This is a genomic window from Phormidium sp. FACHB-1136, from assembly GCF_014697375.1.
GTDB lineage: Bacteria > Cyanobacteriota > Cyanobacteriia > Phormidesmidales > Phormidesmidaceae > Nodosilinea.
In genome coordinates, this window is record NZ_JACJRS010000004.1 from 57,393 (window position 1) to 109,273 (window position 51,881).

The window sequence follows — 51,881 nt, forward strand, 5'->3', positions numbered from 1 at the left end:
GACCCGTAGATTAATACACTACCAATTGCCTTATTTATTGCGAATTCGAGGAGCCTGAAACCCCTGAGATATCCTAGTCATGCTCAATAAGGGTTGCATTTTTCGAGGTGCTCTAACTTCACAGAGGGTAGTACGCAAAATCCCTGCATCTAGCCCAAAACATTGAATCGCCCCTAGCCGAGAATCGCCCCCTTGGATTACTATGCCATCGAGTCCCATCAGCACCGCCCCAGGAGGACACCCCATTGGCCAAGGCCAAATCCCCAAAACGCACGATTATTCTGGTGGTTTTGAATGGCAAGGGAGGCGTGGGCAAAACCACCACCGCCGTTAACCTAGCGGCCATCTATGCCGAAACTCAGTCGGTGCTGTTGGTGGATGCCGATCCCCAAGGGTCTGCCCTGTGGTGGACGAACCGCAGCCCCAACGCTCTAGGGTTTGAGGTCACCCAGGCGAAGGATCCAAGCGACCTCAGCGAGTTGCCCAGCCTGCGCCAGCACGACCTGGTGATTGTGGATACGCCCCCCGCCTTGAATTCAGCGGCCTTGGCAGCGGTGATTCCGGTGGCCGACTATATTTTGCTGCCCACGCCCCCCGCCCCCATGGATTTGGCTGCCCTAATTACTACAGTCAATGAAGCAGTCACCCCTAGGGGGGTAGCCCATCGAGTATTGTTGACAAAAGTAGATTCCCGCAGCTTGGCCGAGGCCCTGGAGGCCCAAAACACACTGCTGGAACTGAATATCCCGGCCTGCAATGCCTTTATCCGCACCTACAAGGCCCACGAACGCGCCGCCCTAGACGGGGTGCCCGTGTTGCAGTGGCGGGGCAAAAACGCCCAAGAAGCCCGGTCAGACTACCACCGAGTGGCGGAAGAAATACAGCGAGACTGGAAGTAACCCTCTGGAAAAGACCATGACCAAGAAAAGCCTCTCCGACCTGTTAAAAGAAGAAGTCAGCAAGGCCGACACGCCGGAAGAGGCTCCTGCGCCATCGGATGCGTCTAGCGAAATCACGGCGACCCCTGAGGCCGAAACCGCCCGTCAGCCCATTCAGAGCCGCCGTAAGACCGCTAGCAGCCGCGCCAAAACTCCCAAAAGTACGCCTGCTAAAAGTGCTGGACGATCTACATCTCAATCTAAGGCTACTGTCCAACCTAGCGATCAACCCATTATTGCGGCCACCCCAGCGGCCACCCTAGCGGCAGGCAGCGCCGATGCGCCCCCTATCGCTATCACGCCTAACGAGACTGCTTCAGCAGAATTAGAGGCCACCCTAGCCGCCGTTCAGCAGGAAAAGGCCGACCTCGAAAAAATTGTGCAGGGGCTTCAGCAAGATCTTGCCGCCCAGCAAACCCGACTGTTTGAACTCACCGACAGCCTCGACCAAGCCCAGGCGGATCTCAAAGCCAAGACAGACGCCCTTCAGCAAACGGAGAAAGCGCTTGCAGAAGCTAAGGCCACCATCTTAAAGCTCTCTGCCCCCACCCCTGCCCCCGTTGCCCCAGCCGCCAGCCGCCCCGCCCCACTCCGTCGCTCTGGGGGAGACATTGTGCCCCGCCAGCCCATCACTAGGCCAGCCCAACCGGGTTACGTCCGTGGTGTTCCCACCTACACGTCCCAGTCTGAGCAACCCAACCCCATGCTTTCCGATGCGGATATTGGCTGGGTCGATTGAGGCCCAGAGAACCCATGGATCCACAACCTTAGCTAGCGTAGATTGAGCCTAAAAAACCCGCCTGTTTCGGTGAATCTCGACCGACGGGCGGGTTATTCATGGGCGGGCTTGAGGGGCCGTATCCATAGACTAGCTGGCGTAAGACTAGCTGGCGTAGTCGAAGAGGGAATCGAGGTAGATTCGATTCACCTCACGACCGCAGTGGCCATTCTGCATCAAAAACAGAGACAGGGCAGCGCAGAAGACCCGATGTTGGCTCCAGTTGGCATGGCTAGCGAGGTAGGTTTGAAGGGCGTCATGGAGTTCTTCAGGAATTTCGGCCAGTAGGCTAACGCGGGTTTCGGTGGTGGAGTTAGGCATCACAGTGGGGTTACCTCCTCAAGGCAAGGTTGATGGGCTGTGGCGAACGGGAAATAGGAAACAGGGTCTAGACTCTCAGGCCACACACGATTACACCTGTGCTGCGGCCCTAGAGTGTCTCTAGGTCAGGGTTTTTAGGCACCGCAAAGCAGCGCCACGCCAACATTGGAGCTTTGTTTTCGAGCCTAACCGACGAAGCGCATCGTCTGCGTATGGCTACCATGTTGGGGCGCATGGTGTTTCCAGTCGCATCATTCTGCCCAACTCCTTCGGGCCTGTCAATCTTGCACAGAAGCCAAACTTGCGCTAAGCCCTAACCCTGATGACGAGAGAATCAGGGTTTTACCCTCCCCCTGCCGTCTGAACCTGTCCCATCGGGTCAAATAGTTTCTCCGCAGCCCCTAACCTGAGGTTTTCCACAGGTTCTCCCCAAAGCCTGAGACGTCGTTTGTTTCTGTGGAAAACTCCAGTTTTTCTGTGGAAAATCTGGGGAAAGCCCTGGGGAAAGTCCTGGGGAATAAAAACTTTTGTAACAAAATCTAGCTCGACGACTTGACAGGTTGGGCGTAAGCTGAATCCATTGTTCTCTCGTGCGACCCTCATGCCTGGGTGAGGATCGCGTTAACCTTTCTTAGACTTCTTCGCGAGGCTGAGATCCACAATGCCATCCATGGGCAAGGCAGGATCGGGGGGCCAGCGCCAAAAGCCAAACCCCCAGGCGGTGAGGCTAAGCAACAGAGCAAGGCCGAAGGTGGTCAGATGGTCTAGTCCGGTTTGGGATTGGCTCCAGGCTAGGTCGCTATGGCCCTGTCCAGCCATAAAGCGGGTCAGTTGTTGGGTCACCCCGGCGGCGGGGAGGGGGGTGCGCAGTTCTGGCAAGGTCACCTGTCGATCCGTCCCCATCAGGGTGAGGCGGTGGCAAAATCGGACGCCCCCTCGCGGATCGTTGTCGCACAGGCTAGAGGTGAGGGAAAAGTCAATCCAGGTGAAGTTTGCTGTTTGCTTGGGAAGCCAGCCTAGCCTACGGCTCCGTTGCACCTGGCAGTGGGGGGCGAGATCCCCCGTTTGGGGAGCCTGACAAGACACGCGAATCCCAGGGCTGGGGCTGGCCCCATAGAGGACAAACACCAAGGCGCATAGCACCGCCACCACAGGAATTCGTCGCGCTGTCCAGGGTGGGAAGGGCATCGTTTAGGGGCTCCAGACCGTGGGGCTAGGGATCAGACCGATCTAGTAATCGAGTTCTTCTTCGTACTCGGTAACTTTTTTCTTCTGGGGAATATTGATGGGAGTGGGGGTGTAGGGTTCTGCGTCGGTTTCCTCAGACCAAGGTTCTTCGTTGACGACTTGGTAGTCGGCATCCTGCACGCCATAGGCGGGGGGGCTGACAGGTTCTTCCCCCCAATTGCTGTCTGGGGTCAGGCTGGCGGCTTGGTAAGTCTCGGCGGCTTGGGAGCGGGCTACGGCCTCCTCCACCATCTCTGGTTCGCCCCAATCGTCATCGCTCCAGCGCTCCTCGGCGGCGGGGGTACGGGCCTTGGAAAAGTCGGCGGGAGCTTGCACCCCGGAGGGCAGTTGGTTGGCCGTGGAAACGGGCATGATGTATTCGCTGTCGCTGGTGCGCTCCCAAGGGGCACTGCCAATGCCCAGGCGTTCCAGGAGACCAACGCTGAGTTGCACCATTTTTTCCTCAGCGCCCTCAAACACAATCAGTCGATCTGGGCCGCTGCTCACTACTTCATCGATGGAAAGCTCGTAGGTGCTGATCACCTGATCGGGAATTTGGGGCAAGCCAAAGGACGCCACCACGATGGTTTCCAGACGACCATTGGTGACATCAAACTTAAACCCCCGTACTCGCCCTAGGGGTTCCCCGGTTTCGGTAATCACTTCGCAGTTCACCAGCGTGCTATAGGGGGCAATGTTCACCTCATCATCGAGGGCGGTGTCGTCATCCACCAAGATGACATCGCCAATTTGGCGAATGCTGCTGAGGGGCATAATTTGCAGCGGAGCTGACACCAAGCTGGACATGATGTTTTCCCGCAGACCCACCGCCACCACTTCACGTTGATCTACATCGACCCAAACCTGACTAACAATGCCCAGCCGTTGGCCAGAACTGCGCGTGATCACTTGGGTACCCAGAAAGTCGGAGCGGAGACGATATTTGTCTAAGGTCATGTCGGGTTTATCTCGTGTGCCGAGAGGCTAGATCACTACGGGAACATTGGGCGCTTATCCAGCCAGCGACCGGTGAAATCCATGCCGTGATGGCGCATTCATTGCACAGATTAGCTTGACTGACCAGCTTGAATCACCAGCTTGACTTACCAGCTTGAATGACTATCTTAAACAGAATCGCCCCATTTTACAGGACGGAAGACCGAACCGCTAGCCAGTTGTTGGGTTGTCTTCCCGGTGGGAGTTGGTTAATGTGTCAGAATGATGGAGACCTCACTGTCCTCTTCCTGAGCCGAGGTTTAGGGTATCGTGCGCACCTACAAGAGCCAGAAGATTGACCACCAGGCTGACTATCCCTGCCCCTGCCGTCGCAGTGGTCGCCTCAACCCCATCACCCTGACCGAAGCCTTTGGCTGTGATCGCTGCCAGCAAATTTTTGTCGTCCAGGAGGATGGCTACGTGATGGAGCAACTCTCCACCCACTATCCCTACAAGCGGGCTTGGCGCTGGACAGGGCAGCAATGGCGGCTAGACCAATCATCCCTGAACTTCAGCTATCCCTCACTGATTGTGATGACGGCCTTTGTCCTCATGGCCTTTTTCCTGCTGTTGGCCGCTATCCAGTCTCCCCAGGGTGTCCAGGCCATTGCCCAGATCCTGATCACCGTGGGGGTGTTCGTCTTTCTGGGGCTGGTGTTTTGGCTAGCCGCTCGACGTTAGTGCCATGGTAACTTTAGGATCCCAGGAAGAACTCAGTGCGGTTGTCGGAGACGTGGCCCAGGCGGGCTATGGGTTGCGTTTGGCGGGTGTGGAAACCCAGAGCCGTCTGCTAGAGGCCATGGCGGATCAGCTTGAAGCCGCCCAAAACGAAATTTTAGAGGCGAATACCCTAGACCTAGAGGCCAGCCTGGAGATGGCTGTACCCGATCTGGTGCTGGACTGGCTGAAGCTCACCCCTGAGCGCCTCCACATCGCCAGTAAAATTCTCAGGCGGTTGGCGTTCCTGGGGGATCCCCGCTGGCTCAATGCCCTGCCCATCAATCGCTGGGCGAAGGCCGCGACGGGCTACAGCCAGGTGGTTCCCCTGGGGGTGGTGGCCTTGGTCTATGAGGCGTTCCCCGAACTGGCGGCCATCATGGCAGGGTTCTGTGTGCGGACGGGCAATGGGCTCATCCTCAAGGGGGGCAACGAAGCCAGCCAAACCAATCAGGCGATTATGGAGGCTCTGCACCGTGCCCTCACCCGCCAGGATCTTCCCGAAGCGACGGTGGTTTCCCTTGCGGACGATTCGGGGGATGCGGCTCGATCTTGGCTACTGCAAGATCCCGGTGTTAACTTGGTGATTCCCTACGGACGGCCCAGCCTCGTGAAGCAGGTGATGCGTCAGGCGGCGGTGCCCGTGCTGCCCACCGCCATGGGCAACTGTTATCTCTACTGGGCGGCCTCTGGCACCTCGTCCACCGTCACTCAAATTGTGCTCGATAGCCACCGGGGCGAACCCGACGCCGTGAATGCGCTGGAGAAGGTGTTGATCCATGCTGGCTGTAGTACCGCCGCTGTCGTCCAACTCTGCCGCGCCCTGTGGGATCATGGTTTCACCGTGCTGGGTGATGAGGCCATGCAAGTAGACATCCCTGATCTATCGCTGGCCACCCCCAAGGATTGGCAGCAGCCCTTTTTGGCCAAGCGGGTTGCCCTGAGTCGGGTAGAGGGTTTAGCCGCCGCCGCCACCTGGATCAACCGCCACAGCAGCGGCCATGCCAACGTCCTCGTCAGTGATACCTACTCCGAAACGGTGCAGTTTCCTCGCCTGGTGAACAGCGCCGTAGTTTACATCAACACCTCTCCCCGGTTTGTGCGCAATCCCTCCCAGGCCGCCGCCATGGCCCTGGGCATGACCACCCAGCAGGGACGGTGTCAGGGGTTTGTGGGGCTCAATGCCTTGCTCACCACCCAGCACGTCCTCCAGGGGCTCGACTAAGGGAAAGCAGATCACCACACTGGTTTGTGGGCGAAGGCCTTCGCCCCATCGGCTAGGGCTCCAGCGCTACCTACAGGCGTCGGTTAAGAGAAAGGAGGGATGCTGGGCCAGTGGATCTGTTCAGAGCGTCGAATCGGTAGGTAAACTCAAACAGGGCTCGTTTTCCCGAACGCTCGGTCTATCTCGATCCACCGCATCTTGTCTTCCCCTCATTATTGAGAAACTTAGGTTATGGCAGTTTCCTCAGGCCCCATTTCAGCGACCCCGAAGCCCATCAAGTTTGGCACCGATGGCTGGCGCGGCATCATCGCCGCCGATTTTACCTTCGAGCGGGTGGCCCAGGTGGCCGCTGTGTCGGCCCACGTTCTCCAGCAGCGCTTTGGGGAAACCACGGGTAGCCGTACCCTTGCCGTAGGCTACGACCGTCGATTCCTGTCTGCCGAATTTGCCCGCACCGCCGCCGAAGCGATTGCCAGCCAGGGGTTTGATGTCATCCTTTCCCAGGACTATGCCCCTACCCCAGCCTTCAGCTTTGCGGCCAAGCACCGCAACCTGCTAGGAGCCATCGTCATCACCGCCAGCCACAACCCGTCCGCCTACTCCGGGCTCAAAATTAAAGGAGCCTTTGGTGGATCGGTTTCCCCAGAGGTGACCCAACAGGTGGAATCTCTGCTGCCCCATCCTCCAGCCCCCCTTGGCCCCAAGGGGCAAATCAGCAGCTTTGATCCCTGGCCCGACTACTGCACAACCCTTCAGGCAGAAGTCGATATTGCCGCTATCCAGGGAGCGATCTCCAGCGGTAAGCTCACGGTCTTTGCGGACGTTATGTACGGATCCGCCTCTGGGGGATTACCCCGGCTGCTCGGATCCGAAAGCGTCCACGAACTCCATCGCCACGCCGACCCGCTGTTTGGGGGCAATCCCCCCGAACCCCTGCCTAAGTACCTAGGCGAACTCCTCAACACGGTGAAAGAGGCGCAAGTCCCCCAGGGTAGCCTGAAGGTGGGGCTGGTGTTTGATGGCGACAGTGACCGTATCGCCGCCGTGGATGGCAACGGCCAGTTTCTCAGTTCTCAAATCCTCATCCCTATCCTTATCGACCACCTCAAATCCCGCCGCAACTACAGTGGCGAAATTGTCAAAACCATCAGCGGGTCGAACCTAATCCCCGCCGTGGCCAAACTCCATGGGTTAGCCCTCCACCAAACCCCCGTAGGCTACAAGTACATCGCCGACCGCATGCAGGAGGCCCAAGTCCTCCTAGGCGGCGAAGAGTCCGGCGGCATTGGCTACGGCTACCACATCCCCGAACGCGATGCCCTGATGTCGGCCCTTTACGTCCTAGAAGCCGTTGTGATGTCAGGACTAGATCTCAGCGACTACTATTGCCAGATCCAGGAAAAAACAGGTTATTTTTCCGAATACGACCGCATCGATCTGCCTCTGGCCAGCATGGAAGTCCAGGCTAAGCTGCTGCACCAACTCGCTACGGATCCCCCCAAGGAAGTCGCGGGCAAAGCCGTGAAAGATATCCTATCCATCGACGGCTATAAGCTCACCCTGGCGGATGATAGCTGGCTACTGATTCGCTTTAGCGGCACCGAGCCTGTCCTACGCCTCTACAGCGAAGCCCAGACCCTAGAGGAGGTGCACAGACATCTGCACTGGGCTAAGGACTGGGCCAACAGCATCTCAGCGTCCTAGGACGTGGCAGCAGATTCCCGACTTCCGGCGCAACCGCTGGTCTCTAGGCAAACAGCTAGGCATGGCCGAGGTGATTGCCGACAGATCTGGAAGATCGGGACGCTGGTCTTTTAATAGCCGATCCTGGCTCCGTTAGCGATTTCGTCAGGCTGCTGAGCTAGACACCAACCGGGCGGTCTTTGACGCCGTTTCGAGTTCCTCGGGGCGTTGGGGACTCTAGATCTGGAATCACGGTGTCTGTAAACCTGAGCGTTGCTAGACCACCCAGATCCAGAATTTGAGGAATCAAATCTTCCCGCCGCACCGCCATCAGGTGTACCCCTTGGCAAATCTGGCGAGCCGCCTGTACCTGCTCTGCGGCAATGTTAACGCCTTCTTGCAGGGGATCCTTCGCTTCGTGAAGCCGCTGAACAATGGTGTCTGGAATTTTTGCCCCTGGCACATTGCGGTTAATGAACTGGGCATTTTTGGCCGACTTCAATAGAAAAATACCCGCTAATACAGGGCGACCGGATCCTGCTGCAATTTCATCCATGAACTTGTGCAGTCGGTCAAAGTCGGTGATGAGCTGGCTTTGAAAGAACGCCGCCCCCGCGTTGACCTTGGCCTCAAATCGACGCTGCAAGCCCGACCAACTGGAGGATTGGGGATCTACCGCTGCCCCAGCAAACAGGTTAAGCGCCCCGTCGGTGAGGGGTTTGCCGTGGCTATCCTCGCCGCTATTCAGTTGGTGAATCAGCCGCAGCAGTCGCACCGATTCTAAATCAAACACAGGCCGAGCATCGGGATGATCCCCTGCTTTTACGGGATCTCCGGTCAGGGCCAGTACGTTACGCAAACCCAGCGCCTGAGCACCCAACAAATCTGCTTGGAGAGCAATGCGGTTGCGATCCCGGCAGGCCACCTGATAGACCGCTTCAACCCCTTCCCGCTGAAGCAGCACCGACGCGGCGAGGGAGGACATCCGCATCACAGCACGGCTGCCATCGGTCACATTCACCGCGTGAACCCGACCCTTCAGGAGTCGCGCCATCTCCAGCATGTGGCTGGGATCACCTCCCTTGGGTGGCATGACTTCAGCCGTCACTAAAAAATCCCCCGCCTGGGCAGCGGATTGAAGACGATAACCTAAGGGTGCAGCAGTCAACCCGATTTCCTCAGTAGCAGTGTCAACATACGTTTGGCTAGTATAGCCTGCGGGTTGTCCCCACAGGAAAGCCGCGATTCACACTGATCCCCGGCCTAGGGGGCAACGGAAAAGCCGAGCGCCTGTTTCACCTTGGACAGGGTGGGGTTTGCCACCGCAGCCGCTTTCTCTTCCCCAGCCTTGAGGATGGATTCTAGGTAGCCCCGATCCGCCATCAGTTCGTTGAATTTTTCCTGAATGGGAGCCAATGCCGCCACAGCGGTTTCGGCTAACAAAGGCTTAAACTGCCCCCAGCCCATCTCCCGACATTCAGCGGCAACTGCTTCTTTGGTTTGGCCTGACAGGATCATGTACAGGCTCAGCAAATTGTGGCATTCCGGGCGATTTGGATCATCAAACCAAAGACCCCGTTCGGGATCCGTTTTAGCCCGCTTGATTTTTTTGGTCATGACGTCTGGTGAATCGGTCAAATCAATCCGGCTCTGTTCAGACGGATCCGACTTCGACATTTTCTTCGTGCCATCGGTGAGGCTCATCACCCTAGCGCCCGCTTCTCGAATCAGCGGTTCTGGCACCTTCAGCACGGGATTTTCTTCGCTGCCGTACTGAAAATTCAGGCGATTGGCAATGTCGCGAGTTAGCTCGAGGTGTTGCTTTTGGTCTTCGCCCACGGGCACCAAATCCGGCTCGTACAGCAAAATATCCGCCGCTTGCAGAACGGGATAATCGAGCAAACCAATACTGACGTTTTCCCCTTGCTTGACAGCCTTTTCCTTGAACTGAATCATCCGCTCTAGCCAGTTTAGGGGCGTAATGCAGTTGAATAACCAGGCCAGTTCCGCGTGGGCCGACAGGTGAGACTGCACGAAAATGGTGGATTTTTCAGGATCAATACCGCAGGCGATGTAGGTTGCGGCCACTTTGTAGGTATTCTCAGCCAACTGCGCCGGATCGTGGGGCACCGTGATCGCGTGAAGATCGGCCATAAACAGAAACGCATCGTACTCATCCTGGAGGTCAACCCAGTTGCGAATCGCCCCGAGATAGTTGCCCAGATGCAAATTACCCGTGGGTTGAATGCCCGAAAGGATGCGCTGTTTGGCCATAGCAATAAAGACGGAGAGCAATGTAAAGACGACCGGGATAGAGCCTTTCTCAGCTAGGCCCTTTACGAATCTACACTACTCCTTGGCCCCCGCCTTGCTGAATCTCCGCAAATTATTTAGATTTATGACAGCAAGAGCATTCCCATCGCAGTCCTTGGGGCTAGGTTTCGCTCCTGTGTGCCCACCCTGCCCAGGTTTTGCCATGACTTCTGCGGATGACGCTTCAACGACTGACTTCGCTACTCGCCTCCAAGCGGCCTTAGATTTAGCCCAATCCGTCGAAACCCACGGCGAAGCCAGCCAAATCATCCAGACCATCATGGCGGATCTACAAGGCCAAAGTCCCGAAGCCATCGCCCTTTTTGCTCAACTGTGGCAAGCCTACATTTCTTCCCAGCGGTCTTCCCAGTTCTGGCAACAAATCTCCGAAGCCGAGAAGAACCTATCGGATCGCCTGAGTGCCAGCCATGTTCAGCTTAAGCAAAACTACCTCCGCCTCATGCAGGAGCAGTAACTTATTCCGCAGTGGATACCGCATCTCAGTTCATCACCATCACCATCACCATCCCAACCAGAACAGCAATTCTCAGTATGACTAGGTTGGCAAATAAAACACCGCTCAGGCTGAGCCTGTCGAAGCCTTTTCACCCTTCGACAGGCTCAGGGTGAACGGCCAATTTGCCAAAATGAGAATTGCTGCAACCAGAATGACCACCTTGACGGTTGCTTGGGGGACTAAAACATCCTGAACCCTGACTGACAAAAGATTCTGCATCGGGCGCGAAAACCGCGCCCCTACAGTGTTGGTTTCATGTAGGGGTCAGGTCTCCTACCCCTCATGTCGGCATCCTGGGGATATTGGTAGGTGTCGCAGTGTTGGTTCCATGTAGGGGTCAGGTCTCCTGACACTTTGACAGACTATGGGTTCCAGCGAGTTTTGTCAGTCAACCAGCCCTGAACCTAAGACATCTCAGCGGCTAAGGCCCTCAACCAATCAATAAAGGCGCTGACATCAGTTTTCATATTCACCCAAACCGCAGGATAGTTTGCCACTAAAGCGGCGACTCGATTGGGGTCAAGTTCAAAGCCGTACAGATTTCTGACAATGTGTCGAAAGCCCAGAAACTCCCTCAAACGAGTGGCGGTTTCTGGCGTTAGGACGGCTGGTCTACCTTCTCGCCGCTCGCTCATGCGATCTAGCAAGCGTTTGTGCCAGTCTGCGCCTGATGGCAGTCCTCCATTGAGCTCTACAGCCACCAACTGCAATATCTTTTCGCAGCCGGTATAGAAATTATGGAGCTTCAGAGCCAGGTTTTCGTAGAATAAATCGCGTCTACTCGGATCCTGATCAATTTCATGCTGCACACGCTGAATGGCCTGCTCTAGCTGGCCTAGACGAGCTAGCTCTCCTTCGATATCCGCCGCCAGCTCACGTATCGCCACGGCATTAATGGCTTTCATCGATATCCACCCCCGTCGCTAGCACTCTGTCGCGGAAATGGGGCGTTAACGCTTCCAGCGGCTTCAGATCAACCCAGCGAGCACTGAAATCATTGACCCTGGCCACGGCCTCAAAATATCGAGCGGGGGGAAGATGGTCTACCGCTAAATCAATATCAGAATCTGGGGTGAAACGACCGCGCACTAACGAGCCAAACACCAGAATGCGCTGCGCCCCAAAGGTTTGCCGCAAGCATTGCGCTATCTGTCGCACCTCCTGCCACGCCTGATCCATCGCCTGCTGTTGTTGTTCTAATTGACTAGCAGACCGTTGCCGCCAGTAGTCGATGTCGCGTTGATCGACCAAGGGTGGTTGAGCGGAATCTTGCCCAGATAACTTTGACCTGGATAAATCGGAGTTCGATAAATCCGTCATCGGATCCTCCTTTTCAGGCTTCAGCGTACAGGCTAATAGTATGCAAGGACGATGGACAGACCTTTTCGACACAGAACCCTTCGGCTAGGCTCCATCATCCATGGGCTACCGAAGGGTTTAAGGTTTGGGTGACAGAACGTTTCCGGCGAACCCAATGACCAAGCGTAACGTTCCAAGGAACGAAAGGCGTTGGTCTACAGCAGGCCCGTGTTGGTGCCTTGGCGACCCGTGGCCAATTCAACTTTAACGATTTTGCCGCCCATTTTTTGGATGCGCTGCTGCTCACGAAACCAGTTTTCGTAGGGCACTAGCTTGGTAAAAAAGGTGTTTTGCAGTTCGCGCTGGGTGCGAATGCGGCTTTGGCTGGGCACGCAGGCCGTAATCTTAAACATGCGCATGGTAAAACGCTCTCCTACTATCTCACTGGACTACAGAATGGACGGTTGGGCTAACCCTACTGAAAAGCCAGAGTCGAAAGCCAATGCTAGGGACACCAGGAAGACAGCACAGCCTAGCCCATTGTCCAAACACTCGCTCCTGACTCTGGCCTGTGACTACCCTATCACCGCATGGGAGAAAGGGATTTGCACCGGGATTGAGGCTTAGCTCAAGCCAGAGCTGATGTAGTCGAAGTACACGCCCATTTCCTTACCAGCGTCAGCGCCCACCAGGCTGGCGGTCACTTCTTTCATGGCTTGGATGGCGTTCACGGTAGCGCCGATGGGCACGCCCAGGGAGTTGTAGGTTTCTTTCAGGCCGTTCAGCACGCGCTCATCCAGGATGGAGGGATCCCCAGCCAGCATGGCGTAGGTGGCGTAACGGAGGTAGTAGTCAAGGTCGCGGATGCAAGCGGCATAGCGACGGGTGGTGTACATGTTGCCACCGGGACGGGTGATGTCGGAGTACAGCAGGGACTTGGCCACAGCTTCCTTCACGATTTCAGCGGCGTTGGCGCTGATGGTGGAGGCGGCACGAACCCGCAGTTCCCCGGTTTGGAAGTAAGCCTTCAGTTTATCCAGGGCGGAGCTGTCCAGGTACTTACCCTGAACGTCGGAGGAATTGATAACAGCGGTAATTGCGTCTTGCATGGGTGAAGCTTCCTTAGAACTGATGTTTTTTCAACAACGAATCGACAATGGGGTGCTAATGCAACTACTGCATTGCGCCGACAACATAGTCGAAGTAGGAGGCGGCTTCAGCAGCATCGTCGCTGGACAGCAGACCAGTTGCCACAGCCTTCATGGAGCGCACGGCTTCAGCCACAGCGGGGATGGGGGTGCCCAGGGAGTTGTACATTTCGCGCACGCCCACCAGACCGATTTCTTCGATGGGGGTCACATCACCAGCGACCACGCCGTAGGTGATTAGACGCAGGTAGTAGTCCATGTCGCGCAGGCAGGTGGCGGTCATTTCTTCGCCGTAGGCGTTGCCACCGGGGGAAACCACGTCAGGACGCTTTTGGAAGAGCTGGTTGCCAGCTTCTTTCACGATGCGCTCGCGGGACTCGGTCAGCACTTGAGCAATGCGCAGACGACGCTCACCAGAGGTCACAAAACCCTTGATGCGATCCAGTTCGCCGGGGCTGAGGTAACGGGCCTCAGCGTCAGCATTCACGATTGACTTCGTGACAATACTCATTGATGGATTCCTCCGAAAGATATAACCAGATGTCTATAAAACTGGCATTGACGGGCCAATGGACTGAGCAAGCGAGGGCACCACCGCAGCACTGTCAAGTTCAGCGAGAATCCTCAAAGGCTCAGTATCCTTCCCGAATCATTGTCAGGGATTGTGATCCCCTTCTTAAAGACAACGCAATATTTTGTAATAGTCTTCCTCAGGTTTCTAAATGCCTGTCCCACTAGGGTTTCAGGCAGGACGATGGAAAATATCACAGACATAACCGCCTAGATTAAGACAATCCGGCGGTCATGCTTAATATTCCGTTGTAAAGCAGGCAGGGATTGGATCCCGAAAGTCCGGTTGATACCCAAGCAAGTCTCAGTAGACTGCAAACTTGCGTTGTAGCCATGTTCTTTGCCCTCACCCCCAGCCCCTCTCCCAGGGGGGAGAGGGGAGCCGGAAGTTTCTCAAAGTCCCTCTCCCCCCTGGGAGAGGGATTTAGGGTGAGGGCCAACTCTAGGGCAAATTATCAGGTTGGGCCTTTAGGGCGCTCTAGCGACGGTAGGGCACGCCCTGTTCGCCAAAGTAGCGCTGGTATTCTGCCGAAGACAGCATCGCTTGGGCAACGGCCAACCGCCCTTGGGCATCAGCCATGGCTTGATACTGCTGGGTTTCCTCACCCTGGGCTAGGTTACGGCCCAGAATTTGCCGCGCCATGATTTCCACCAGTTTGCTTTGGGGGTAGGTATCCACAAAGCGCTGTTGGTAGGCCTCGGAGGTGAGCAGCTCAGCCACGAACCCGCGAACAGTCAGACTGCCCTGGCGTAGAGCCTGTTCAGCTTCAGACAGACGCCAAGCGGTCGGGATTTCGCCGTCGTAGGCCATCATCACCTGGCGATAGATCGCCGTGATCACGTCTTCTGCTTGAGCTACGTCCATATCTGCCGACCAGCGGTATAGGCGGGTCGCAGGCTGCACCGTGGGCAGTTCCAGGGTGGCCGACTGAGTGGCCCGTCCGACCGAAGCGGCGAGGGCCGCTTCTTGGCTGGCTTGGGCGGCCACGGCGTCGGCCATCAGGGGCATATCCGTCACCGGAATCGTAGATTTGGCAGGCTCAAAACTGGGCACCACCAGGTCACGGTTTTGCTTGGTGAGACGGTTGTACAGCCGCTCGGTGTTGGGGAAGTTGGCCGCAGGCAGGGTGGGATAGCGGCGATAGGGCACCGTATCTTCCCCGAAGTTCTCGGCATATTCCGGGGTGTTCAGCATGGCTTTGATAAAGCCACGGATCCCTTCGCTGGCCAGCACCTGGTTGTACTTGCGGATTTCCGCCTGATCTAGGGGAGCCCGACCCAGGAAGTGCTTGGTACCAAACTCAATCACCTGGGTGTTGGGGTAGGGCGCGTAGAACTCCTTGATGTAAAGGCTCGAACAGCCTAGCCCTTCGATAAATTCCTTCAGGGTGATTTCGCCGTTGCCCAGTTTGCTTTCTAGGGCGGTGAATTCGCTCTTGACGATGTAGGGGGCGATGTCCCGCTCGAAGATTTGGCGATAGGCGGCGGCGGTCACCAGCTTCAGATTGGGCTTGTCGGCCAGGGAGGTGAGCTTGAACGCCTTGTTTTGCTGGCGCTGACGGTTCACCCCTTGGCTAATGCGGCGCTGCACATCGGGGATGGAGCGCTCGTCGCCCACAGAACCCAGTTCCACAAAGCGGGGCACGGTGGTGTCGGGAATCGGCATCATGCCCTTCTCGGCCAGGGTGCCCACCCGCATGCTGCGCAGAGCCAAGCCCTTGGGCGTCAGGTAGCGCTCGTAGGGAACGGTGTCTTCACCGAAGGCTTCGGTGTATTCCTGGCTGTCGATGATGGCGTCAACCAAGGCGTAGAAGCCTTTCTTGGCGCAGATATCGAAGTAGGCGTTGGTTTCCTTTCGGCCATAGGTAGGACGACCCAACAGACGACGGTGGATGTATTCCACAGCCTTCATGATGTACAGGGACGACCAGTAGGTCTTACGGAAAGCTTCAGATTTGGCGATGATCCGGATGAATTCCTTCACGGTAATTTCGCCGTTCTCCAGCTTGATTTCCGCCACGTTGGAGCGCTGGCCAGAGTACACCTCGCGACCAAACACCTGACGGTAGGCGGCACTGATCACCGCTTGGGTGGAGCTTTCCGAGAACCGAACGCTGGCCTGGGTATTGCCCGTGCGGGGCACCTGATCCAGCTTGAACACCTTGGCACCCAGGGAACCAGGGTTAAGGCCGCGAGCGGCGGGGTTGCTCAACTGGTTGTTGATGCCAGCCCCACGGTGAATCAAAATCCGGCGAGTATCTTTGTTGAAGAAGGCCGGGGTGGCGCTGACGTTGCGGGTTTCCTTGGGGAAAATCGCCCCAAACTGAATTTCCAGCGGATCGTTGCCGGAACCGTAGGGGTGCTGGTCGGGGAGGGGCTGCTCGTAGGCGGCAAACAGGGTGATGAACTGAGGCTTCTTGCGGAAGGGCGCACTGAAGTTAAACAGTTCAAACTGCGGCCCCCAGTTGCGGCATTCCTGAGCCTCTTGACCCAGACCGCGCAGGTAGGGAACGGTTTCTTCCCCGAAGTAGTCGCCGTATTCCTTGGAGTCCACCAGGGCATCCACCAGGGCGGCTAGGCCACCGCTAGACACGATGGAGAAGTACTTCTGCACCTCTTCGCGAGAGCTGGGCGCACGACCGAGGATATGGCGGAAAGCCAGTTCGAGGGCGCGGCTGTTGATGTAAGGCTCGTAGAAGTTCTTGCGGTACAGAGGAGACTTGGCCAAGCGACGAATGAACTCCTTCATGGAGATTTCGCCGTTCTTCACCTTAGATTCGAGATCGGAGATCGACAGGGAGTAGGCGCGGGTAATGTCGCGCTCAAACACCTGACGATAGGCCGCTTTCACCACGTCATTCTTTTCGATGGCGGAGAGACCGGGCTTCATGGCGTACTTGGGCCGCCGTTCCGCCGCATTGAAGTAAATCTGGGGCAGTTGCAAGCCTTGCAGGTCGCCGGAGGGACGCTGGCGCAGCTTGTCCGAAGGGGTAGGAGCCTTGAACTCGGTCAGCAGCACCTCGAAGTACTGGGACACAATCTCCTTGGCTTCCGCATCGCCGCTGACGTAGCGAATCGAGGCCGCCTTCATGGTCTGAATCGCCACGATGGTCGCCGCCGTGGAGCAGGCATTCTCGATGATTTCCCGCAGACCGCGCACGTTGACGGAAATGATGTTGGGATCCCCCGCCACGATGGCGTAGGTGACATAGCGCAGGAACCAGCTCAGGTCACGCAGAGACTTCTGCATGTTGCTGGGGCCATAGCGAGACACGTTGATGGGCCGGAACCCAGGGGGAATGGGGCCAGAGGGCGTGGTGCTGAACAGGCCGCTGAAGAAACCGCCGCCACCGCTGCTTTCAATAAAGGTTGCGGTGCCGAGCTTGGCCGCTTCCTGGGCATCCAACACGGTACCCGCCCGCGTTTTTTCCAGGGGTTGATCGGCGTCGGGCCGTTCCAGGTAGGCCAACGGTGACCCCCCGGTAAAGATGCGATTGGCCGCCTGGGACACGATCAACTCGGAATAGCGAGTCAGCGTCTCAGCAATCAGCACTCGTTTCAGGCCGGAATTAAAAAAGCCGGACAAATCCTCCAGCTCACCCTTGGCCATGTAGCGGTCTTGTTGCTCAGCTTGGGCAATCGTTGCGACCGGAAGGGTTTGGTAGAGCTGGGGCCGCGCCACGGCACTTCCACCACTTGCTTTAACACTCATGCGTATTCAAAGGCTCCCTATGCGGACAATCACTGCATTTATAAGACTAAGGCGTCCCGGACGCAGGCTTGGAGGCTTGGCCCTAGGGGGGCAAAGAAACTTAACCTACTGGGGGCAAATCCGTTATCGACTGTTTCTAATCAATCTCAACTGATCGACATCAAGCCGAAACAGGTTCGTAACCTAACCTGGATTCAGGTTAAACCGTTTCAGAACCGCAACACAGCTTGTTAAGAACTGTGTAACATCCTGTTCGTGAAAGGTCTTCGGTCATCATAGAGGATGGCCATACCCCCCTGAGAAGACCTCTAAGTTTTGTAACGTTTCGTGATGAATAGCCCTTCCTCCAGCCCGGTTCAATCCGTCAGCGATGCCGTCGCCCGTCTTTACAATACCTACCCCTTCCCCCCTGAACCGATTCTGGATGAACCGCCTCCTGGGTATAACTGGCGCTGGTATTGGCCCACGGTTCACAGCTTTTGTACGGGATTTGCGCCTGCCCAGTCCAAGGTCAGAGTCCTAGACGCAGGCTGCGGTACCGGGGTCAGCACGGAATACCTGGGCCACCTCAACCCCCAGGCCGATGTGTTGGGGATTGACCTCAGCGAAGGCGCATTAGCCACTGCCCAAGAACGATGTCGGCGATCTGGGGCCACCAACGTCCAATTCCGGCACCTCAGTATTTACGACGCCGATCAATTAGAAGGCACCTTTGACTGGATCAACTGCGTCGGCGTGCTACACCACATGCCGGATCCCATTCGCGGCATCCAATCCCTCGCGGCCAAACTGGCCCCCGGTGGGTTTCTCCATGTCTTTGTCTATGCCGCCATTGGTCGCTGGGAGATTTCCCTCATGCAGCGGGCCATTGCGCTGGTGCAGGGGGAACAGCGGGGCGATTACCGAGATGGCGTCAGCGTTGGACGACAGCTTTTCGCCAGCCTACCCGAAGGAAACCGCCTCAAGCAGCGCGAAAAGGATCGCTGGTCGCTGGAAAATCAGCGGGACGAATGCTTTGCCGATATGTACGTCCATCCCCAGGAGGTGGACTACACCCTCGACACCCTGTTTGACCTAATCAGCGCCTCTGGCCTAGAGTTCGTCGGCTTTTCCAATCCCCACATCTGGCAGTTGGATCGACTACTAGGAAGCAACCCCGAACTGCTCCAGCGGGCAAAACAACTTTCCGAGCGAGATCAGTACCGCCTTGTAGAACTTCTGGATCCAGAAATCACCCACTTTGAATGGTTCCTCGCCAAACCGCTGCTGGCCAAGCAGGACTGGCACCAGGACGACGCCCTCCTTGCCGCCCAGGTTCTCCGCAACCCTTGCATGGAGGGCTGGCCCAGCCAAAGCATCTTTGACCACAACTACCAGTTCATCACCCTCTCCCCAGTCGAGTTCGAGGTGTTGTCCGCCTGTGATCGAGCCAGCGACCCGACCGCGACCGATTCGCCGGAGACCAATGCACCGTTGACCGTGGCGGATCTGCTCAGCCGCACCGCTGCCAGCCTAGACGACCTGCGGCAAATGCAGCAAAAACAGCTCATCCTGTTACAGCCGTCACAGCTTTCCCCCTAGCTTTGCCTAAGAATCATGGATTTCCTCGGCGGAGCGTCTATATAAGTATTATTGCCGTGATATGATCTCCCATGGCCTGAAACAACGGGCCAAACCCCTTGACGGCTAAGGATTAGTGCTTTCGTGGCCTCCACTTCCTCCGAGCAAACCAGTGATGCGGTTCCGGTGACAGACAGCTCAGCCGAGGAGTCGATGCTTCCCCCTCCGGTCGATGCCGCGATGGGAGAATATTACCGACTCCAGCAAAATCTGCTGATTTGTACTGTTGCCTTTAGTGCCGTCATCTTTTTCTGTGTCTGGCTCGCCTACTCCTTGCCCATTGCTCTGAATTATTTAATTGGAGCGTGCGGTGGTGTGGTTTACTTGAGGATGTTGGCAAAAAACGTTGCCAACCTTGGGCGTGGGCAGGCAAAAATCGGTAGCGGTCGCCTCGCGATTGTCATCGGGTTAATTCTCGTCGCGTCGCAGTGGCAACAGCTTCAGATTGTTCCGGTTTTTCTAGGTTTTTTGACCTATAAAGCCGCCCTCATTGCCTACACACTTTGGACAGCGGTTTTACCGAATCAGTCTTAAGCATGGGGCCGCCTAGGCTTTCAAAATTTTCCGAATTCTCGGAAAGTACGAATCAGTTTGGTAAAGATGGCGCTGGGTATGGTTATGTTTTATCCCTCAACTCTGGCAGAGTTAGAAGTTGGTCAGCATCTTTACTGGCAAATTGGTAATCTCAAACTCCATGGTCAGGTCTTCCTAACCTCATGGTTTGTGATTGGTTTGTTGGTACTGGTGTCAGTGTTAGCCACTCGCAATGTTCAGCGGGTACCTTCCGGGCTACAAAACCTGATGGAATACGCCCTAGAGTTCATCCGAGATTTGGCCAAAAACCAAATTGGAGAAAAGGAGTATCGCCCTTGGGTTCCTTTCGTTGGTACGCTGTTCCTGTTCATTTTTGTCTCGAACTGGTCAGGGGCGCTGGTGCCTTGGAAGCTCATCCATTTGCCCTCCGGTGAATTGGCCGCTCCCACCAACGACATCAACACCACCGTTGCCCTAGCCCTACTCACTTCTCTGGCCTATTTCTACGCCGGATTTAGCAATCGTGGTCTGGGATACTTTGCCAAATACATTGAGCCGACCCCGATCCTTTTGCCCATCAACATTTTAGAAGATTTCACCAAGCCCCTTTCCCTAAGCTTCCGTCTATTTGGGAACATCCTCGCTGACGAATTGGTGGTGGCTGTGCTGGTTCTCCTGGTACCTCTCTTCGTACCGTTGCCAGTGATGATCCTTGGGTTGTTTACTAGTGCCATTCAGGCGCTGATCTTTGCAACCCTAGCGGCAGCCTACATCGGTGAGGCCATTGAGGGGCACGGTGGCGAAGAGCATGAGTGACCTTGAAAGAGGCATTCAGAATCCGCTGGCTGATGGGTCAGGTGCCATCATCAGCAGAGTGGCTTAGAGGGCCGCAAGACAAAAGACGCTAAGTCAGCGTTCTTTATACCTGATTCGCTTGTTGTAGATTGTCAAAATCGAGGTAACGACATGGATCCTATTATCGCAGGCGCTTCCGTAATCGCTGCTGCTCTAGCGGTTGGTCTGGCAGCCATTGGCCCTGGTATCGGTCAAGGTAATGCTGCTGGTCAAGCTGTGGAAGGTATTGCCCGTCAGCCCGAAGCTGAAGGCAAAATTCGCGGTACCCTTCTGCTCAGCTTGGCTTTCATGGAAGCACTGACCATCTACGGTCTGGTGGTGGCGCTCGTGCTGCTCTTTGCTAACCCCTTCAGCTAAATCAAAGGGCCGGGGTGGGGATTGCTTCCCTTCCCCCCCCTTTGATTCGGAGGATCACTCTAGAGAATTAGTTAGTGTAGTCGGGTTGTCAGGCTCGACATAATGCAGGGGATGAAGAGGCATGATTCATTCAGTTTGGTTTTTGGCTGTGGAAGCCGCCGAAGAAGCAAGTGGGGGTCTGTTTGATCTAGATGCCACTCTGCCTCTTATGGCCGTGCAGTTTGTGCTGTTAGCGGTCATTCTCAATGCCTTGTTCTACAAGCCGTTAGGGAAAGCCATCGACGAGCGTGATGGCTACATTCGCAGCAACAAAGTGGATGCTGCTGAGCGCCTTGCTAAGGCCGAGCAGATTGCCAAGGCCTACCAGCAAGAACTCGCCGAAACCCGTCGCCAGTCTCAAGCGGTTATTGCGACGGCCCAAGAGGAAGCTCAGAAGTTAGCGGCTCAGAGCATGGCGGAAGCTCAGCAGGAAGCCCAGGCTCAGCGGGAGCAAGTTCAGCGGGAGTTGGACGAGCAAAAGCACCAAGCCTTAACCTCCTTAGAGCAGCAGGTAGACGGCCTTAGCCGTCAAATTTTGGATAAATTACTCAGTTCTGCATCCTAGGACGATCTGGGGCTGATCTGGGGCAATGGTAAGCACGATGCCAGCGTCGTTGACGGAAAGAGAAATATGACTATTGGTTGGTTTCTAGCCGCAGAAGAGGGAGGGTTGGGTCTTAATTTCGATATCCTTGAGACCAACCTGATAAATTTAGCCATCATTATTGGCGTTCTGTTTTATTTTGGCAGCAAGTTTCTGGGTAAAACCCTTTCCACCCGCCAAACTGCCATCGCCGAGGCTATCGCCGAGGCCGAGCAGCGTAAGCAGGAAGCCGCCATGGCCCTAGCCGAGCAGCAGCAAAAGCTGGCCCAGGCCAAGGAAGAGGCCCAGAAAATTCTCGCCGATGCCGAGCAGGCCGCCACCCGCACCAAGGAGGCTATTTTGGCCCAGGCCCAGGTGGATGTCGAGCGGATGCGGGCTAGTGCCGCTCAAGACTTGAGTTCCCAGGAAACCAAGGTGATGCGGGAGTTGCAGCAGCGCATTGCCGCCCTGGCCCTGGAAAAAGCGGAGAGCGAACTACCCCATCGCCTCAATGATGATATTCAACGACGTCTGGTAGATGCCAGCATTGCCATGCTAGGAGGAGGTCAGTCATGAAAGACGGTACAGCAACGTCCGAGATCGCGCTGCCCTACGCTAAGGCGCTGATGGATATTGCCAAGAATAATGGTGTTGTCGATCCCGTAGGGGCTGAGGTCGCCAGCTTGCTAGAGATGCTACGCAGTTCCGAGGAATTGGTTCAGTTTTTAGGCAGTCCCCTGATTGATCCAGAGGCCAAGAAGGGTACCCTGCGTCAGTTGGCAGAAGGCCAAGTCAATCCTGCGGTGCTGACGGTGCTACTCCTGCTGGTGGATCGCAACCGCATCATGTATCTGGAAAGCGTCCTGGAACAGTACCAGGTTCTGTTGCGTGAACTGAAGCAGACGGTGCTGGCGGATGTGGTGTCGGCGGTGCCCCTGTCCGAGGATCAAACGGCCACCATTCGAGATCGGGTGGCGGCCATGTCCGGCGCTCAAAATGTGGAGCTGTCGGTTCAGGTAGATCCTAGCCTCCTCGGTGGGCTGATCGTGAAGGTGGGGTCTCAGGTGATTGACGCTAGCCTGCGCGGACAGCTTCGTCGGATTGGAATGCAGTTGGCAACAGCGGCCTAGTAGTGGCCATCCCTTGTTTTTTCATGTTTGTGTAGGTTTAGCAGAGCAGATCCTATGGTTAGCATCAGACCTGACGAAATTAGCAGCATCATTAAGCAGCAGATCGAGCAGTACAACCAGGAGGTCAAGGTATCCAATGTGGGTACTGTGCTCCAGGTGGGTGACGGGATTGCTCGCATCTATGGCCTGGAAAACGTCATGGCCAGCGAGCTGCTGGAGTTTGAAGACGGCACCGTGGGCATCGCCCTTAATCTGGAGGAGGACAATGTCGGTGCGGTGCTGATGGGCGACGGCATCAATATCCGGGAGGGGAGCCCGGTATCCGCAACGGGCAAAATTGCTTCGGTGCCCGTGGGTGACGCCATGCTGGGTCGGGTGGTGGATGCCCTAGCCCGTCCCATCGACGGCAAGGGTGACATTCAAGCCAGCGAAACCCGCCTGATTGAGTCTCCGGCCCCTGGTATCATCGCTCGGAAGTCGGTGTATGAGCCGATGCAGACCGGGATTACCGCCATCGACGCCATGATTCCCATCGGTCGCGGCCAGCGTGAGCTGATCATCGGCGACCGTCAGACCGGGAAAACTGCTATCGCCATCGACACCATCCTGAACCAGAAGTCTGAGGACGTGGTGTGCGTCTACGTGGCTGTGGGTCAGAAAGCGGCCTCTGTGGCTCAGGTGGTTGATGTGCTGCGGGAACGCGGTGCTCTGGACTACACCATCGTGGTTGCGGCTAACGCCAACGACCCCGCGCCGCTGCAATACCTGGCTCCCTATACCGGGGCCGCCCTAGCCGAGTACTTCATGTACCAAGGCAAGGCCACCCTGGTGGTGTACGACGATTTGACTAAGCAGGCCCAAGCCTACCGTCAAATGTCTCTGCTGCTGCGTCGTCCCCCCGGTCGTGAAGCTTACCCCGGTGACGTGTTCTACCTGCACTCTCGTTTGCTGGAGCGCGCTGCTAAGCTCAGCCCCGAATTGGGCGAAGGCAGCATGACCGCTCTGCCCATCATCGAAACCCAGGCTGGCGACGTGTCCGCCTACATTCCCACCAACGTGATTTCCATCACCGACGGTCAGATTTTCCTGTCCTCCGACTTGTTCAACTCCGGTCTGCGTCCCGCCATCAACGCGGGTATTTCCGTGTCCCGGGTGGGTTCTGCGGCCCAAATCAAGGCCATGAAGCAGGTGGCGGGTAAGGTGAAGCTGGAACTGGCCCAGTTCGACGAACTGCAAGCCTTCTCCCAGTTTGCCTCTGACCTAGATGCTTCGACCCAGAAGCAACTGGCCCGGGGTCAGCGTCTGCGGGAACTGCTGAAGCAGCCCCAATACTCTCCTCTGCCCGTGGAAGAGCAGGTCGCCATCATCTACGCCGGGATTAACGGCTACATGGATGAAATTCCTGCCGATAAAGTGGTGGACTTTGCTAAGTCTATGCGGGACTACATCCGCAACAACAAGCCCAAGTTCGCTGAACTGGTTCGCAGCGAGAAGAAACTGGGCGACGAGAGCGAAGCCCTGCTGAAGGCGGGGATTAACGAGGCTAAGGAAGCCTTCATGGCCGCCGCCTAGGCTCGACTTAAACCCGTTCTCCCAACCGAGGGATCACACCTTAAGTTGGGAGAACGCTCCCGCAATAACGGCTGAGGATAGATTATGCCTAACCTAAAAGCAATTCGAGATCGCATTAAATCCGTTAAAAATACTCGCAAAATCACCGAAGCCATGCGACTGGTTGCCGCTGCTAAGGTGCGCCGTGCCCAAGAACAGGTGATTGCGACTCGTCCCTTTGCGGATCGACTAGCCCAGGTGCTCTATGGCCTGCAAAGTCGGCTTAAGTTTGAAGATGTGGATCTGCCCCTGCTGAAGCAGCGGGAAGTCAACAACGTCGCTATTCTGGTCATCTCTGGAGATCGGGGTCTGTGCGGCGGTTACAACACCAACGTCATCCGTCGAGCAGAAATCCGGGCGAAGGAACTGGCGGCAGAGGGCATCAACTACCAGTATGTGCTGGTGGGTCGCAAGGCTAGTACCTACTTTAAGCGGCGGGAACAGCCCATTGAAGCCAGCTTTACCGGACTAGAGCAAATTCCCAATGCTGAGGAAGCCTCTCGCATTGCTGATGAGCTTTTGGCGCTGTTCTTGTCGGGCAAGGTGGATCGGGTTGAACTGATCTACACTCGGTTTGTCTCCCTAGTGAGCTCTCGTCCTGTGGTTCAAACGCTGCTGCCGCTGGATGCCCAAGGATTAGAGGCCGCAGACGACGAGATTTTCCGACTCACCACTCGGGGTGGCAACTTTGAAGTTCAGCGGGAAAAAGTGGCTTCTCAAGTCACCATGAACTTCCCTCAGGACATGATCTTCGAGCAAGATCCTGTGCAAATCCTCGATGCCCTGCTGCCCTTGTACCTAAATAACCAGATTCTTCGGGCGCTCCAGGAATCGGCGGCTAGCGAATTGGCCGCTCGGATGACGGCCATGAATAACGCTAGCGACAACGCTAAGGAACTGGCTAAGACCCTAAACCTGACCTACAACAAGGCTCGTCAAGCGGCCATTACCCAAGAAATTCTTGAGGTAGTCTCTGGTGCGAATGCGCTTGGCTAGGATTCGCGAATCTTAGCGTTAAAGGTAACGGGTTGGCATTGTAATTTTGCTAATCTTCCTCTAAAAGCGGGCTATTTTGCCCGCTTTTTTATTATTGCAGGTGGGGATTTTGCTAATCGTCGGTAGCATTGACCTAGGTCGAGGGGCCTTAGGTTGCCTTCAGCTTAACGATGGCCGCTATTCCCCCAGACAGCAGCTTCTTTACGTGGGGGGTATCGGTGTTTTAGGGTTGCTTCTCGGCACGGCCCTAGGCCAAGGGTAAATCCGAGCTTGGCTAGTGCCTTCCTAGGGGGTGTCATCAACTGGATAATACGGACTATGCCTAAGCGTTGCCGCGACGCTTGAGGGCCGCGACCATTTGCTGGCGAACGGCCTTGGCCCATTGGTCAAATTCGGCCTCGGGGCGCTGGGAATTTTGCACAGGGGTGGTGAGGCCGGAACTGGTGGCGGAACGTTGCATGATTAAAATCCTCTAAACGGCGTCTATGGCGTTGTTGGGGGAGGTCGGGAATGATCGTGGGCGATCCCAATCGGCTGTCCGATTCACACCCGGTTGCCCGCAATAACGCAAAATAGGCATTTCTAATAGATCTTATTATCACTGAAGTTGATCCCCGGCGGCAATCCGTCTAAAGAATGACGTGGGTTGTTTGGGATGGCCCGGTACCAGGGATCCTTGTAGACAGGGAAACCTGGCCTGGGATGGGGGACGGCGCTACGGTCATTCACTGGTTTCGATTCCTAGGCGACCGATTCGCACCGTCAATGTCACCCCTGCTCTGCCCTAGCGGTTGTAGGCGTTGCGTCATAAGCCCTTCCCATCACTCACAATCGCGCAGTGCCTCCAGATCTGCGGATACGATCTTGTCTAGGTGGCGCGTGATTTTGCCAATCTCCCAATCCCACCAGGCAATGTCTAGCAGGGCTTGAATGACGGTATCCTCAAAGCGCTGACGGAGGCATTGGGCCGGGTTGCCGCCGTAAACAGTGTAGGGTGGCACATCCCTGACCACCACGGATTTAGCCGCAATAATGGCCCCATCGCCAATGGTTACCCCCGGCATGATCACCGCTTCATAGCCAATCCACACATCATTACCCACGATGGTGTTGCCTCTGTGGGGTTGGCCATCGGCTAAGGGGGCAATGGTTTCCCAGCCGTTGCCAAAAATCTGAAAGGGATAGGTAGAAAATCCGTCCAGCTTATGATTGGCACCATTCATAATGAAGGTCACCCCTCTGGCCAAGGCGCAAAATTTTCCAATCACGAGCTGATCACCAACAAAGGGAAAGTGATACAGCACATTGCGCTCAAAATTTTCTGAGTCCTCCGGGTCATCGTAGTACGTATAGTCACCAATGATGATGTTCGGGTTGGATACGGTATTTTGAATGAAGCAGATTTGAGGAAATCCCTTCATCGGATGCTTGTCTTTTGGATCTGCGCCATACATCATCGCTGACTCTAGTCCGTAGTAAACGTCCTACTTTAGCCGCCCAAGGCCGAGGCTATTTCCTGGAAAAAAGTTTGCCTATTACCGGGCCATTGTCCCCACGGATGGACGCACCAATGGACGGTTTAGTAGAGGGCTACAGGTGGGAGCTTTGGGCGGCGGTAAACACTTGGTTCATCAAAAATGGTGCGATGGCTTGCAGGGGCAATACCTGTTGAGCGGCACCGAGGGCAATGGCTTCCTTGGGCATCCCAAACACGACGCAGGAGGCTTCGTCTTGGGCGATGGTGAGACTTCCGGCCTGGGCCATGGCCTGGAGTCCGTCGGATCCATCTCGGCCCATGCCCGTGAGCAGCACCCCCACGGCGGAACGACGATAGTAGCTAGCGACGGATTTAAACATCACCGTCACCGAAGGGCAGTGCCCCGCCACGGGAGCCCCCTGATGCAGGGCAAGCTGCCCACGGGGGCTAATTTCTAAGTGGTGCCGTTCGGGGGGGAAGTAGACGATCCCAGGCTGGGGATTTTCGCCCGGACTGGCAATTTTGACCTGAAGGCTGCAACTGCTGTTGAGCCAGTCGATTAGCCCCTGTAAAAAGCCTTCGCTGATGTGCTGCACGCAGAGGATGGGCACCGGAAAGGTTTTAGGTAGCTGCTGAAAAATCGCCAGTAGCGCCTGGGGGCCACCCGTAGACGCGCCAATGGCCAGCACCCTGGGGGCACGAATATCCATCGGTGTCGAGGCCACCGGGGGCCGTTGGATCAGGGGTTGGCGGACAGGGGGAGCCCCCTGTCGCCGCTGGGTAAACACCGAAACCCCGGATAGAACACGGATTTTGGCCAGTAGTTCGTTTTTGGATTTTTCGTACTCGGAGGCCAGCCCGGTGCGGGGTTTGGGGAAAATATCCAGCGCTCCGGCTTCCAAAATGCGGAACACATTCTGGGTGTCCTCCTCCTGCACCGAGGCGCTGACCACCAGGATGGGGCAGGGGTGACGGGCCATCACCTCCTGGGTGAGTTCGAGGCCGTTCATTTTGGGCATGTGCAGGTCGGTGCAGATCATGGTGGGGTTCACCATGGGAAACATAGCCAGGGCTTCTTGGCCGTTGCGGGCCACGCCCACCACCTCAATATCGGACGCTTCTCGAAAAATCCGCTGCAAAATGGCCAGGGCAACGGGAGAATCCTCCACAATCAACAGTCGAATACGACCAGGCATCTAGCGTCTCACTTCGATTAGGGATCAGACCCCAGGATTACGCGCCACCAGCCAGGATGAACCCGTAGAACAGTCCGGCCCCCATCACCGGGAGGCAGGGCGAGGGGCAGGCGGCGAGGGAATGGCAAAACCTGGATGGGGCTATATCAATCGTTCCAAGGTTTCGAGAAGCACTTCCTGATTAAAGCTACCCTTTGTAATGTAGGCATTGGCTCCGGCTTCGGCCCCCCGCTGGCGATCCGCATCGCTGGCCAGGGTTGTCACCAACACCACTGGTAACTCATTGTATTCTCGATGCTGCCGGATGCGCTCGGTGAGTTGCAGTCCGTCTAGGTTGGGCATTTGGATGTCGGAAATGACGGCATCGAAGGCGCGGGATTGCAGTTTGTTAAAGCCGTCCACCCCGTCCACCGCCGTGACCACCTCGTAGCCTGCCGATTCTAGGATGCGCTTCTCCTGGGTGCGGGTGGCGATGGAGTCTTCCACCAGCAGAATGCACCGAGGTCGCTGTTCCGCCAGCCCCATTTCGATGGCTCCATCCCCGCCAATGCCCAGGGCGGCCTGGTTGATGCGGTGGCGCACGGCGGCAATCAAATCCGGCGGATTCAGCACCATGCATACTTCGCCCGTACCCAAAATGGTGGCCCCCGAAATATAGCGCACCCGCTTGAGCAACTGACTCTGGGGCTTCAGCACCACATCCTGCTCGTCAATGAGGGCATCCACAAAAATGCCCAGCTTGTCGTGCCCGGTCTGCAAAATGATGCAGGACAGCCGCTGATCGGCGGATTTTACCCGCCCATTGCTACCCCCCGGTAGGCTTAGCAAGTCGGCCAACCACGCCACGGAGACGGGCTGGTTGTCAAAGACAATGGTGCTGTGGCCCTCCAGGGTAAAGATGTCGCTGGCCTGGACGAGGCAGGCAGTTTGGACAAACTCCACGGGTAGGGCGTAGGTGTGGCCGTTGGCCGTCACCAGCAGCACATGGGCGGTGGCCAAGGTGGTGCCGAGTTGGATGCGAATGGTGCAGCCTTGGCCAGGGGTGGAATGTACCTCAATACTGCCCTTGAGTCGTTCCACGTTCGTCCGCAGCACATCCAGACCCACCCCTCGGCCCGAAATTTCCGTCACCATGGTGCGGGTGGAAAAGCCCGGACTGAGGATCAGCGCCTGAATTTGCCCTGGAGTGAGCATTTCCAACTCTTCGGGCCGATACAGCCCCCGCCGCACCGCCGTTTGCTTGATGGACTCTACATCTAGCCCCCGGCCATCGTCGCAAATTTCTAGCACGATGCTGGTGGGGGTTTGGTAGCCGCGCAGGGTGATGGTGGCGGTTTCGGGCTTGCCCTTGCGCTTACGTTCCGCCGGAGATTCGATCCCGTGGTCGATGGCGTTGCGGATCATATGCAGCAGCGGATCCTTCATTTCCTCCAGGATGCGCTTGTCGGCACGGGTTTCGCCCCCTTCGATCACCAGTTCCACCTGTTTATTCTCCTGGCGGGCCAGGTCGCGCACCAGCCGGGGGAACAGGTTAAAAATGGTGGACAGGGGCAACAGCCGCAGGGTACGAATGCCCTCCTCCAGCCCGTCGGTGATCATCTCTAGGCGGGTGGTATCTTCGTAGAGGGCGCTGCTGAGCTGCCCCACCAGGCGACCCAGCAAATCCAAATGCTGCTCGGTGCGGCCATGGAAGCCCTCCAACTGCCGCCACACCTGTTTGCCCTGCTGGGCCTCGTGGAATAGGAAGCGATTCATGAACAAATCGCGACTCCATTCCTCCCACAGGTTGGTGATGGCGTCGATTTCCGCGAGGCGATGGGCCACCCGAATTTTCGTCACCGTCAACTCGCCGCTCTGGGTCATCAGCGAATCTAGGCTGGTGGTTGGCACCCGAATGGTCTCGATTTTGTACTTCGAGGCTTGGTCGAGGGCGTTGGTGGAGTCGTCAACGGCGGGGCCAGCGGAGGATGGGGATGGGGATGGCGGGGGCGGACTGTTGGGGGGCGGGGGCGTATCCGAGGACGCGCCCATCAGTTCTGCCAAGACGTAGAATACGTTGACCCCGGTGGGTTCGCCCGTGCTGGCTTCATGAACCAACTGTTTCATCGCCACCATGCCGTGGGCCAAACGGTCGCACACGTCGGCGGTGAGGGGCGTTTCTCCTCGCTTCACCGCTCCGAGGATGTTTTCGACCTGGTGGGCCACCTTGCCCAAATCCGCCACCCCCAGCATATTGCTGTCGCCTTTCAGGGAATGGGCCTCCCGCATGATGTTCTCCACCACGGAAAGATCCTGGGGATTTTTCTCTAGGTGCAAAATGCCCTCATCCAGGGCTTGCAGGCGTTCTTCGCTGGAGGTTTTGAACAGCGCCCGCATTTCGTCGTCGGCAATGTAGAGCGGGCTACGTTCTCCCGGTAGCGTCGGTGCTGGGGGAGCCTGGGTGCCGTTGGTGGGGGCTGGGCTGGGAGGCCGGGGCGGAGTCGCAGGAGCAGGGCTTGGCCCTAGGCCAAACAAATCTTCGTCCTCTGCCGTCGTCTGAGCCAAATCGGGGTTAACCGACGTTAGATCCGCCGTGTCCTCCGCTGGCACATCCAAGGAACTGTCGAAAATGGCACCGGGGGGAATGTCGTCATCGGGCGTGGGTTGCGACTTCTCTACGGGAGCGACGGATTCAACCTCCGAGAACAAATCCAGGGGCGATTCCGGTTCCTGGGTCGCCGCCGGGGGCACATCCACCGAGGGCGACGGAAACAGAAATTCCGCCAGATCATCATCCCCATCGTCCGCTGCAACTAGCGGGGTTGCCGTACGTGCGGCAGCTTCGGATTGCTGGGGTGCGGGTGGTTCCTCGTCGGCCATTTCCGCCGCCATCAGATCCGCCAGCACGTAGAACACCTTCATCTGGGCGGGTTCCCCGGTCACGGCTTCCTGGGCCATCTGGCGCATGGCCTCCATGGCCCGACCCAATCGGTCAAACAGGGTGGGGGTGAGCTTTCGTTCGCCCCGCTTAATCGCCCCAAAGATGTGCTCAATTTGGTGGGCCACCTTGCCCAGGTCTTCCACCCCCAGCATGTTGCTATCCCCTTTGAGGGAGTGGGCCTCCCGCATCAGGGCGGTGATGGTCTCCAGGTCTTCCGGGTGCTTTTCTAAATGCAGCAAGCCTTCATCCAGCACCTGGAAGCGCTCTTCGCTGGAGGTCTTAAAAATCTCTCGGAGTTCAATATCTTCAATCATTTCGGTAGGGTGCTCCCCTCCAACGTCTGCATTCGTTCCCAAACTGGGCCTAGCTGTCCTTGATTACTTTCTGATCTTTGGAATGGTGGGCCGTGCCCACCTTACGGTCTTTTCTGGCTCCCCTCTTCTCCCTGGGAGAGGGGTTGGGGGTGAGGGCTTCCGGCGATCCCCCTAAATCCCCCTTAGGAAGGGGGACTTTGACTCCAGTTCCCCCCTTCCTAAGGGGGGCTAGGGGGGATCAACGCCCCAAGGCCAAGCCCTTAAATCGCGGTCTTCAGCACGAGGGCGCTTTCATTGAGCTGGTGGGTGCCAATTTTGATTTGGCTGATGCCGTTGGCGGTTTCCTGGGCACCCGTATTCAGGCTATTCATGGCACTCACCACCTGCTGAATGGCCACCGCCTGCTGTTTCACATTGAGGGAAATTTGCTGACTATTCAGCACCACATTGTTCACGGCATCGGCCACCCCAGCGAAGGCGTCGGAGGTTTCCTCGGCGATTTTCACCCCCTCTTCTACGGTCTTGGTGCCCTCGTCAGTGACCATCACCGTGGAGTTAATGGCGGTTTGAATATCGGCCACCAGGGCATTGATTTTCTCGGCGGATTTCTTGCTTTGGTCGGCCAGTTTCCGAATTTCGCCGGAGACCACCGCAAAGCCCTTGCCGTGTTCCCCCGCCCGCACCGCTTCCACCGCCGCATTCAGGGCAAGCATGTTGGTTTGGTTGGCCAAATCGCTCACCAGGCCAGAAATGCCGCCAATTTGGCTGGTTTGCTCACTCAGGCGCAGGATTTGATCGGCAATGGCTTCCACTTTTTCCCTCAGGGTGGTCATGCCATCCAGGCTGCGTTCCACCGCACGGGTGCCGCCCTCGGCCAATTTGAGTGCCTGCTGGGCTCCGGCAGCCGCCGCTTCCGCCTGTTCGGAAGATTGCCGGGAGGAAGCCCCCAATTCATCCATTGTCGTGGTGGTTTCGCTGACGCTGGCGGCCTGCTGACTGCTGGTGCGTTCCTGCTGTTCTACACTGGCGGCAATTTCGCTGGCCGAACTGGCAATATCCCCCGCCGCTTCGTTCATCATTCGAGCCGTTTTGGTAATAATCCAGGTGCCGATCATGGCCGATAACACCAGGGACGAAACCACAGCCACAATCAGGGTAAATTGCAACCGTTCCAGCGCATCAGACTGAAGATCCTGACTTTCCCGGACGACCTCACTTTGTAGCTCTACAATTTTAGTCAAAGCCTCCTTTAAATCATTAGAAACCGTACGGGCATCATCGACTTTCCATAGCTCAACAGCCTCTTCCCTACGGCCTGAGCTAATCATATTAGCCAGAGTATCATTCACCTCCACAAACTTGTCTAGGTTGATTTTTACCTCTGAAAAGACCTCAATGACCTCTGGAACCGTCAGGGATTGATCTAACTCATCTACCGTGGAAAATGCAGAGCTTCTTGCCCTGGTTAGCGCATCCCTAGAGGCGGTCTCTCCATCCAGCAGATAGGCTCGGATTTCTCGTGACATATCGTGGAGATCAATGGATAAGCCCATGATTCGATTTTGGTTTTGCCAAGTTTTATCCAAAATGCCATCTAACGCCTTTAATTGACGCACATTGATGACTGTAACCCCAGCAGATACTATGAGGGCCGCAATCGGTACTGAGTAGCCCAAAATAATCCAGTGACGTAGTTTCCAACCTTTGCGGCCTTCCATGACGGTTCTCCTTTAGGTTCTCCGTTAAATCGCAGTCTTGAGTAACAGGGCACTTTCATTCAGTTGATGGGTGCCGATTTTGATTTGGCTAATACCGTTGGCAGTTTCCTGGGCACCTGTATTGAGGCTATTCATGGCACTCACCACCTGTTGAATGGCCACCGCCTGTTGTTTTACGTTGAGGGAAATTTGCTGACTATTCAGCACCACATTGTTGACGGCATCGGCTACTCCAGCAAAAGCATCGGAGGTTTCTTCAGCAGTTTTCACCCCTTCTTCTACGGTTTTAGTGCCCTCATCCGTCACCATCACCGTGGAGTTAATGGCGGTTTGGATATCTGCGACGAGGGCATTGATTTTCTCAGCGGATTTTTTGCTTTGGTCAGCTAGTTTGCGAATTTCTCCAGAAACCACCGCAAAGCCCTTGCCATGTTCCCCCGCTCGTACCGCTTCCACGGCAGCATTCAGGGCCAGCATGTTGGTTTGGTTAGCCAGGTCGCTCACCAGCCCAGAAATTCCGCCAATTTGGCTGGTTTGTTCGCTCAACCGCAAAATTTGGTCGGCAATAGCTTCCACCTTCTCTCGCAGGGTAGTCATGCCATCCAGGCTGCGTTCTACCGCCCTGGCCCCGCCCTCTGCCAGTTTGAGCGCCTGCTGTGCCCCCGCCGCTGCCGCTTCCGCCTGTTCCGACGACTGCCGAGAGGATGCCCCCAATTCATCCATGGTGGTTGTGGTTTCGCTAACACTGGCTGCCTGCTGGCTGCTCGTGCGTTCCTGCTGCTCCACACTGGCAGCAATTTCGCTGGCCGAACTGGCAATGTCCCCAGCGGCCTGGTTCATCATTTTGGCGGTCTTGGTGATAATCCAGGTGCCAATAATGGCGGATAAAATCACAGACAAGGTTGCTGCCGTAATCAACGTAAATTGTAGCCGTGCTAGAGCCGCTTCCTGGAGTTCCTGATCCGCCATGACAATTTCATTCTCAAGCTCTTCCATTGCCATTAAAAGATCAGAGACATCGTTGGACAAAGCTCTGCCGTCCTGGACTTTCCAAGCTTCAATAGCCGCCGCTGTACCCTGGCCCTTGGCCACATCGACCAGCCGTTGATTCGTATCAACAAGCTGTTGCAACAGCCCAGAAATATCCGATAGATACTCCCGCTGCCGCTCATCTTTTATCAACCCATCTAGAGATTCTAGTGTGCTAGAAATTTCTTCCCTTGAGGCGTTGAAATTCTCAATGGAGACCTGGCTTTGATCCATAATGTAGCCACGGGTTGTCCGAGATACGGTTTGAACCTCGGTATCTAGGCCGCTAATCAGGTCTTTCACTTCCCAAGTTCTAACTAGCTCCTCAGAAACCTTAGTGAGTTGACGCACATTAACCACCGTCACCCCAGCGGAAATGATCAGGGCAATGACCGGAACCGAATACCCAAAAATGATCCAGTGACGTAGCTTCCAAACTTTGCGGCCTTCCATGGCGATTCTCCTTAGAACAGGTAAATGCAAAACGAATTAGTGAGAAAAGGATGTGAGGTTAGTTGAGGTGTTATTCAAGGCCGTACATCTCCTTGATATGGGTCATAGCATCACTCCTTTCCCTAACCCGATTGATTCACTACAAGCTCGCCCTGGGTTAGCAATTTGGGCAAGTCTAAGAGACTCATCATTGAGTCTTGATACCGGGCGATGCCCTTCAGGTATTCGTTGTCACTGGAATGAATGGCAGCAGGAATCGAGGCAATTTCCGAGGGCTGTACATAGACCACATCGTAGACCTCATCCACTACCACCCCCGCCACCAGGGAACCGAGGCGCATCACTACCGCCTTATCCGGCTTGCGCTCGGCACTGGGGGCCAGGTTCAAAAAGCGGCGAATATCCACCAAGGTCAAAATTTCGCCCCGCAGGTTCATATTGCCGACAATGTGGGACGGACAGCAGGGAATCGGCGTAATTTGGGGCACCTCGGTAAACTCATGCACCGACTCCAGCCCAAGGGCAAACTGTTCCCCCTCCAAACTCACCACCGCCAGGGCCGACAGCCCAGCAAAATTCTCATCCTCCGCCACCTGGGCCAACCCCGCCGCCCGATCCTGCAACACCATCTGGGCCTCTGGGCTAAACTGCGCCATAAAGGTGTTGTGTAGCTGGCCCAGCGCCTCTGGTTCGGCCTCTTCATGGATCGCCGCGTAGCCCTCCACCAGGGTTTCTGGGTTCAACAGAATGATGATTTGACTGCCAAACTTCGCTAACCCCGTGGTCATCGACCGCTCCGCTTTGCCGATGTAGGGCGTATCCAGGCGGCTGGAAATATCGGCGGTAGCAATGTCCTCCACATTTTGAATATCATCCACCACCAGCCCCAGGCGATGATCCCCGTATTTGACCAAAATCACCGCTTGGTTGAGGGTATTGGGTTGTCGTGGCTTGCCCAGGCAGACCTTGAGGTTGAGCACGGGCAGCAGTTGCCCCCGCAGGTTCAACACCCCCGCCACCTCCGGCCCCGACTCGGGCACCGAGGTCAGCCCTGGAAGAAAGAAAATTTCCTGCACCACCCCCGCCGCTAGGCCATAGTGGAGGCCATCGAGGGTGAACAAAAGATAGGATTCATGGTTCATTGTCGTTGTCCCCAGGGGAAAGCGTGCCGCCCCTTGGCTGCTGTCGATGAAGGGTCAGGGACAGAAAGCCAGCCGACGGGCTACCGTCACGATTTTAGGCTTCGATTTCATCATGCCCTTTCTATTTTTGACAATCACCATCGCACACAAAAATCCACGCTTTAGCAAATAACTTCGCAAACAACCGCGTAGTTTTTTCTAGGGATGTTACAGCCCAGTCTTTATCCTAGGGAAATACCCGTAAAATCTAAAGAAAATCTAAAGGCGAAAATCGTTGACTGAGGCCATCAGCCCTAATGCTTGCACCGATGGAAGTCTACAGCATAAGCCATAGTTCAATCATGACAAATTGAGGCTAGGGTGCTAATGACCAACCCTGATTAGCCCCCCGAACGCCCCAATGCCGCTGGCCGACGCACGATTAATTGAGCCGTTAGGAGGCCGCCGAACGTTTTTGTAAATGGTCTCGCCACTGACCAGCTGTAGTGCCATTGTGGGCATCTAGCACCGTATCAGGGGGCAGTTTAGACAACAAATCGAGGGCATGGCTCCGCATTTTTTGGGCTTTTTCGGGCTGTCGCTCTCGTTCATAAATGATGGCAAGATCGAGATAGGCGTTCACAAAACCATGATCAAGATAGGTAATTTTTCGTAGATGGTTCTTGGCAATCTCAAGTTCGTTTTGGTCTTCTGCAATTTGGGCCAACAAATAGTAAATTTCTACATTCATGGGCTGGCGCTGAAGCACCTGCTGACAAAGTTGTTTCGCCTGATCGTAGTGGCCCATATTGGCGTAGGCCTGGGCGGCAATGGCGTAGGCTCTGTCGCAGTGGGGATGGGTACTAAAAATTGCCTTGGCCCGTTCAATGGCGCTTGTGTAGGATTCCTTCCTGAGTAGGGTTTCGGCCTCTTTTAAGGCGGTTTCTAGGTTGGGGTCGAGGCCGGGTTGGGGCGGGTTGTAGGGGCGGAGAGACGATGGGGTGGCGGCGGGTTTAGATCGTGCCGTGGAGCGATTGGATGGCCGGATGGACGAGTGAGGGGAAGCGGATCGGCGGTTGGCGGCTGGGGAAGCGGCGGCGGTTGGCGAAGTCGAGGTTGGGAACACCGACAACGGATCTGAACTGATGGCGTTAGGCGCAGGGGGCAGACCCAGACCCTTGGATCGTCGATGGGCCTGTTTTTGATACACGATGGACTCTGGGAAGCTAATTAAGTGGAATTGAGTAGTGTCTTGGGCATAGAGTTCGGTGTGCCCGGTGATCAAATAGCCATCGGGGATCAAACTTTGGTGAAACTTATGAATGATTTGACTAATCGCCCATTCATCTAGATAAATAAAGACGTTGCGACATAGAATTAAATCTAGGTCATAGAGCCGACTAGCCTGATTTGGAAAGGGGTCTTTTAGCAGGTTACCGTACTGAAAGGTGACGTATTGTCGTAGAGTATCGTTGATTTGAAAAAGTTGTTGTCGGGCATGAAAATATTTTTGTTGGATATTAGGGGGCACTTGCCGAAATGACCAACTGCTGTAGATTCCTTTACGGGCATAGTTCACTGCCGATTGGCTAATGTCAGACCCGATTAACATGACATCCCACTGATGCCACGGAAACTGCATTTCGTCCAGCACAATGGCAATGGAATAGAGTTCTTCTCCGGTGGAACAGCCCGCACTCCACACTCGCAACCGGGGACGACTTCCCTGAACCTCAGCTTCCTGGCGCTTACGCTGAATGATCCTAGGCAATAGGTTTTCCTGAAGCAGGCGGTACTGATTTTTATCTCGAAAGAAATAGCTTTCGTTGATGGTCAAAATCGAGTAAAGTTCCTGCCATTCTGAGAGTCCCTCTTGGCCGATTGATCCCTGAAGTTCCCTAGCCGGATTATTTAGCTCTTGCACCAACCGTTGATAGTAGCCGTTCAGGGTCGATAGGCCCAGCGTTCTGGCCCGCTGCCACAGTTTCTCCGACAGGGTTTTGTAGTCCTGGGGACGGACATGAATCCCGGAATGGGTGGCAATGAGTCGGCTGATTTGCTGTAGTGTCGAAGTCTCGTCCATGGCCAAAACCCATCTCATCAAGGGCAATATCTAGGGCATGAAGGCACGGGGGATTCCGGCGATTCATTAGACCTAGTTTAGGGTACTGGAATCAAAGGTGATGGCATCACGGTCGTGGGCGGGGTTGGTGAGGATAAGCTGGCCCAAATTGACGTGCCACAGGTTGGTTTTCTTGAAGTTGGCCCCCGCCAGTTGGGCGAAGTCTAGGCAAGCTTCCGACAGATTGGCCCGGAACAGGTTGGCATTTTCCAAAGAGGCATGGCTGAGATCGGCGAGCCTCAGCACCGCTTCCCGCAGGTCGGCCTCGCTGAGGTTAGTGCCCTGGAGGGTGGCCCGGAATAGGTTGGTGCCCACACAACTGGCGCGGTGCAGGTTGGCCCTCGACATATTGGCCCCCATCAGACTGGCGCTACTGAGGTTGGCCCTGGACAGATCCGCATTGCAGAGGTTGGAGTAGTAGAAGGTGGTTCTGACCAGGTTAGCGGAATGCATAATCGCCTCCCGCATGTCCACCTCGTAGAAGTTCGACTCCCCCAGGTCTGCCGAAGCCATCAGGGTTTCCTGCATATCTGCCTTGTAGAAGTGGGAGTAGCGCAGGTTGGCATCCGTGAGGTTGGCGGTGTAAAGATTTGTCTTGTAAAAGTCCACCATGCTGAGGTTAGCCCCCGTTAGGTCGGCCATGCAGAGGTCGCAGCGGTAGAGGGTAGAGGACTCGAAGTTGGCATGGGCGAAGACACTTTCCCGTAGGTTGGCCTCATAGAAGTTGGCATGGCGGAAGTCAATGCTGGGTAAATTGCGCTTGGCCAAATCCGCCCCCTGGAAGTCGGGCCGGATATCGGGATTTTGCACCCGCCAGCTATTCCAGGCTTCAACCCCCTTGTCGAGGATGTTCAGATGCTCAGTGTTAGCCATTCGCCAATACTCCTTTTGCAACACATGGCTGGCCTTAGGCGACCCATGCGTGGGTGACGGTGCTTAATCGCACGATAGTTTCCAGGACACGAACCTTTCAGGACAGGAACTTATAACAGACTCATAACGGACTTACAGACGTTGGTGTTGCGGCACAGGCTACCAATTCAGCCGCATCACCCCAGACCGGGGGCATGGCTAACGATTCAACCCGACTTCCCCGCCAAAGGGGCGTCTCGGCGGTTCCCACAACTCCCTAGAGTTGCTCAACGCAGCTACCTTACCGCCGATGGTATCTCGCTTCACCTATTCCCAAGTTTCCCCCCAGAGCCTAGGGAGGCAACACGACAGTCACATAACTATGCAATTCGAGGCCATCTTGCTGCAATGGGATCTGTACAAGGGCATGATCGGCCCTGGGGTGGGTGTGGCAATGGAGGAAAACTGTCATAGCATCGCCATGCCGTCGCCATTGGGTCGCCATATCATCTCTCTACATTAAAAGACAATCCACCCTACGACTGTCTTGAGGTAATCACTATGTCCAAATCTGAATCAGACCGATCCGCCCGCCCCATGGGCACCCTAACCAAATCTGTGGCGCTCGTGTTGTTGGGGGCCGGATTGGTCACCGTTGGCCCAGATGCCGTCGCGGTCGTTGGGTCTCTGGTTCAGCGGCCCGCCGTGGCCTTCCCCGACCAAGCCGAAGCCCCGTCGATGGCCCAACGCAGCAACGCCCCGATCCCCGCCCTGTCTAACCCTAACTTAATTGCCGACATTGTTCGGGAAGTGGGGCCATCGGTGGTGCGCATTGACGCCTCTCGCACCGTGCAGAGCAGCCTGCCACCCCAGTTTCAAGATCCCATGTTCCGGCAGTTCTTTGGCAATGCCATGCCCCCCTCCGAGCAACTTCAGGAAGGGGTTGGGTCGGGCTTCATCACCACGGCGGATGGTCAAATTATCACCAATGCCCACGTCGTTGCCGGGGCCGACCGAGTCCAGGTCACCCTCAAGGATGGCCGCAGTTTCACCGGAGAAGTGATGGGGGCCGACACGGTAACCGATATCGCCGTGATTAAAATCGACGCCCAGGACTTGCCCACGGTAAGGCTCAGCGATTCCGACCAAATTCAGCCCGGTGAATGGGCCATTGCCATCGGCAACCCCCTTGGCCTAGATAGCACCGTCACGGCGGGCATCATCAGCGCCACGGGCCGCACCAGCCGAGAAGTGGGCGTCCCCGATAAACGGGTGGACTTCATCCAAACCGACGCCGCCATCAACCCCGGCAACTCCGGTGGCCCCCTGCTCAACCTCAATGGCGAGGTGATTGGGGTGAACACGGCCATCATCCAGGGTGCCCAGGGTCTGGGGTTCTCCATCCCCATCAACACTGTGCAGCGGATCAGCAGCCAGCTCATCCAAACCGGGCGGGTGGAACATGCCTACCTGGGCATCCAAATGGTCTCCCTGTCCCCAGAGGTGAAGGAGAACATCAATCGCGACCCCAATCGTCCCTTCACCGTCCAAGACGAAGAAGGCGTGTTGATCGCACGGGTGATGCCCAACTCCCCCGCCGCCCAGGCTGGCCTGCGGGATGGCGATGTGATCGTCGCCATTGAGGGCCAATCGGTGAAGGACGGATCCGAAGTGCAGCGGGTGGTCGAACAGTCCACCGTGGGCCAAAACCTTTCCCTCACCCTGCGCCGCAACGGTCAGGAAGAAACCCTCAACGTCCGCCCCGGCAACATGCCCAGCCAGTCCTAAGGGGGGAATACAAATCCATATCCAATCCGAGCCCCAGCTTGAATAGTGATCGGCTAGACCTCACGCCCTTGGCCTCCCCCCATTACGCTCTCCCTCTTCCTTCGGTAGGATAGGTCAGAATCCTGATGATCTTGCAGCCCTGATCCTCTCGCAATCCTTCTCAACGCCCTCCGCCCATGGATGATCATGCCCATCGTTGGATAGCCCTAAAGGGTGTCCTGGCCCTGGGGGGCACGGTGGGGATCGGCCTTTTGGCGCGGCGCATGGCGTTGCCCATCGTGGGAGATTCGACCCCAGCAGTAGCCCCAACCTCCCTGGGGCTACTGCTGGGGTTGTCGGCCCTGGGGCTTGTGCTGTGGATAGCCTGTTTTGGCCTGGAGTGGTGGTTTGTCCGTCGAAAGAGCCTCTTCTCTCGGCTCAATTCGCTGGTTCTGGTTTTCATTGGCCTTGTCTACGTGATCTATGGCTTTTTGCTGATTCCCTTTCTGCAAGAAGCCGCCATTAGCCAATGGGGGCAGGCCACCCCAGCCACGGTGACGGAAAAACGCACCGCCCTCCGCTACGACTCGGATACGGGCATCACCCACACCGACTATTTTCTGCGGTATCGCTACACCTTGCCCCAGCGGCCCGCCCCCTACGATGGGCAATCTGGGGTGAAAAAAAGCTACTTCGACCGCACCACCGAAGACGATACCATCACCATCTACTACTGGCCCTGGCTCCCCGCCTGGTCAGAGCTGGAGGCCGCCCAATCGGCCCAGGCTCGTTTCCCCTTTCTGCTGACGGCCAGTTTTACCCTAATCGGCTGGACGGTTGCCGTTGGCATTGTGGTGCTAGTGCTGGGGCCAATCTAGCAGCAATTCTCATTTTGGCAAATTGGCCGTTCGCCCTGAGCCTGTCGAAGGGTGAAAAGGCTTCGACAGGCTCAGCCTGAGCGGTATTTTATTCACCAGCCTAGTCATACTGAGAATTGCTGCCAATCTAGCCACCACCTATGCCTTGATCCCACCGTCTGATAGACTGAGAAACTGAGATAGGGAACGCGAAAACCTACTAGATATAGGCACTTGGAGGATTAATCCCGTGGAAAGTACCCTCGGTCTTGAGATTATTGAGGTGGTCGAACAGGCGGCGGTCGCCTCGGCCCGTTGGATGGGCAAAGGCGAAAAGAACATCGCTGACCAAGTGGCCGTGGAAGCCATGCGGGAGCGCATGAACAAGATTCACATGCGCGGTCGCATCGTGATTGGTGAGGGTGAACGGGACGATGCCCCCATGCTCTACATCGGTGAAGAAGTGGGGATTTGCACCCAGCCCGATGCCAAAGCCTACTGCAACCCCGACGAACTGGTGGAAATTGACATCGCCGTTGACCCCTGTGAAGGCACCAACCTGGTGGCCTACGGTCAGAATGGCTCCATGGCGGTGCTGGCCATCTCCGAGAAGGGTGGTCTGTTCGCAGCCCCCGACTTCTACATGAAGAAGCTGGCCGCTCCCCCCCAGGCCAAGGGCCATGTGGACATCAACAAGTCTGCCACCGAAAACCTGAAAATCCTGGCCGAGTGCCTAGATCGGGCCATCGACGAACTGGTGGTGGTGGTGATGAAGCGGGATCGCCACAACGAGCTGATTAAGGAAATCCGCGATGCGGGCGCTCGCGTCAAGCTGATCGCCGACGGTGACGTGGGTGCGGCCATTTCCTGCGCCTTCTCTGGTACCAACACCCACGCTCTGATGGGCATCGGTGCTGCTCCCGAAGGGGTGATTAGCGCTGCCGCCATGCGCTGCCTGGGGGGTCACTTCCAGGGCCAACTGATCTACGACCCTGAAGTCGTGAAGACCGGGCTGATTGGCGAAAGCAAGGAAGCTAACATCGCCCGCCTCAACGAAATGGGCATCACCGACATCGACAAAGTCTACGACGCTCACGAACTGGCCTCTGGCGAAACCGTGCTGTTTGCCGCCACGGGGATCACCGCTGGCGAGCTGATGAACGGCGTCCGCTTCTTCCATGGCGGTGCCCGGACTCAGTCCCTGATTATCTCCAGCCAGTCCAAGACCGCCCGTTTTGTGGACACCATCCACATGTTCGAGGCTCCCAAGACCCTGCAAATCCGCTAGGTTATTGGTCTAAAGATCCCGTAGGGGTCAGGTCTCCTAACCCACGGGTGCGACAACCGCGCCCCTACGGCGCTAGGAAAACGTAGGGGGCAGGTCTCCTGACCCTTCTAAGGGCAAAACCAATAACCAGAAAAGCGTGAGGCTGGAGACAGCTTCATGCTCTTCTTCCTAGAGATGTGGCTTGCCGCATCTCTTTTTTTCGGCCTTTACATTTTTTGATGGACTTTTGTTGAGTTTCCTTGAGTCAGCGCCGATTTATCTCTAAGTTCAAACATATTGGCTTTTGTGGGCCTGTTTGCCCTGGCTCGTTTCTCGCCCTACCCCCCTTGGAGAGTCGTGACGGAGTCTAGGGTGACCATCAAAGGCCACCATAAAATAAGGTGAATCACTAAACGCGTGGAGGAAGAATGAATATCGCCGTAATTGGTCTGAGCCACAAAACCGCACCCGTTCAAATTCGAGAAAAACTTAGCATTCCCACGGCTCAGACGGGAGACGCGATTGCCCATCTCACCCACTGTCCCCACATTGACGAAGTCTCTATCCTCAGTACCTGCAACCGCCTAGAGATTCACATCGTTACCGAAGAGACCGAACAGGGCATCCGGGAAGTAACCCAGTTTCTCTCCGAACACAGCGGCCTGCCCCTGCCGGAACTGCGCCAACACCTGTTCATTCTGCTGCACCAAGATGCCATCAACCACCTGATGCGGGTGGCGGCGGGGCTGGATAGCCTCGTCCTCGGCGAGGGGCAAATTCTGGCCCAGGTGAAGCACGCCCACCAACTGGCCCAACAGCACAAGAGCATTGGCCGGGTGCTGGATCGGCTGCTGAAGCAGTCCCTCACCGCCGGAAAGCGGGTGCGCAGCGAAACTAGCATTGGCACCGGGGCCGTATCCATCAGCTCGGCGGCGGTGGAACTGGCTAAGCTCAAGGTGCCCAACCTCGATGGTTGCAACATCAGCATCCTCGGTGCTGGCAAAATGGCCCGCCTGCTGGTGCAGCACCTCAATGCCAAGGACTCCTGCCCGATCACCATCCTCAACCGCACCATCAACCGCGCCAACGAACTGGCCAAGCAGTTCCCAGACGCTAACCTGCGTACTGGCACCCTAGAGGCCATGCTAGAGACCGTGCAGGCGTCAGATGTGGTGTTTACCTGTACCTCCGCTACCGAACCGATTCTGCACCGGGAAAACCTGGAGCCGATTTTGGACAGCAACCGCACCCTGATGCTATTCGACATTTCGGTGCCCCTTAACGTCCACGCCAACGTTAACGAACTGCCCAACGTCCACGCCTTTAATGTGGATGACCTGAAGGCTGTGGTGGCCCAAAACCAGGCCAGCCGCCGCCGCATGGCCATGGAGGCCCAAGTCTTACTCGACGAAGAGGTGGAGAGTTTCATGGACTGGTGGCGTTCCCTGGATACCGTGGGCACCATCAGCAGCCTCCGCAACAAGGTGGAAACCATCCGCGAGCAGGAACTCGAAAAAGCCCTCTCCCGCCTAGGCAGCGAATTCGCTGAAAAACACCAAGAAGTGATCGAAGCCCTCACCCGTGGCATCGTCAACAAAATTCTCCACGACCCCATGGTGCAACTTCGCGCCCAGCGAGATATCGAAGCCCGCAAACGCGCCATGCAAACTCTCCATGTGCTGTTTGACCTAGAGCCCACCTCGAACCAAAAGTACAGCTAGCCCAAACCCTAAATCCTGTAGGTTGGGGGATGCGAGAGCCAACCCCAACCTGTTTCAATAGGGTTAGATTACGTTCTGCTCAGCCTACAGGACTTACCCATCGTCAGCCCTTGAGTTTGAGGGTTACTCCGTGAAGTAATCCAGATCAATCTTCTTGATTTCGTAGATTTCCTTGGTGCTGACGCCTACGCCGAACTCAATCATATATTGGGCTAAGGCTTGGCCATCGATCAGGATAATTTTACTTTCGATGCGAGAGACAAAATCCCTGGCTTCAGCGGTAAAGCTGGAGGCGGTGATAAAGATACCTTTCTTGGCCCGGAAGCCTTGCAACGCCCCAGCAAACTTCTGTGCTTCAGGCCGCCCCACCGGATTTTCCCAGCGTTTAGCTTGCACGTAAATAATATCCAGTCCTAGGCGATCTTCGTTAATGGTACCGTCAATACCACCATCGCCACTGCGGCCTACAATTTTACTGGCATCTTTGCGGGTACCGCCGTATCCCATTTTCACCAGAACATCCACCACCAGGGTTTCAAAAAAACTGGGAGAACAGACTTTAATATTCTCCAAAAGCTCTGATGCCAAGTCCTGGGTGAGCCCTTGCACAATAAGCTCTAGGTTTTCCTCTGGGGTCTTTTCTTGGCTGGCGGAATCTACAACGTTAGGGCTAACCTGATCCCGGTTCAGCGTCCTAAAGGCAATGTATTCAGGAAATTGCTCTAAGAGCTTTCCATCAATTTTGTCAGTCTTGCTATCAAGAACAGTTTGACCTCTGGGGGTAATTTGGAAATATCCCCGTCGAGTGGTTTGCAGAAGACCCGCTTTCTTCAGATGTGTCTTCGCCCATCCCACACGGTTGTCAAAGGTGGCCTGACGACCGCTCGGCAACATTTCTTGGCGTTCCTGATCGCTCAAATGGAAGTGATGCGACAGTTGCTCAATCGCCTCGCGCAGGGAATACTCTTGCCCATCGGAGGCCATTTGCATCAGGGGCAGCATAATCGTTTGAAAATCGGGGATAGCCACGGTCACAAGGTCTTGAAGTGTCTATCTGCATCCAAGGCTAGCTGTGGCGGTTTACCTGGGGTAAGACGCTAGACTTCACGCCGAACGGGGTGCATTATCCATTAGGGTACCCATCTCTACCCGGAACCTACCATGGCGGTGGCGGGGGGGTAAGTCAGGAAATAGTGACAAGGGAAGGTGGGCAGGGTGACGATCTGGGGCAGGGGCAGGTCGTGTCTGGGGGCTTATACCTAGGTGGATTTGGGGATTCTTGACAGGCAGCAGAGCGGAGCATGGGCTTTAGAGATTGCCAATATCGGCCTTGCACTGTCAAAACAGGGGTCTAAAATATAATGTTGGCCTTTGCTTTGGGTCATCTGAATACCCTTCGGTTTTCGGTATTGGCGGTGGCTGCGTCCTTGGCCCGTGAAGATCCGTAGCCGTCTGTTCCCCGTTCTAGTTCAGCATCACCCCTATGACTTCTGATTTGCGCTTTCTGATGTGTTCGCCTCAGTTTTACGAAGTGGACTATGTAATTAACCCCTGGATGGAGGGCAACGTTCACAAGTCCTCCCTAGAACGCGCCCAGGAGCAGTGGCATGGTCTGTACCAAAAAATTTCCGAGCGGGCCAATGTGGATTTGGTGAAACCGCAACCGGGCTGGCCGGATATGGTGTTCACCGCCAATGCCGGGTTGATTTTGGGCGATCAGGTGGTGCTGAGCCGCTTCCTTCACCCCGAACGCCAGGGCGAGGAGCCGTTCTTTAAGGAGTGGTTCGAGGCCCAGGGTCACACCGTCCACGTTCTTCCCCCCGACCTACCCTTTGAAGGCGCTGGTGATGCCCTGCTAGATCGGGAAGGACGCTGGCTGTGGGCGGGCTACGGCTTCCGTACCGAGCTCGATTCCCATGCTCTAGTGGCAGAATGGCTGGGGATTGAAGTCCTGTCGCTACACCTGATGGATGAGCGCTTCTACCATTTGGATACCTGCTTCTGTCCCCTCACGGGCGGGTATTTGCTGTACTATCCCCCCGCCTTCGATTCCTACTCCAACCGTCTGATTGAAATGCGGGTGCCCGCCGAAAAGCGCATCGCCATTGATGAACCCGACGCCGTGACATTTGCCTGCAACGCCGTCAACATTGGCCAGACGGTGATCATGAACCAGGCCAGCGACGACCTGAAGGCCCAACTGGCGGCGGTGGGCTTTGAGGTGGTGGAAACGCCCCTCACCGAGTTCCTGAAAGCGGGCGGTGCGGCCAAATGCCTCACCCTGCGCGTCAACGAACCCGTCCACCCGGAACCCACCGGGGAAAGCGGCATCATCTCCCGCACCGTTACCATGACCGGACATCTGCTGGATTCTGGCCTGGTGAACCGGGCGCTGGATTTGGTGGTGGAAGGGGGTGGCAGCTTCCAAGTGCTGAAGTTTGACCTGGGCACCCAGCGCCAAAGCACCTCCACGGCGGATATTCGCGTCTCCGCCCCCAGCCAGGAGGTGATGGACGAGATCATGGCCCAGCTCATCGACCTCGGTGCCGTGGCTCCACCAGAAGAAGAAACCGACGCTCGCCTAGTGGCCATCACCCAGGCCGGAGTCGCCCCCGACGATTTCTATAGCTCCACCATCTATCCCACCGAAGTCCGTATCTGCGGCCAGTGGGTGCGGGTGCAGAACCAGCGCATGGATGGGGTGATTGTGGTTCACTGCGTGCCCGAACCCAGCGCTGTGTGTAAGCTGCTGCGGGATTTGGAAGTGGACGACCAGGTGATCGTCGGCTACGACGGCATTCGCAGTGTACGCAGTGCTGCCGACCGCAGCCGCACCGCCCACCAGCAGGAGGAATTCAGCTTTATGGGTTCCGGTGTCTCCAGCGAACGCCGTGTGGAACTGATCGTAGAACAGGTGGCCTGGGAACTGCGCCGCCTGCGGGATCAGGGCGGTAAGGCCGTCGTTGTTGCTGGGCCTGTGGTGATTCATACGGGCGGCGGCGAACACCTGTCTCGCCTCATCCGCGAAGGCTACATCCAGGGTCTCCTCGGTGGCAACGCCATCGCCGTCCACGACATTGAGCAAGCCATGCTGGGTACCTCCCTCGGTGTCGATATGAAACAGGGAACATCGGTGCGGGGGGGGCACCGTCACCACCTGCGGGCAATCAACAGCATCCGCCGCTGCGGCAGCATTGCCAACGCCGTGGAGCAGGGAGTCCTCACCAAGGGCGTGTTCTACGAATGCGTCAAGCACGGTGTTCCCTTCTCCCTGGCGGGCTCCATCCGCGATGACGGCCCCCTGCCCGACACCAAAATGGACTTAATCGAAGCCCAGGCCGACTACGCCCGCCTCATCGAAGGCTGCGACATGATTCTGATGTTCTCCACCATGCTCCACTCCATCGGCGTCGGTAATATGACCCCCGCTGGCGTCAAGATGGTCTGCGTAGACATCAATCCCGCCGTGGTCACCAAACTGGCCGACCGGGGTTCCCTAGAATCCACCGGGGTGGTTACCGATGTGGGTCTGTTCCTCAGTCTACTGGTGAAGCAACTGGATCGCCTGACCCAGCCCCACGTGGTGGCGTAACACCGCACCTAAGCGCATCTAGCTGAAAACCGCTGCTAATTCTCCCTGGGCCTAACTTGTTAGGCATTACTAGGGGGATAGTGGCGGTTATTTGTATGGGTTTTCTATAGATGTACTCAATTTGCCCTAGGCACGCAGCAGCAGGGCAACACCTATCAATTTAGGGAATAGAGTACCTCAACAGCCTCAATGGCTTGGGCTTTACCCTTCAGTTTTAAAGACCCGATGGCGCGGCAGGAAACCTGATCGTGAATCACACGGTAGGTCTCTGGGCCAAGGAGGATTTGCCCAGGCTGAGCTGCACTTTCTAGCCGAGCTGCCGTATTGACCACATCCCCAATTACAGTGTAGTCCATTCGACGATGGCTACCTAAACACCCCGCGATCACCTCCCCAGAGTTAATGCCAATACCCACTTGAATGGGCTGTTGAAGGTTGTTCTGGTTGAGACCCGCCACCTTTTGCTGAATGGCAATGGCACACTGGGCCGCTCGCAATTCTTGATCCACCTGAGCCAGCGGAGCTCCAAATACAACCATGACCGAATCGCCAATGAATTTATCGATAGTACCCTCATAGCGAAACACGATGTCAATAATGTCCCGGAAGTAGCGATTTAGCATCATAAAGACATCCGCAGGGGAGTTTATTTCCGACCATGTGGTGAATCCTCGCACATCACAGAAGAGGCAAGTAATTCGTCGTCGTTCACCTTCAATAATGGCATTAAAGTTTGGCTGATCGATCAGTTTTTCTACTAATTGCTGAGTCACAAATCGACCGAACAAGTCCTGAATTAAGGTAGCTCTAGCCGTTTCTTGCTCCCACAGATTATGCAGCCTGAGCAGAGGATTATGTCCAATCTGTTGGCGATAGGTTTGAATGCCCACCCACCCCTGTTGAACCAAGTTTTGTGCGCTCTCCCGCATCGTTAAGTGAGAGTCCTGTGGTAGATGATGTGGCACATCCCCTTGGTCTAAATAAGTTTCAATTTCAGGCTTGATTGTGGGAATATTCTGAAGCACCTCAAAGGCAGCACAGCGACCATAGCTGGGATTATCCCCAATACCCCGGTGGTGGCAAGCTGGACATCCCACCTCCTGCCAAAGGGGCTGCGGTTCATAACTGCCGGGATAAATCAGTCGGGTTTCCTCCAAACTAGCCAAGGTCAACTGTCCACATTGACTACAGAGACGGGGCAATAAAGTTAAGGAAATAATCCCTGCTACGTGATTCAAGATGGCTTGGGTTTTTAGTCCCCAAGTTTGAAGAGTATAGAGAACGTCTAGCCCAACAAAGGGGGTATCTAGCCCAATAATCACCCATCGTCCAGCCTGGGTAGCGGTGAAAACAGCCTCAGCATTAGCCGAGCTTAATTGATCAATCACAATCACCACATTAGGATTTTCCAAATAGGGCTGAAGTGCCGCTATCCAAGCTTGATTGATGGGCAAAATCGTCTGTATCAACCAGTCCTTGGGCAGGTCAAACTGGCACCTCTGGCTCCAGTTCTCTTCCTCACTAGAAAACACGATGGTATGTCCAGCTTGAAACAAAAGATAAGCCACCATCATCAATATCGTACTTTTGCCTGTGCCCACTTGCCCAGTAACTGGAAGGAGTCCAGGTTTGTCCTGGAGAATTTTTTGTACTCGATTCTGGACATCAAGGGGCCAAATATTTGAATTATTCACAAAATTGGACAAACTAGAGCGCTTTTCCATGGCCATAGTTCTACTGGTTAGGGGTAAGGAGAGGGAATGATACTTACTGGAGGGAAATCTGGCAAATAAAGGCTGGTGTTGATACTATGCGACGTCCTGAGAAGATTGGCCTTAATGTTGGACACAATCTAATATGACGCTTATCACCCTTTCCTGTGACAAACTTGGCAAAGGCAGTCCCGGAACGGGTGGGAGCCTGTGACAGCAACCGCCCATCCGGCCCGGTGAGGGGATGGGTGAGAAGCCCTCAGGCTTTACCTGGGTTCCCAATTCGAGGCTCTGGCTCCGTTCCACATACGGCCCGTCGATGAGTTTTGTCAGTCATCGTTTCGTTGGTCAAGCGGGGACAGACATCCTGGATGATCCAAACATGGCGATGATGCGGTTTAATCTAATACGCAACTCGAATCTTCGCTAATTCACTGATCTTTAATTTTTCTTAAGCAAAAGGATGTCACCATGACTACCAACTTACTGCCACCGATGGAAGTTAAAAAAGCGACCAACTGGGTCATTGCCCTGAGTATCCTGTTGATTCTGCTAGGGGCACTGGCTATTTTTTCCCCCCTCTTTGCCTCGGCCTTCTTCGTGGTGATGCTGGGATGGATCGCCCTCTTCACTGGCATCGCTATGATTGTTCAGTCTTTCCGTGCCCAGCCCGTGCGGGGATTTTGGATGACGCTCATTGTCGGTATTTTCTACAGCATAGCAGGGCTATTCATCATCTTTAATACCCTGAAAAGCGTTGCCCTACTTACCCTAAGTTTTGGCATTTTGTTCATCGCCGAGGGCATCACCACTATCGTCATGGGATTCACCAATCGAGTGGGAAAATCCATGTCTTGGTTGGTGGTGCTTAACGGCATTATTACCCTGATTCTGGGAATCTTAGTCATCAACGGCTGGCCCTCTACCGCGCTGTGGTTCATTGGGCTTTATGTGGGTATCAGTATTTTGTTTAGCGGCATTTCTCTGCTGGCGGCGGCCCTTGCGGCTCGTAAAGTCATGGGCGATGTGGTTGATGGCGATAGTTCAACGACCTAGCGAACGTCTGTAGATTGTTTAGCTACAGTTCATAGCAAATTCGAGTTAGAAAATCCGATCTCCACCTCAGCCAACGGTAGGGGCGAGGTTTCTTTACCCGTAAATACCGGAGGCCAACATCTAATTGACGGACGAAATTTGCTAGAATCCAAATTCATCAAAGGTTCAGGAAACCTGACCCCTACAGCGTTTGAATAATGTAGGGGCGAGGTTTCCTCGCCTGGTGCAGAATCTTTGGTCAGTCAACCAGCCTAGCCCCTTAATTCTGCCGACTCAGCGCCTCAATATGGCGCTTGCTGAGGCTGGGTTCTGGTCGGGTAAGGCTGGCTTTAATGGACTCTAAGCAGGCAAAAACTGGGGGAGAATGCATGATGCTTTCTGCCATGCCCACGGCAATGGTGCGGGACATGGGAACGGGCAGTTTCCGAATTTGAATGGAGGCAGGAATGGGCTGGGCGGCTAACCGGGCCATGATGGTAAAACCGATACCGTGGCGCACCATATTAACCGCTGTGCTGTCTTCTGAAATCTCGTGGGTGGGCACTAAGGGACAGTTGACCCGTGCAAAGTAGTCCTCTAGGGCTTTGCGGCAGGGGCTCTTTGCGGCGGGAACAATTAAGGGATAGGGGGCTAAATCATCCCAACTCAAAACGGAAGGTAGCTGTAGATCCTCTGACAGCAAAACTAAATACTCATCCTGGAGTAAATTCCAGGTCTGAATATCTTCGGCAACGGGCAGAGGCATAATACCAATATCCGCTGTTCCTTGGCGCAAACTGTTCTCAATAGCTTCAGTATAGGGAGCTTCTTGAACCAGTACTTTGATCTCTGGAAAAGCTTGATTAAATTGCTTAATCGCTAGGGGCAATAAATGCGTAGCTACGGAGCGAAAGGTGGCGATACGAACGGTGCCTGTTTGCAGCCGATTAATTTGATGGGCCGTGGTGTGAATTAATTTTGTTTTTTCCAAAATCTCCTGGGCTAGGGGGAGCAATTGTTCGCCCGAAGCGGTGAGGCTGGTGCCCGCAGAAGTGCGTTGTACCAAGGCCAATCCAAGCTGTTTTTCAAGGAGAGCTAGGGAACGACTGGCGGCGGCTTGGGACACCTGAAGCTCAAGGGCAGCGGCACTGAAGCTACCACATTCGGCAACGGCCACGAAAACCTCTAGCTGCGATAGCTTAATGGATTCTGAGTCCATGGCGGCATTAACCTCTCAAACTTCTGGGCCATCTTTCTCGATTGTAGGCGACGGTGGTAAGGGACGGCAGTGCTGGGCGAAACAGGTTGAGCAGGTGCGCCAACCGAATTTATCTCAACCGACTCCCTAATTTCAGCGACAACTAGCGACAACTAGCGACAACTAAAGTGCATAGCCTGTATACGTCTAGGTCATAGCGTGGTTTTGCGTCGAAGGCCATAATCGATTCTATGCAACACTCCGGACAGTTTTTTGGGGTTGGGTTGGAAAAAAGCTATCCACCGCATAGAGTGCAGGTGCAAGTAAAACACGGTGCACCGATGGATAGCCTCAACAGCAT

General features: G+C 55.7%; 45 protein-coding genes. 22 read left to right on the top strand and 23 right to left on the bottom strand.

Annotated elements, in window-relative coordinates; all coding sequences use genetic code 11:
* Window positions 1-245: 245 nt before the first annotated feature.
* Entirely contained in the window at window positions 246-899 is a 654-nt protein-coding gene (locus H6G62_RS02410; RefSeq protein WP_199324681.1) for a ParA family protein, read from the top strand.
* Window positions 900-915: 16 nt separating this feature from the next.
* The gene (locus H6G62_RS02415; protein ID WP_190492521.1) at window positions 916-1,677 is read left to right on the top strand and encodes a hypothetical protein; all 762 of its coding nucleotides are present in this window, start codon (window positions 916-918) and stop codon (window positions 1,675-1,677) included.
* A gap of 144 nt (window positions 1,678-1,821) precedes the next feature.
* Here the strand turns inward: H6G62_RS02415 and H6G62_RS02420 are convergent, their stop codons facing one another.
* From H6G62_RS02420 to H6G62_RS02430, 3 genes are all read right to left on the bottom strand, one after another.
* Complete coding sequence (locus H6G62_RS02420) at window positions 1,822-2,037, bottom strand: DUF2811 domain-containing protein (RefSeq protein WP_190492522.1); 216 nt, start codon at window positions 2,035-2,037, stop codon at window positions 1,822-1,824.
* 621 nt (window positions 2,038-2,658) lie between these two features.
* Complete coding sequence (locus H6G62_RS02425) at window positions 2,659-3,225, bottom strand: hypothetical protein (protein WP_190492523.1); 567 nt, start codon at window positions 3,223-3,225, stop codon at window positions 2,659-2,661.
* Window positions 3,226-3,267: 42 nt separating this feature from the next.
* Entirely contained in the window at window positions 3,268-4,221 is a 954-nt protein-coding gene (locus H6G62_RS02430) for a PRC-barrel domain-containing protein (RefSeq protein ID WP_190492524.1), read from the bottom strand.
* A 309-nt stretch (window positions 4,222-4,530) separates the two neighbouring features.
* Between H6G62_RS02430 and H6G62_RS02435 the strand changes: the two genes are divergently transcribed.
* The 3 genes from H6G62_RS02435 (at window position 4,531) to H6G62_RS02445 (ending at window position 7,906) form a co-directional block, all read left to right on the top strand.
* Window positions 4,531-4,941: a hypothetical protein gene (locus H6G62_RS02435; RefSeq protein WP_190492525.1), complete on the top strand. Its 411-nt coding sequence runs from the start codon at window positions 4,531-4,533 to the stop codon at window positions 4,939-4,941.
* A 4-nt stretch (window positions 4,942-4,945) separates the two neighbouring features.
* Window positions 4,946-6,202, top strand: coding sequence for an aldehyde dehydrogenase family protein (locus tag H6G62_RS02440; RefSeq protein ID WP_190492526.1), 1,257 nt, complete (start codon window positions 4,946-4,948; stop codon window positions 6,200-6,202).
* Window positions 6,203-6,433: 231 nt separating this feature from the next.
* Entirely contained in the window at window positions 6,434-7,906 is a 1,473-nt protein-coding gene (locus tag H6G62_RS02445; protein ID WP_190492527.1) for a phosphoglucomutase/phosphomannomutase family protein, read from the top strand.
* A gap of 157 nt (window positions 7,907-8,063) precedes the next feature.
* Here the strand turns inward: H6G62_RS02445 and H6G62_RS02450 are convergent, their stop codons facing one another.
* Complete coding sequence (locus H6G62_RS02450) at window positions 8,064-9,053, bottom strand: methylenetetrahydrofolate reductase (RefSeq protein ID WP_190492528.1); 990 nt, start codon at window positions 9,051-9,053, stop codon at window positions 8,064-8,066.
* A gap of 95 nt (window positions 9,054-9,148) precedes the next feature.
* Window positions 9,149-10,159, bottom strand: coding sequence for a tryptophan--tRNA ligase (gene trpS, locus H6G62_RS02455; RefSeq protein WP_190492564.1), 1,011 nt, complete (start codon window positions 10,157-10,159; stop codon window positions 9,149-9,151).
* A 202-nt stretch (window positions 10,160-10,361) separates the two neighbouring features.
* Between trpS and H6G62_RS02460 the strand changes: the two genes are divergently transcribed.
* The gene (locus H6G62_RS02460) at window positions 10,362-10,673 is read left to right on the top strand and encodes a hypothetical protein (protein WP_190492529.1); all 312 of its coding nucleotides are present in this window, start codon (window positions 10,362-10,364) and stop codon (window positions 10,671-10,673) included.
* Window positions 10,674-11,119: 446 nt separating this feature from the next.
* Here the strand turns inward: H6G62_RS02460 and H6G62_RS02465 are convergent, their stop codons facing one another.
* The 6 genes from H6G62_RS02465 to H6G62_RS02490 all read right to left on the bottom strand — a co-directional run bounded on the left by H6G62_RS02465 (window position 11,120) and on the right by H6G62_RS02490 (window position 17,444).
* Window positions 11,120-11,620 (bottom strand): hypothetical protein, encoded by a 501-nt coding sequence (locus H6G62_RS02465; protein ID WP_190492530.1) that lies wholly within the window; start codon window positions 11,618-11,620, stop codon window positions 11,120-11,122.
* Window positions 11,607-12,035, bottom strand: a complete 429-nt coding sequence (locus tag H6G62_RS02470; protein WP_190492531.1) for a nucleotidyltransferase domain-containing protein — start codon at window positions 12,033-12,035, stop codon at window positions 11,607-11,609. Before H6G62_RS02470 ends, H6G62_RS02465 begins: the two co-directional genes overlap by 14 nt.
* 194 nt (window positions 12,036-12,229) lie before the next feature.
* A complete protein-coding gene (locus H6G62_RS02475) occupies window positions 12,230-12,433 on the bottom strand; it encodes a phycobilisome linker polypeptide (protein WP_190492532.1) in 204 nt (67 codons plus the stop codon).
* A gap of 204 nt (window positions 12,434-12,637) precedes the next feature.
* Complete coding sequence (apcB, locus tag H6G62_RS02480) at window positions 12,638-13,123, bottom strand: allophycocyanin subunit beta (RefSeq protein ID WP_190492533.1); 486 nt, start codon at window positions 13,121-13,123, stop codon at window positions 12,638-12,640.
* A 64-nt stretch (window positions 13,124-13,187) separates the two neighbouring features.
* Window positions 13,188-13,673 (bottom strand): allophycocyanin subunit alpha, encoded by a 486-nt coding sequence (gene apcA, locus H6G62_RS02485; protein WP_035986290.1) that lies wholly within the window; start codon window positions 13,671-13,673, stop codon window positions 13,188-13,190.
* A 537-nt stretch (window positions 13,674-14,210) separates the two neighbouring features.
* A complete protein-coding gene (locus H6G62_RS02490) occupies window positions 14,211-17,444 on the bottom strand; it encodes a phycobilisome rod-core linker polypeptide (RefSeq protein WP_190492534.1) in 3,234 nt (1,077 codons plus the stop codon).
* A 330-nt stretch (window positions 17,445-17,774) separates the two neighbouring features.
* Between H6G62_RS02490 and H6G62_RS02495 the strand changes: the two genes are divergently transcribed.
* From H6G62_RS02495 to H6G62_RS02540, 10 genes are all read left to right on the top strand, one after another.
* Window positions 17,775-19,025, top strand: a complete 1,251-nt coding sequence (locus H6G62_RS02495) for a class I SAM-dependent methyltransferase (RefSeq protein WP_190492535.1) — start codon at window positions 17,775-17,777, stop codon at window positions 19,023-19,025.
* 123 nt (window positions 19,026-19,148) lie between these two features.
* Window positions 19,149-19,598, top strand: coding sequence for an ATP synthase subunit I (locus tag H6G62_RS02500; protein ID WP_347239272.1), 450 nt, complete (start codon window positions 19,149-19,151; stop codon window positions 19,596-19,598).
* A gap of 78 nt (window positions 19,599-19,676) precedes the next feature.
* Window positions 19,677-20,414, top strand: coding sequence for a F0F1 ATP synthase subunit A (atpB, locus tag H6G62_RS02505; RefSeq protein ID WP_198807239.1), 738 nt, complete (start codon window positions 19,677-19,679; stop codon window positions 20,412-20,414).
* A 150-nt stretch (window positions 20,415-20,564) separates the two neighbouring features.
* Entirely contained in the window at window positions 20,565-20,810 is a 246-nt protein-coding gene (atpE, locus tag H6G62_RS02510) for an ATP synthase F0 subunit C (protein ID WP_190492537.1), read from the top strand.
* A gap of 121 nt (window positions 20,811-20,931) precedes the next feature.
* Window positions 20,932-21,414 (top strand): F0F1 ATP synthase subunit B', encoded by a 483-nt coding sequence (locus tag H6G62_RS02515; protein WP_190492538.1) that lies wholly within the window; start codon window positions 20,932-20,934, stop codon window positions 21,412-21,414.
* A gap of 66 nt (window positions 21,415-21,480) precedes the next feature.
* On the top strand, window positions 21,481-22,008 hold the full coding sequence (locus H6G62_RS02520; RefSeq protein ID WP_190492539.1) for a F0F1 ATP synthase subunit B: 528 nt from the start codon (window positions 21,481-21,483) through the stop codon (window positions 22,006-22,008).
* Complete coding sequence (gene atpH / locus H6G62_RS02525; protein WP_190492540.1) at window positions 22,005-22,562, top strand: ATP synthase F1 subunit delta; 558 nt, start codon at window positions 22,005-22,007, stop codon at window positions 22,560-22,562. The genes H6G62_RS02520 and atpH overlap by 4 nt, the downstream gene beginning before the upstream one ends.
* Window positions 22,563-22,616: 54 nt before the next feature.
* On the top strand, window positions 22,617-24,134 hold the full coding sequence (gene atpA, locus H6G62_RS02530; protein ID WP_190492541.1) for a F0F1 ATP synthase subunit alpha: 1,518 nt from the start codon (window positions 22,617-22,619) through the stop codon (window positions 24,132-24,134).
* A gap of 84 nt (window positions 24,135-24,218) precedes the next feature.
* Entirely contained in the window at window positions 24,219-25,169 is a 951-nt protein-coding gene (locus H6G62_RS02535; RefSeq protein WP_190492542.1) for a F0F1 ATP synthase subunit gamma, read from the top strand.
* Window positions 25,170-25,245: 76 nt separating this feature from the next.
* Entirely contained in the window at window positions 25,246-25,431 is a 186-nt protein-coding gene (locus H6G62_RS02540) for a hypothetical protein (RefSeq protein ID WP_190492543.1), read from the top strand.
* Window positions 25,432-25,491: 60 nt separating this feature from the next.
* Here the strand turns inward: H6G62_RS02540 and H6G62_RS02545 are convergent, their stop codons facing one another.
* From H6G62_RS02545 to H6G62_RS02585, 9 genes are all read right to left on the bottom strand, one after another.
* The gene (locus H6G62_RS02545) at window positions 25,492-25,629 is read right to left on the bottom strand and encodes a hypothetical protein (RefSeq protein WP_190492544.1); all 138 of its coding nucleotides are present in this window, start codon (window positions 25,627-25,629) and stop codon (window positions 25,492-25,494) included.
* Between the two features lie 361 nt (window positions 25,630-25,990).
* The gene (locus H6G62_RS02550; protein ID WP_190492566.1) at window positions 25,991-26,623 is read right to left on the bottom strand and encodes a Vat family streptogramin A O-acetyltransferase; all 633 of its coding nucleotides are present in this window, start codon (window positions 26,621-26,623) and stop codon (window positions 25,991-25,993) included.
* A gap of 136 nt (window positions 26,624-26,759) precedes the next feature.
* Window positions 26,760-27,842, bottom strand: a complete 1,083-nt coding sequence (cheB, locus tag H6G62_RS02555; protein ID WP_190492545.1) for a chemotaxis-specific protein-glutamate methyltransferase CheB — start codon at window positions 27,840-27,842, stop codon at window positions 26,760-26,762.
* A 141-nt stretch (window positions 27,843-27,983) separates the two neighbouring features.
* Window positions 27,984-31,076 (bottom strand): Hpt domain-containing protein, encoded by a 3,093-nt coding sequence (locus H6G62_RS02560; RefSeq protein WP_190492546.1) that lies wholly within the window; start codon window positions 31,074-31,076, stop codon window positions 27,984-27,986.
* 260 nt (window positions 31,077-31,336) lie between these two features.
* Window positions 31,337-32,794 (bottom strand): methyl-accepting chemotaxis protein, encoded by a 1,458-nt coding sequence (locus H6G62_RS02565; protein ID WP_190492547.1) that lies wholly within the window; start codon window positions 32,792-32,794, stop codon window positions 31,337-31,339.
* 24 nt (window positions 32,795-32,818) lie between these two features.
* Window positions 32,819-34,276, bottom strand: a complete 1,458-nt coding sequence (locus H6G62_RS02570) for a methyl-accepting chemotaxis protein (RefSeq protein ID WP_190492548.1) — start codon at window positions 34,274-34,276, stop codon at window positions 32,819-32,821.
* Window positions 34,277-34,398: 122 nt separating this feature from the next.
* Entirely contained in the window at window positions 34,399-35,418 is a 1,020-nt protein-coding gene (locus tag H6G62_RS02575) for a chemotaxis protein CheW (RefSeq protein WP_190492549.1), read from the bottom strand.
* A 433-nt stretch (window positions 35,419-35,851) separates the two neighbouring features.
* Complete coding sequence (locus tag H6G62_RS02580) at window positions 35,852-37,480, bottom strand: CheR family methyltransferase (protein ID WP_190492550.1); 1,629 nt, start codon at window positions 37,478-37,480, stop codon at window positions 35,852-35,854.
* Window positions 37,481-37,552: 72 nt separating this feature from the next.
* Entirely contained in the window at window positions 37,553-38,392 is an 840-nt protein-coding gene (locus H6G62_RS02585) for a pentapeptide repeat-containing protein (RefSeq protein ID WP_190492551.1), read from the bottom strand.
* Window positions 38,393-38,932: 540 nt separating this feature from the next.
* Here H6G62_RS02585 and H6G62_RS02590 point away from each other — a divergent pair.
* From H6G62_RS02590 to H6G62_RS02605, 4 genes are all read left to right on the top strand, one after another.
* Entirely contained in the window at window positions 38,933-40,159 is a 1,227-nt protein-coding gene (locus tag H6G62_RS02590; RefSeq protein WP_190492552.1) for an HhoA/HhoB/HtrA family serine endopeptidase, read from the top strand.
* Between the two features lie 176 nt (window positions 40,160-40,335).
* Complete coding sequence (locus H6G62_RS02595; RefSeq protein WP_190492553.1) at window positions 40,336-41,016, top strand: DUF3592 domain-containing protein; 681 nt, start codon at window positions 40,336-40,338, stop codon at window positions 41,014-41,016.
* Window positions 41,017-41,245: 229 nt separating this feature from the next.
* Window positions 41,246-42,283: a class II fructose-bisphosphatase gene (gene glpX, locus H6G62_RS02600; protein ID WP_190492554.1), complete on the top strand. Its 1,038-nt coding sequence runs from the start codon at window positions 41,246-41,248 to the stop codon at window positions 42,281-42,283.
* Window positions 42,284-42,690: 407 nt separating this feature from the next.
* Complete coding sequence (locus H6G62_RS02605) at window positions 42,691-43,983, top strand: glutamyl-tRNA reductase (protein ID WP_190492555.1); 1,293 nt, start codon at window positions 42,691-42,693, stop codon at window positions 43,981-43,983.
* Between the two features lie 123 nt (window positions 43,984-44,106).
* Here the strand turns inward: H6G62_RS02605 and H6G62_RS02610 are convergent, their stop codons facing one another.
* Window positions 44,107-45,012, bottom strand: coding sequence for a restriction endonuclease (locus H6G62_RS02610; protein ID WP_190492556.1), 906 nt, complete (start codon window positions 45,010-45,012; stop codon window positions 44,107-44,109).
* Window positions 45,013-45,466: 454 nt separating this feature from the next.
* On the opposite strand from H6G62_RS02610, the gene H6G62_RS02615 reads away from it, so the two are divergent.
* Window positions 45,467-47,575: a TIGR00300 family protein gene (locus H6G62_RS02615; protein ID WP_190492557.1), complete on the top strand. Its 2,109-nt coding sequence runs from the start codon at window positions 45,467-45,469 to the stop codon at window positions 47,573-47,575.
* Window positions 47,576-47,730: 155 nt separating this feature from the next.
* Here H6G62_RS02615 and H6G62_RS28510 read toward each other — a convergent pair whose 3' ends face one another.
* The gene (locus tag H6G62_RS28510) at window positions 47,731-49,107 is read right to left on the bottom strand and encodes an adenylate/guanylate cyclase domain-containing protein (protein WP_190492558.1); all 1,377 of its coding nucleotides are present in this window, start codon (window positions 49,105-49,107) and stop codon (window positions 47,731-47,733) included.
* A gap of 651 nt (window positions 49,108-49,758) precedes the next feature.
* On the opposite strand from H6G62_RS28510, the gene H6G62_RS02625 reads away from it, so the two are divergent.
* The gene (locus tag H6G62_RS02625) at window positions 49,759-50,343 is read left to right on the top strand and encodes a DUF308 domain-containing protein (RefSeq protein ID WP_190492559.1); all 585 of its coding nucleotides are present in this window, start codon (window positions 49,759-49,761) and stop codon (window positions 50,341-50,343) included.
* 259 nt (window positions 50,344-50,602) lie between these two features.
* On the opposite strand, the gene H6G62_RS02630 is transcribed toward H6G62_RS02625, so the two are convergent.
* Window positions 50,603-51,541 (bottom strand): LysR family transcriptional regulator, encoded by a 939-nt coding sequence (locus tag H6G62_RS02630; RefSeq protein ID WP_190492560.1) that lies wholly within the window; start codon window positions 51,539-51,541, stop codon window positions 50,603-50,605.
* Between the last annotated feature and the right edge of the window lie 340 nt (window positions 51,542-51,881).

What these genes read in the sequence shown, in the direction of transcription:
- H6G62_RS02415 (WP_190492521.1), top strand. Translation starts at nt 916, where the DNA reads ATGACCAAGAAAAGCCTCTCCGACCTGTTAAAAGAAGAAGTCAGCAAG.
- H6G62_RS02420 (WP_190492522.1), bottom strand. Translation starts at nt 2,037, where the DNA reads ATGCCTAACTCCACCACCGAAACCCGCGTTAGCCTACTGGCCGAAATT.
- H6G62_RS02425 (WP_190492523.1), bottom strand. Translation starts at nt 3,225, where the DNA reads ATGCCCTTCCCACCCTGGACAGCGCGACGAATTCCTGTGGTGGCGGTG.
- H6G62_RS02430 (WP_190492524.1), bottom strand. Translation starts at nt 4,221, where the DNA reads ATGACCTTAGACAAATATCGTCTCCGCTCCGACTTTCTGGGTACCCAA.
- H6G62_RS02440 (WP_190492526.1), top strand. Translation starts at nt 4,946, where the DNA reads ATGGTAACTTTAGGATCCCAGGAAGAACTCAGTGCGGTTGTCGGAGAC.
- H6G62_RS02445 (WP_190492527.1), top strand. Translation starts at nt 6,434, where the DNA reads ATGGCAGTTTCCTCAGGCCCCATTTCAGCGACCCCGAAGCCCATCAAG.
- trpS (WP_190492564.1), bottom strand. Translation starts at nt 10,159, where the DNA reads ATGGCCAAACAGCGCATCCTTTCGGGCATTCAACCCACGGGTAATTTG.
- H6G62_RS02460 (WP_190492529.1), top strand. Translation starts at nt 10,362, where the DNA reads ATGACTTCTGCGGATGACGCTTCAACGACTGACTTCGCTACTCGCCTC.
- H6G62_RS02465 (WP_190492530.1), bottom strand. Translation starts at nt 11,620, where the DNA reads ATGAAAGCCATTAATGCCGTGGCGATACGTGAGCTGGCGGCGGATATC.
- H6G62_RS02470 (WP_190492531.1), bottom strand. Translation starts at nt 12,035, where the DNA reads ATGACGGATTTATCGAACTCCGATTTATCCAGGTCAAAGTTATCTGGG.
- H6G62_RS02475 (WP_190492532.1), bottom strand. Translation starts at nt 12,433, where the DNA reads ATGCGCATGTTTAAGATTACGGCCTGCGTGCCCAGCCAAAGCCGCATT.
- apcB (WP_190492533.1), bottom strand. Translation starts at nt 13,123, where the DNA reads ATGCAAGACGCAATTACCGCTGTTATCAATTCCTCCGACGTTCAGGGT.
- apcA (WP_035986290.1), bottom strand. Translation starts at nt 13,673, where the DNA reads ATGAGTATTGTCACGAAGTCAATCGTGAATGCTGACGCTGAGGCCCGT.
- H6G62_RS02490 (WP_190492534.1), bottom strand. Translation starts at nt 17,444, where the DNA reads ATGAGTGTTAAAGCAAGTGGTGGAAGTGCCGTGGCGCGGCCCCAGCTC.
- H6G62_RS02495 (WP_190492535.1), top strand. Translation starts at nt 17,775, where the DNA reads ATGAATAGCCCTTCCTCCAGCCCGGTTCAATCCGTCAGCGATGCCGTC.
- atpB (WP_198807239.1), top strand. Translation starts at nt 19,677, where the DNA reads ATGGTTATGTTTTATCCCTCAACTCTGGCAGAGTTAGAAGTTGGTCAG.
- atpE (WP_190492537.1), top strand. Translation starts at nt 20,565, where the DNA reads ATGGATCCTATTATCGCAGGCGCTTCCGTAATCGCTGCTGCTCTAGCG.
- H6G62_RS02515 (WP_190492538.1), top strand. Translation starts at nt 20,932, where the DNA reads ATGATTCATTCAGTTTGGTTTTTGGCTGTGGAAGCCGCCGAAGAAGCA.
- H6G62_RS02520 (WP_190492539.1), top strand. Translation starts at nt 21,481, where the DNA reads ATGACTATTGGTTGGTTTCTAGCCGCAGAAGAGGGAGGGTTGGGTCTT.
- atpH (WP_190492540.1), top strand. Translation starts at nt 22,005, where the DNA reads ATGAAAGACGGTACAGCAACGTCCGAGATCGCGCTGCCCTACGCTAAG.
- atpA (WP_190492541.1), top strand. Translation starts at nt 22,617, where the DNA reads ATGGTTAGCATCAGACCTGACGAAATTAGCAGCATCATTAAGCAGCAG.
- H6G62_RS02535 (WP_190492542.1), top strand. Translation starts at nt 24,219, where the DNA reads ATGCCTAACCTAAAAGCAATTCGAGATCGCATTAAATCCGTTAAAAAT.
- H6G62_RS02545 (WP_190492544.1), bottom strand. Translation starts at nt 25,629, where the DNA reads ATGCAACGTTCCGCCACCAGTTCCGGCCTCACCACCCCTGTGCAAAAT.
- H6G62_RS02550 (WP_190492566.1), bottom strand. Translation starts at nt 26,623, where the DNA reads ATGTATGGCGCAGATCCAAAAGACAAGCATCCGATGAAGGGATTTCCT.
- cheB (WP_190492545.1), bottom strand. Translation starts at nt 27,842, where the DNA reads ATGCCTGGTCGTATTCGACTGTTGATTGTGGAGGATTCTCCCGTTGCC.
- H6G62_RS02560 (WP_190492546.1), bottom strand. Translation starts at nt 31,076, where the DNA reads ATGATTGAAGATATTGAACTCCGAGAGATTTTTAAGACCTCCAGCGAA.
- H6G62_RS02565 (WP_190492547.1), bottom strand. Translation starts at nt 32,794, where the DNA reads ATGGAAGGCCGCAAAGGTTGGAAACTACGTCACTGGATTATTTTGGGC.
- H6G62_RS02570 (WP_190492548.1), bottom strand. Translation starts at nt 34,276, where the DNA reads ATGGAAGGCCGCAAAGTTTGGAAGCTACGTCACTGGATCATTTTTGGG.
- H6G62_RS02575 (WP_190492549.1), bottom strand. Translation starts at nt 35,418, where the DNA reads ATGAACCATGAATCCTATCTTTTGTTCACCCTCGATGGCCTCCACTAT.
- H6G62_RS02580 (WP_190492550.1), bottom strand. Translation starts at nt 37,480, where the DNA reads ATGGACGAGACTTCGACACTACAGCAAATCAGCCGACTCATTGCCACC.
- H6G62_RS02585 (WP_190492551.1), bottom strand. Translation starts at nt 38,392, where the DNA reads ATGGCTAACACTGAGCATCTGAACATCCTCGACAAGGGGGTTGAAGCC.
- H6G62_RS02590 (WP_190492552.1), top strand. Translation starts at nt 38,933, where the DNA reads ATGTCCAAATCTGAATCAGACCGATCCGCCCGCCCCATGGGCACCCTA.
- H6G62_RS02595 (WP_190492553.1), top strand. Translation starts at nt 40,336, where the DNA reads ATGGATGATCATGCCCATCGTTGGATAGCCCTAAAGGGTGTCCTGGCC.
- H6G62_RS02605 (WP_190492555.1), top strand. Translation starts at nt 42,691, where the DNA reads ATGAATATCGCCGTAATTGGTCTGAGCCACAAAACCGCACCCGTTCAA.
- H6G62_RS02615 (WP_190492557.1), top strand. Translation starts at nt 45,467, where the DNA reads ATGACTTCTGATTTGCGCTTTCTGATGTGTTCGCCTCAGTTTTACGAA.
- H6G62_RS02625 (WP_190492559.1), top strand. Translation starts at nt 49,759, where the DNA reads ATGACTACCAACTTACTGCCACCGATGGAAGTTAAAAAAGCGACCAAC.
- H6G62_RS02630 (WP_190492560.1), bottom strand. Translation starts at nt 51,541, where the DNA reads ATGGACTCAGAATCCATTAAGCTATCGCAGCTAGAGGTTTTCGTGGCC.